This window comes from Actinosynnema sp. NPDC049800, assembly GCF_040656635.1.
Taxonomy (GTDB): Bacteria; Actinomycetota; Actinomycetes; order Mycobacteriales; family Pseudonocardiaceae; genus Actinosynnema.
Window position 1 is genome coordinate 1 of the sequence record NZ_JBFAMT010000011.1, and the last position, 56,524, is coordinate 56,524.

Annotated in this window: 54 protein-coding genes (1 of these 54 cut by a window edge); 26 read left to right on the plus strand and 28 right to left on the minus strand. The window is 72.3% G+C overall.

Features of this window, described 5'->3' with window-relative positions; genetic code table 11:
- Positions 1-278: 278 nt before the first annotated feature.
- From AB0I91_RS15540 to AB0I91_RS15555, 4 genes are all read right to left on the minus strand, one after another.
- Positions 279-1,715 (minus strand): neutral zinc metallopeptidase, encoded by a 1,437-nt coding sequence (locus AB0I91_RS15540; protein WP_498774973.1) that lies wholly within the window; start codon positions 1,713-1,715, stop codon positions 279-281.
- Positions 1,716-1,887: 172 nt separating this feature from the next.
- Positions 1,888-2,301, minus strand: a complete 414-nt coding sequence (locus AB0I91_RS15545; protein ID WP_499607109.1) for a nuclear transport factor 2 family protein — start codon at positions 2,299-2,301, stop codon at positions 1,888-1,890.
- A gap of 82 nt (positions 2,302-2,383) precedes the next feature.
- A complete protein-coding gene (locus AB0I91_RS15550; protein WP_498774969.1) occupies positions 2,384-3,760 on the minus strand; it encodes a neutral zinc metallopeptidase in 1,377 nt (458 codons plus the stop codon).
- Between the two features lie 26 nt (positions 3,761-3,786).
- Positions 3,787-4,983: an MFS transporter gene (locus AB0I91_RS15555; protein ID WP_499637272.1), complete on the minus strand. Its 1,197-nt coding sequence runs from the start codon at positions 4,981-4,983 to the stop codon at positions 3,787-3,789.
- A gap of 109 nt (positions 4,984-5,092) precedes the next feature.
- Between AB0I91_RS15555 and AB0I91_RS15560 the strand changes: the two genes are divergently transcribed.
- Positions 5,093-5,809, plus strand: a complete 717-nt coding sequence (locus AB0I91_RS15560) for an ArsR/SmtB family transcription factor (protein WP_499637274.1) — start codon at positions 5,093-5,095, stop codon at positions 5,807-5,809.
- Here the strand turns inward: AB0I91_RS15560 and AB0I91_RS15565 are convergent.
- The 5 genes from AB0I91_RS15565 to AB0I91_RS15585 form a co-directional block, all read right to left on the minus strand.
- Positions 5,793-6,590, minus strand: a complete 798-nt coding sequence (locus tag AB0I91_RS15565; protein WP_498774963.1) for a class I SAM-dependent methyltransferase — start codon at positions 6,588-6,590, stop codon at positions 5,793-5,795. The two genes, AB0I91_RS15560 and AB0I91_RS15565, sit on opposite strands and share 17 nt — an antisense overlap.
- 118 nt (positions 6,591-6,708) lie before the next feature.
- Positions 6,709-8,943 (minus strand): 1,4-alpha-glucan branching protein GlgB, encoded by a 2,235-nt coding sequence (gene glgB, locus AB0I91_RS15570; protein ID WP_498774961.1) that lies wholly within the window; start codon positions 8,941-8,943, stop codon positions 6,709-6,711.
- Positions 8,940-10,280, minus strand: a complete 1,341-nt coding sequence (locus tag AB0I91_RS15575; protein ID WP_498774959.1) for a maltokinase N-terminal cap-like domain-containing protein — start codon at positions 10,278-10,280, stop codon at positions 8,940-8,942. The genes glgB and AB0I91_RS15575 overlap by 4 nt, the downstream gene beginning before the upstream one ends.
- A 5-nt stretch (positions 10,281-10,285) precedes the next feature.
- Positions 10,286-12,097, minus strand: a complete 1,812-nt coding sequence (gene treS / locus AB0I91_RS15580; protein WP_498774957.1) for a maltose alpha-D-glucosyltransferase — start codon at positions 12,095-12,097, stop codon at positions 10,286-10,288.
- Between the two features lie 101 nt (positions 12,098-12,198).
- Positions 12,199-14,178 carry an alpha-1,4-glucan--maltose-1-phosphate maltosyltransferase gene (locus AB0I91_RS15585; RefSeq protein WP_499607099.1) on the minus strand — a complete coding sequence of 660 codons (1,980 nt, stop codon included), beginning with the start codon at positions 14,176-14,178 and terminating at the stop codon, positions 12,199-12,201.
- Positions 14,179-14,666: 488 nt separating this feature from the next.
- On the opposite strand from AB0I91_RS15585, the gene glgP reads away from it, so the two are divergent.
- From glgP to AB0I91_RS15600, 3 genes are all read left to right on the plus strand, one after another.
- Positions 14,667-17,237 carry an alpha-glucan family phosphorylase gene (gene glgP, locus AB0I91_RS15590; protein WP_499637276.1) on the plus strand — a complete coding sequence of 857 codons (2,571 nt, stop codon included), beginning with the start codon at positions 14,667-14,669 and terminating at the stop codon, positions 17,235-17,237.
- 134 nt (positions 17,238-17,371) lie between these two features.
- On the plus strand, positions 17,372-17,878 hold the full coding sequence (locus AB0I91_RS15595; RefSeq protein ID WP_498774951.1) for a hypothetical protein: 507 nt from the start codon (positions 17,372-17,374) through the stop codon (positions 17,876-17,878).
- Positions 17,879-17,891: 13 nt separating this feature from the next.
- The gene (locus tag AB0I91_RS15600) at positions 17,892-18,206 is read left to right on the plus strand and encodes a hypothetical protein (RefSeq protein ID WP_498774949.1); all 315 of its coding nucleotides are present in this window, start codon (positions 17,892-17,894) and stop codon (positions 18,204-18,206) included.
- 86 nt (positions 18,207-18,292) lie between these two features.
- Here AB0I91_RS15600 and AB0I91_RS15605 read toward each other — a convergent pair whose 3' ends face one another.
- The 4 genes from AB0I91_RS15605 to glgX form a co-directional block, all read right to left on the minus strand.
- Positions 18,293-19,417, minus strand: coding sequence for a hypothetical protein (locus AB0I91_RS15605; RefSeq protein ID WP_499637278.1), 1,125 nt, complete (start codon positions 19,415-19,417; stop codon positions 18,293-18,295).
- 207 nt (positions 19,418-19,624) lie between these two features.
- On the minus strand, positions 19,625-20,011 hold the full coding sequence (locus AB0I91_RS15610) for a rhodanese-like domain-containing protein (protein ID WP_498774945.1): 387 nt from the start codon (positions 20,009-20,011) through the stop codon (positions 19,625-19,627).
- Positions 20,008-20,586, minus strand: coding sequence for a cysteine dioxygenase (locus AB0I91_RS15615; RefSeq protein WP_498774943.1), 579 nt, complete (start codon positions 20,584-20,586; stop codon positions 20,008-20,010). Before AB0I91_RS15615 ends, AB0I91_RS15610 begins: the two co-directional genes overlap by 4 nt.
- A gap of 260 nt (positions 20,587-20,846) precedes the next feature.
- A complete protein-coding gene (gene glgX, locus AB0I91_RS15620) occupies positions 20,847-22,955 on the minus strand; it encodes a glycogen debranching protein GlgX (RefSeq protein ID WP_498774941.1) in 2,109 nt (702 codons plus the stop codon).
- 176 nt (positions 22,956-23,131) lie between these two features.
- Here glgX and AB0I91_RS15625 point away from each other — a divergent pair, with 176 nt between their 5' ends.
- The 4 genes from AB0I91_RS15625 to AB0I91_RS15640 are packed head-to-tail and all read left to right on the plus strand — an operon-like array spanning position 23,132 to position 26,821.
- Entirely contained in the window at positions 23,132-23,908 is a 777-nt protein-coding gene (locus AB0I91_RS15625) for an ABC transporter ATP-binding protein (protein ID WP_498775216.1), read from the plus strand.
- 39 nt (positions 23,909-23,947) lie between these two features.
- A complete protein-coding gene (locus AB0I91_RS15630) occupies positions 23,948-24,727 on the plus strand; it encodes an enoyl-CoA hydratase/isomerase family protein (protein ID WP_499607091.1) in 780 nt (259 codons plus the stop codon).
- Entirely contained in the window at positions 24,717-25,670 is a 954-nt protein-coding gene (locus AB0I91_RS15635) for a class I SAM-dependent methyltransferase (protein WP_498774937.1), read from the plus strand. The genes AB0I91_RS15630 and AB0I91_RS15635 overlap by 11 nt, the downstream gene beginning before the upstream one ends.
- On the plus strand, positions 25,670-26,821 hold the full coding sequence (locus AB0I91_RS15640; protein WP_499607088.1) for a THUMP-like domain-containing protein: 1,152 nt from the start codon (positions 25,670-25,672) through the stop codon (positions 26,819-26,821). Before AB0I91_RS15635 ends, AB0I91_RS15640 begins: the two co-directional genes overlap by 1 nt.
- Here AB0I91_RS15640 and AB0I91_RS15645 read toward each other — a convergent pair.
- Both AB0I91_RS15645 and AB0I91_RS15650 read right to left on the minus strand, forming a co-directional pair.
- Positions 26,795-27,742: a nucleoside hydrolase gene (locus AB0I91_RS15645; RefSeq protein ID WP_499637280.1), complete on the minus strand. Its 948-nt coding sequence runs from the start codon at positions 27,740-27,742 to the stop codon at positions 26,795-26,797. The two genes, AB0I91_RS15640 and AB0I91_RS15645, sit on opposite strands and share 27 nt — an antisense overlap.
- Positions 27,743-27,756: 14 nt before the next feature.
- On the minus strand, positions 27,757-28,575 hold the full coding sequence (locus AB0I91_RS15650) for a hypothetical protein (RefSeq protein ID WP_498774931.1): 819 nt from the start codon (positions 28,573-28,575) through the stop codon (positions 27,757-27,759).
- 79 nt (positions 28,576-28,654) lie between these two features.
- Here AB0I91_RS15650 and AB0I91_RS15655 point away from each other — a divergent pair, with 79 nt between their 5' ends.
- On the plus strand, positions 28,655-29,401 hold the full coding sequence (locus AB0I91_RS15655; RefSeq protein WP_498774929.1) for an acyltransferase: 747 nt from the start codon (positions 28,655-28,657) through the stop codon (positions 29,399-29,401).
- Here the strand turns inward: AB0I91_RS15655 and AB0I91_RS15660 are convergent.
- Positions 29,398-29,805 (minus strand): winged helix-turn-helix transcriptional regulator, encoded by a 408-nt coding sequence (locus AB0I91_RS15660; protein WP_498774927.1) that lies wholly within the window; start codon positions 29,803-29,805, stop codon positions 29,398-29,400. The genes AB0I91_RS15655 and AB0I91_RS15660 overlap by 4 nt on opposite strands.
- Positions 29,806-29,871: 66 nt before the next feature.
- On the opposite strand from AB0I91_RS15660, the gene AB0I91_RS15665 reads away from it, so the two are divergent.
- Complete coding sequence (locus tag AB0I91_RS15665) at positions 29,872-30,819, plus strand: NADP-dependent oxidoreductase (RefSeq protein WP_499637282.1); 948 nt, start codon at positions 29,872-29,874, stop codon at positions 30,817-30,819.
- 136 nt (positions 30,820-30,955) lie between these two features.
- Here AB0I91_RS15665 and AB0I91_RS15670 read toward each other — a convergent pair whose 3' ends face one another.
- Positions 30,956-32,206 carry a glycosyltransferase family 4 protein gene (locus AB0I91_RS15670; protein ID WP_498774923.1) on the minus strand — a complete coding sequence of 417 codons (1,251 nt, stop codon included), beginning with the start codon at positions 32,204-32,206 and terminating at the stop codon, positions 30,956-30,958.
- A gap of 63 nt (positions 32,207-32,269) precedes the next feature.
- Between AB0I91_RS15670 and AB0I91_RS15675 the strand changes: the two genes are divergently transcribed.
- Positions 32,270-32,500 (plus strand): hypothetical protein, encoded by a 231-nt coding sequence (locus tag AB0I91_RS15675; protein ID WP_498774921.1) that lies wholly within the window; start codon positions 32,270-32,272, stop codon positions 32,498-32,500.
- Here the strand turns inward: AB0I91_RS15675 and AB0I91_RS15680 are convergent.
- Entirely contained in the window at positions 32,493-33,965 is a 1,473-nt protein-coding gene (locus AB0I91_RS15680; protein ID WP_499637285.1) for a 1,4-alpha-glucan branching protein domain-containing protein, read from the minus strand. The genes AB0I91_RS15675 and AB0I91_RS15680 overlap by 8 nt on opposite strands.
- The gene (locus tag AB0I91_RS15685) at positions 33,962-34,708 is read right to left on the minus strand and encodes a class I SAM-dependent methyltransferase (protein WP_499607070.1); all 747 of its coding nucleotides are present in this window, start codon (positions 34,706-34,708) and stop codon (positions 33,962-33,964) included. The genes AB0I91_RS15680 and AB0I91_RS15685 overlap by 4 nt, the downstream gene beginning before the upstream one ends.
- A gap of 314 nt (positions 34,709-35,022) precedes the next feature.
- On the opposite strand from AB0I91_RS15685, the gene AB0I91_RS15690 reads away from it, so the two are divergent.
- Positions 35,023-36,177 (plus strand): hypothetical protein, encoded by a 1,155-nt coding sequence (locus AB0I91_RS15690; RefSeq protein ID WP_499607067.1) that lies wholly within the window; start codon positions 35,023-35,025, stop codon positions 36,175-36,177.
- Positions 36,178-36,220: 43 nt separating this feature from the next.
- Positions 36,221-36,847, plus strand: a complete 627-nt coding sequence (locus tag AB0I91_RS15695; RefSeq protein ID WP_499637287.1) for a hypothetical protein — start codon at positions 36,221-36,223, stop codon at positions 36,845-36,847.
- 41 nt (positions 36,848-36,888) lie between these two features.
- Here AB0I91_RS15695 and AB0I91_RS15700 read toward each other — a convergent pair whose 3' ends face one another.
- Positions 36,889-37,032: a hypothetical protein gene (locus AB0I91_RS15700; RefSeq protein ID WP_498774911.1), complete on the minus strand. Its 144-nt coding sequence runs from the start codon at positions 37,030-37,032 to the stop codon at positions 36,889-36,891.
- Positions 37,033-37,090: 58 nt separating this feature from the next.
- A complete protein-coding gene (locus AB0I91_RS15705; protein WP_498774909.1) occupies positions 37,091-37,933 on the minus strand; it encodes a DegV family protein in 843 nt (280 codons plus the stop codon).
- 280 nt (positions 37,934-38,213) lie between these two features.
- Between AB0I91_RS15705 and AB0I91_RS15710 the strand changes: the two genes are divergently transcribed.
- The 4 genes from AB0I91_RS15710 to AB0I91_RS15725 all read left to right on the plus strand — a co-directional run bounded on the left by AB0I91_RS15710 (position 38,214) and on the right by AB0I91_RS15725 (position 41,762).
- On the plus strand, positions 38,214-38,996 hold the full coding sequence (locus AB0I91_RS15710; protein WP_498774907.1) for an electron transfer flavoprotein subunit beta/FixA family protein: 783 nt from the start codon (positions 38,214-38,216) through the stop codon (positions 38,994-38,996).
- 14 nt (positions 38,997-39,010) lie between these two features.
- Positions 39,011-39,970, plus strand: a complete 960-nt coding sequence (locus AB0I91_RS15715; RefSeq protein WP_498774905.1) for an electron transfer flavoprotein subunit alpha/FixB family protein — start codon at positions 39,011-39,013, stop codon at positions 39,968-39,970.
- A 158-nt stretch (positions 39,971-40,128) separates the two neighbouring features.
- On the plus strand, positions 40,129-40,899 hold the full coding sequence (locus AB0I91_RS15720; RefSeq protein WP_498774903.1) for a GNAT family N-acetyltransferase: 771 nt from the start codon (positions 40,129-40,131) through the stop codon (positions 40,897-40,899).
- Entirely contained in the window at positions 40,896-41,762 is an 867-nt protein-coding gene (locus AB0I91_RS15725) for a lysophospholipid acyltransferase family protein (protein WP_498774901.1), read from the plus strand. The genes AB0I91_RS15720 and AB0I91_RS15725 overlap by 4 nt, the downstream gene beginning before the upstream one ends.
- Before the next feature lie 57 nt (positions 41,763-41,819).
- Here the strand turns inward: AB0I91_RS15725 and AB0I91_RS15730 are convergent, their stop codons facing one another.
- Positions 41,820-42,152: a hypothetical protein gene (locus AB0I91_RS15730; RefSeq protein ID WP_498774899.1), complete on the minus strand. Its 333-nt coding sequence runs from the start codon at positions 42,150-42,152 to the stop codon at positions 41,820-41,822.
- Positions 42,153-42,299: 147 nt separating this feature from the next.
- Here AB0I91_RS15730 and AB0I91_RS15735 point away from each other — a divergent pair, with 147 nt between their 5' ends.
- From AB0I91_RS15735 to AB0I91_RS15750, 4 genes are read left to right on the plus strand one after another with little or no spacing between them, the layout of a single operon-like run.
- Complete coding sequence (locus AB0I91_RS15735) at positions 42,300-43,670, plus strand: MFS transporter (RefSeq protein ID WP_498774897.1); 1,371 nt, start codon at positions 42,300-42,302, stop codon at positions 43,668-43,670.
- Positions 43,670-44,857 carry a cysteine desulfurase family protein gene (locus AB0I91_RS15740; protein ID WP_499607058.1) on the plus strand — a complete coding sequence of 396 codons (1,188 nt, stop codon included), beginning with the start codon at positions 43,670-43,672 and terminating at the stop codon, positions 44,855-44,857. Before AB0I91_RS15735 ends, AB0I91_RS15740 begins: the two co-directional genes overlap by 1 nt.
- Before the next feature lie 5 nt (positions 44,858-44,862).
- Positions 44,863-45,948 carry a tRNA 2-thiouridine(34) synthase MnmA gene (mnmA, locus tag AB0I91_RS15745; RefSeq protein WP_498774893.1) on the plus strand — a complete coding sequence of 362 codons (1,086 nt, stop codon included), beginning with the start codon at positions 44,863-44,865 and terminating at the stop codon, positions 45,946-45,948.
- A 45-nt stretch (positions 45,949-45,993) separates the two neighbouring features.
- A complete protein-coding gene (locus tag AB0I91_RS15750; RefSeq protein WP_498774891.1) occupies positions 45,994-46,377 on the plus strand; it encodes a hypothetical protein in 384 nt (127 codons plus the stop codon).
- Positions 46,378-46,702: 325 nt separating this feature from the next.
- On the opposite strand, the gene AB0I91_RS15755 is transcribed toward AB0I91_RS15750, so the two are convergent.
- On the minus strand, positions 46,703-47,575 hold the full coding sequence (locus tag AB0I91_RS15755; protein WP_498774889.1) for a serine/threonine dehydratase: 873 nt from the start codon (positions 47,573-47,575) through the stop codon (positions 46,703-46,705).
- A gap of 15 nt (positions 47,576-47,590) precedes the next feature.
- Positions 47,591-48,097 (minus strand): DUF6584 family protein, encoded by a 507-nt coding sequence (locus AB0I91_RS15760; RefSeq protein ID WP_499607053.1) that lies wholly within the window; start codon positions 48,095-48,097, stop codon positions 47,591-47,593.
- Between the two features lie 115 nt (positions 48,098-48,212).
- Here AB0I91_RS15760 and AB0I91_RS15765 point away from each other — a divergent pair, with 115 nt between their 5' ends.
- A complete protein-coding gene (locus AB0I91_RS15765; protein WP_498774885.1) occupies positions 48,213-49,388 on the plus strand; it encodes a hypothetical protein in 1,176 nt (391 codons plus the stop codon).
- Positions 49,389-49,451: 63 nt separating this feature from the next.
- Positions 49,452-49,832, plus strand: a complete 381-nt coding sequence (locus AB0I91_RS15770; RefSeq protein ID WP_498774883.1) for a hypothetical protein — start codon at positions 49,452-49,454, stop codon at positions 49,830-49,832.
- Here AB0I91_RS15770 and paaI read toward each other — a convergent pair.
- Positions 49,795-50,208 carry a hydroxyphenylacetyl-CoA thioesterase PaaI gene (gene paaI, locus AB0I91_RS15775; RefSeq protein WP_498774881.1) on the minus strand — a complete coding sequence of 138 codons (414 nt, stop codon included), beginning with the start codon at positions 50,206-50,208 and terminating at the stop codon, positions 49,795-49,797. The two genes, AB0I91_RS15770 and paaI, sit on opposite strands and share 38 nt — an antisense overlap.
- Before the next feature lie 122 nt (positions 50,209-50,330).
- On the opposite strand from paaI, the gene AB0I91_RS15780 reads away from it, so the two are divergent.
- Positions 50,331-52,088 carry a serine hydrolase gene (locus AB0I91_RS15780; protein WP_499637290.1) on the plus strand — a complete coding sequence of 586 codons (1,758 nt, stop codon included), beginning with the start codon at positions 50,331-50,333 and terminating at the stop codon, positions 52,086-52,088.
- 65 nt (positions 52,089-52,153) lie between these two features.
- Here AB0I91_RS15780 and AB0I91_RS15785 read toward each other — a convergent pair whose 3' ends face one another.
- Entirely contained in the window at positions 52,154-53,488 is a 1,335-nt protein-coding gene (locus tag AB0I91_RS15785; protein WP_499637291.1) for a glycoside hydrolase family 18 protein, read from the minus strand.
- Between the two features lie 205 nt (positions 53,489-53,693).
- Here AB0I91_RS15785 and AB0I91_RS15790 point away from each other — a divergent pair, with 205 nt between their 5' ends.
- Entirely contained in the window at positions 53,694-54,704 is a 1,011-nt protein-coding gene (locus AB0I91_RS15790) for a methionine synthase (protein ID WP_499637292.1), read from the plus strand.
- Positions 54,705-54,710: 6 nt separating this feature from the next.
- Here the strand turns inward: AB0I91_RS15790 and AB0I91_RS15795 are convergent, their stop codons facing one another.
- On the minus strand, positions 54,711-55,214 hold the full coding sequence (locus tag AB0I91_RS15795; RefSeq protein WP_498774873.1) for a GNAT family N-acetyltransferase: 504 nt from the start codon (positions 55,212-55,214) through the stop codon (positions 54,711-54,713).
- 11 nt (positions 55,215-55,225) lie between these two features.
- The gene (locus tag AB0I91_RS15800) at positions 55,226-56,131 is read right to left on the minus strand and encodes a LysR family transcriptional regulator (protein ID WP_498774871.1); all 906 of its coding nucleotides are present in this window, start codon (positions 56,129-56,131) and stop codon (positions 55,226-55,228) included.
- A 72-nt stretch (positions 56,132-56,203) separates the two neighbouring features.
- Here AB0I91_RS15800 and AB0I91_RS15805 point away from each other — a divergent pair, with 72 nt between their 5' ends.
- Positions 56,204-56,524, plus strand: the 5' portion of a protein-coding gene (locus tag AB0I91_RS15805) for a succinate dehydrogenase cytochrome b subunit (RefSeq protein WP_498774869.1). It continues 309 nt past the right edge of the window; the window shows 321 of its 630 coding nt (coding positions 1-321); its start codon is at positions 56,204-56,206; its stop codon lies off the right edge, out of view.

The following is a 56,524-nucleotide window of genomic DNA, read 5'->3' on the forward strand; positions in this document are numbered from 1 at the left end:
ATCCCGCCGACCTGGCTTTGCCCTACCGCACGTGTCAAGGGGGCACATCCCCACCCAACAGGAACAATGGGCTGGAACCGCCCCCTTGACGCGTGCGGTAGCCCGGAGGGAGGTCGGTGGGATGACACGAAACCCGGACCCACAACGGACCCGGCACACCACCACCCAACCAGGAGTCATCCTGCTGATCTGCCCGTCCGGCGAGGACATGCTTTCAAGCTTTTGATCTCTTCGCGCAGTTCGAACCTCGAACCCGAAACCCGAAACCCGGAACCGGCTCAGCCCGCGTACTTGCGGGTGCAGAGCCCGGCACCCTGGTAGAACCCGTCGCGGAACGCCTCGACGCGGGCGAAGCCGGACGGCACCACGGTCCCGTTCACGTCCGCCGCGATCAGGCTCTTGTCGGCCAGCAGCTCCGCCACCGCCTCGTCCAGGTCACCGGACGACAGGCGCAGCCGCGCGCTGCTCTGGGTCGTCGTCCCGGCCCACGCACCGGTCAGGCACGCCGTCCGCAACCCCGCCGCCGGACCCTCCAGCCCGTACCCGGTCGCCTTCTGGATCGACAGCGCGAACCGCGACGCGATCTCGGCGAACGCGGCGAAGTCGCCGATCCCGCCCTTCTGCCCGCGCTTGGGCGGCGTGCCGATCTTCACCAGGTCGGGCAGGTCGATGGAGATCGAGTTCGTCGCCGGGCAGTACGCCGCGGGCGAGGTGTCGCCGCCGTCGGGGCACTCCGCGGACGACGAGGTGGACAAAGCGGGCGGCGTGGCGGCGGCGTCCTTGAAAGCCGCGTGCAGCGACTCCTCCAGCAGTTCGAGCGACCGCTTGTCGTCGACCTTCAGGTTGCCCTTGCCCTGCCCGGTGTCCTGGTCCTGCGAGTCGAACTTCTGCTGCGTGATCCGCGCCTTGATCTCGGCCTCGTCGATCTCCGCGCACCGCGACGGATCACCGGCGAACCCGAACTGGAACGCCGAGACCCGGTCGAACGCGCTGCCGTGCGCGCCCTGCTTCTCGGCCGACGTGCCCGCCGCGTCCCGGATGAAGAACATCGTCGCCAGCACCTGGTTCAACCCGGGCCCGGTCGAGATGCGGAAGTGCTTGGACTTGCCCTCGGCCACCCAGCGGAAGAAGTTGCCCGCGTAGCAGTCGGCCTGCTGCTCCTTGATGATCGACGGCGTGGCCTGGTTGATCCCGCCGATGTCACCGAGCTTGTACTGGATCGCGTGGCCCATCTCGTGCGCCAGCACGGTCACCACCGACATCGGCCCGAACGCGTCGTCCAGCATCGGCAGCAGCTCGCCGCGGTCCCACGCGATCGAGTCGTCCAGCGAGCAGTAGAACGCGTTCGCCACGCCGGCGGTGTTGGTGCGGCAGATCTCGACGCCCTTGCCGTTGGAGTCGTAGGACACCAACCGCTTCACCGGCTCGAACTCCTTGCCGAACCGCGCGGGCAGCTGCTCGGTCCAGTACTCCTCGACGTCGGCCAGCGCGTTGATCGCGAGCCGGTCCATCTCGCCGCCGTCGGCGTTCTCCACCTGCAGGTCGGCGTCCGGCACGCCCGGCTTCGCGCCGCTCTCGCCGGTCGTGATGTCCAGCCCGGCCACCTTGGTGACGTCGGGCCGTTCCGACCGCCCTTGGCCGCTCACCGTCTGGGTGCACCCGGTCAACGCCATCGCGGCGGCGAGCGTCGCAGCAACCCAAGCCCGTCGAGCCATGCCAAGCCCCATCCCCGGTCCGTGCCGATCCAAGCCCGAACCCTACTTGGCCGGCTCGCGAAACCAGGCGATGTCCGGCAATTCGCCATCGCGGCCGGAGGACGCCGGCGGCGATGGCGAGTTCGGGCGGGCGGTGAGCGGCCCGTTCGGCGGACAGGTGAACGCGAAGCGATCAGCTCTCGCGCGTCCAGGCGGGAGTGATCCGCACCTCGCGGAGGCGCCAGCCCACCGGCGTCCGCACCGCGCGGTAGCGCTGCCGCAGACCTCCGGTGAAGTGGGGCGCCTGGCCGGCGCGGTAGAGGTACACGGTCGAGTTCGCCGAGGCGGTCGCGTGGTCTCCCTCGACGTCCACCAGCAGATCCGTGGTCGTGTGCTGGGTCTGCTGATCCTCGACGTCGTCCCGGCGCAGGAAGGCGACGACCTCGGCGAGGCCGCGGAGTACGCCACCCCGCGGCGAGTGCACCGCCACGTCGTCGGTGAAGACGGTGCCCGCGTCCTCCCACCGCTTCTCGTCGAGCAGACGTGCGAGGCGGGTGGACAGGTCGGCGATCTCGAGGCGGTCGGCGATCAGGGCATCCGTGGACATGGCATCCCTTTCATTGGCGTCTCCAACGTTGGTAACGCCAACAGTACCTCGAAATCATTGGCCGCGCCAACGGCCAATTCGCCTAGGTCAAACCGCAGGCCTTGGTGCCCTCGAACACCCCGCCGCGGAACACCTCGACCCGCTTGAACCCCGGACCGAGCGACGCCGAACCGGTCGCGTCGCGGGCCGCGTAGTCGTAGGCGAGCAGCACCTGCACCGCCTCGTCCAGGTCGCCGGGCGACAGCCCGAAGCCCTTCTGCCGGGTGAACACCTCCCGCGTGTACGCGCCGGCCAGGCACAACGCGCTGGTCGCCGCACGCTCACCGTCGAGGTCCACTTCCACCGCCGCCATCGCGGCCAGCGCGTAACGGCTCGCCAGCAGCACGCCCGTGGCGTAGTCGCCGATCTCGGCGTGCAGCTCGGGCAGGTCGGCCTCGACCTCGAACTCCACCGACTTGTCCGCCGGGCAGTACGCCACCGGGCCCTGGTCGCCGGAGCAGTCCGGCTCCTGCTCGGTCGGCGTGGACTTCGGGTCGGTCCACTTCTTGCCCGCCTGCTCGACCAGTGCCTTGTAGTACAGGTTCAGGTCGGGCGTGACGTTCTCCAGCATCTCGTCGAACGGCAGGTTGCCGCCGCGGTCGCGGTCGTCGGCGGAGGTGAACGCCTGCTGCGTGAACACCCGGTTCTCCGTCGACATGGCCGCGCAGAACTCCGTGCCCTGCTGGTAGCCGTCCTGGAAGGCGGACACGCGGTCGAACGCGTTGCCGTGCGCGGACCGGTCGCTGGCCGAGGTGCCGACCGGGTCGCGGAACGTGATCAGCGCGCCCAGCGCCGAGTCCAGCGTGTCGGAGCCGATGTCGAGGTGCTCGGACTTGCCGTCGTTGACCCACTTGATGAACGCGCCCGCGAAGCAGTCGGCCATCGCCTCGGTGAGGATCGTGGGGAACCGCTGCGGCTCGCGCCGCTCGGCCTCCGGCGTGATGCCCATCCGGTTCTGCACGGCGTGGCCCATCTCGTGCGCCAGCACGATCACCACGGCCGCGTCGCCGAACCGGTCCTTGAGCACGGGCAGCAGCGCGGCGCGGTCCCAGGCGATGGCGTCGGCGCTCGGGCAGTAGAACGCGTTGCCCTCGACGTCGCTCGCCTTCTCGGTGCACGGCGGCGGCTTGGCCGAGGCGTCGGCGGTGTCGACCGAGTAGATGCCGCCCTCGATCGGCTCCCACGGCTCGTCGAACGTGTCCGGGAACGCCTCCTGCCAGAACGTGTCGATGTCGGTGACGGCGGTGGCCGCCAACTGGTCGATCGGGCCGCCGTCGGTGCCCCGGATGAAGCCCGGGTCGACGGTGCCCTTGGTGACGGCCTCACCCGCCACCGGTTTGCCCGGGATCGCCTGGGCACAGGCGCTTGCCGTGAGCAGGACCGTCGCCAGCAGGACCAGCCGAGCCGATACGAGCCGCATTGGCCCATTGTGCCCGCGCCGAACCCCTACGGGGTCGCGTTCGACGTCGTGGCCGGATCACGGGTGCGTGTCGCCCACCTGGTCAACGCCGGCACGGGCGCGACCGCGACCAGGAAGATCACGCCCACGGCGAGCCAACCACCCGCGCCGAAGCCGCCGAGCGCGAACGTCAGGACGGCGGGCCCGAAGAGCTGCACGGTGGCGGTCGCGGCCTCGTTCACCCCTTGGTAGGCGCCACGCGCGTCGTCACGCATGAGGCTCACCGACAAACCCCAGTTCGCGGCCACGTAACCCAGTTCCCCGACCACGTGCAGCGCCGCCGCGGCCACCACGACCGCCACGACCGCCGCACCCGAGCCGCCCGCGGTCGTGGCGAGCAGGGCGCAGCTCGCGGCGAGGGCGACGCCGGACCGGACCGCCGTGCGCGCGGCCTGGTCCGGGGTGCGGGCGAAGCGCGCGAACGGCACCTGGAACACGGCGATGCCCACCGAGCTGACGACCACCACCACGCCGCTCAGCGCGAGCGGCAGGTCGGTCGAGCGCGACAGCCACAGCGGCAGGCCGGTCGACAGCATCGCCCAGCACAGCGACAGGACCGAGGTGGTCGCGACGACAGCGAGGTAGGGGCGGTCGCCCAGCACGACCCGCGCCCGCGGCGTCGCGCCGACCGGCGACGGCTTGCGCACCGCGAGCGTCGTCACCGCCAGGACCCCGAACGTGAGCGCGTTGCCGGTGATCGCCAGGGCGTAGGCGGAGTGGCTGTCGGCGGTCAGCACCAGGGCGCCGAGCCCGGCCCCGATCGCGTAGCCGACGTGCTGCGCCACGCGCTGCCGCGCCAACGCGCGCACCCTGGCCGCGTTGTCCGTCACCAGACCCGCGATCAACGCCGTCCGCACGGCGTTGCCGCCGTTGGCCGGGGCGGTGAACGCCACCGTCGCCACGAGGAACGACCACGTGCCGTCCACGACCAGGTAGGACGCCATGGCGCACGCCCGCACGAGGGTGATCACCACCAGCACCGACCTCGGGTCGAACCGGTCCGCCAACGCGCCGACCGGCACCGCCGCGAGCAGCCCCGCCGCACCCGCCACCGCCATCCCGACACCCACCGCCACCAGCGGCAACCCGAGCACGCGGGTGAAGAACAACGCCCACGTGGTGAACCACAGGCCGTCGCCGAGCGCCGAGACCCCGCGACCCCACAGCAGCACGCCCAGCCCCATCGGCAGACACCCTTCAGGATCCTATGAACGGTGTCTGCGACCGTAACCCGCCCCCGCTCACGGCCGCAACCAGAGTTCAGGCAAGCGTGAAGGGTGCTAGGGTGCGCTCATGGCTGGATGGATCGACTCCGGCAACGCCGTGCAGGCGTCCGCCGTCGCGCTGGCCCGCGAGCTGTCCGACCCGATCCGGCTCACCGCGCTGCAACTGCTCGCCGCCGAGGGCCCGCACGCGATGGTGCAGCTGGCCGACGCCATGGGCATCTCGCCGCCGCGGTTGGGCAACCACCTGGCCCGCCTGCGCGCCGCCGGCCTGGTCGAGGTCGAGCACACCGGCCGGCACGCCGTCTACCGGGTCGCCCGCGCCGACATCGCCGACGTCCTCACCGCGCTGGCCCGCTACGCCCACCACGACGACCTCACCGCGCCGCGGCGCGCGTCATCGCCGGTGGACGTCGCCCACACGTGCTACGACCACGCGGCCGGCCGCCTGGGGATCGCGGTGTTCACCACCCTGGTCGACGCAGGCGGGCTCGAACCGCCCGACGGCCGCGCCGGCGAACTCGCGCTCGGCGAGGACCTGACCGCGTGGCGCCGCCTCGGCGTCGACCCGCACGCCGTCGCGCCGCGCCGCCGCCTGGCGCTGGCCTGCCTGGACCGCACGCACCGCGTCCCGCACCTGGGCGGCGACCTCGGCCGGCTCGTGCTCGACGCGTTCGTGGCCGACGACCTGGTCCGCCGTCAGGAGGGCACCAGGGAGCTCCTCGTCACCGAACGGGGTGCCGAACGGCTGCCCGAGCTCCTGCCCACCTTCACGCCCGCGCCATGACGCCGCGCACCGCCCACGCCCGCGCGGTGAGCCGGATCGAGCCGTCCGGGTGGGTGGGCAGGCGGGTGCGGAGCAGGTCGCGCAGGGCACGACGCCGGTCCTCGGGCAGGGACGCGGTGTAGCCGGGCGCCGGTCCCTGCCCACCGAGGAACGGCCGCCAGTAGTCGTCGAAGTCGTTGAACACCGTCGGCACCTCCAACGCCTCCACGCGCACCCCGTGCAGCCCGGCGGCGGTCCACAGCCCGCGCAGCGGTTCGGGTCGGCACAGGGGGAAGCGCCTGCCCTCGTGCAGGGCGGCGGCGGCCGGGTCGAGGTCGGTGGCGGCGTCCCAGAAGAAGCGGGTGATCGCCATGCCCTCGGCGTAGTCCCAGACGTAGGCGGCCACCACGCCGCCGGGCGCGGCCACCCTGGTGCACTCGGCGGCGGCCCGCACCGGGTCCGGCACGAAGTTGAGGGCGAGGCCGCTGACCACGGCGTCGAAGGCGTGGTCGGGCAGCGGGAGGGAGCGGGCGTCGCCGACGTGGAAGGCCGCGCGCGGGTCGGTGACCCGGTGCCGCGCGGTGGCCAGGAAGCCCTCGGACGGGTCGACGCCGACGACCTCGGCCGGGTCGGCGATCTTGAGGATCGCGGTGGTCAACGCGCCCGTGCCGCAGCCGATGTCCACCCAGCGACGGGCCGACGGCACGTCCAGCAGTCGGAGGAACCCCCTCGCAACGGGCGCGCTCCAACGCCCGACGTAAGCCTCATACGCCTCGCCGACCGCCCACACCTCGTCCGCCATGGGGCTCAGCATGGCAGGCACCGACCCCCGCGGACGACGTTCCGCACGACCCGGTTCGGTCAGGGCCGGCGCGCCTCCCGGCCGGGTGTCGAGGACCCGGCCGGGCACGGCGCTGCGGTCAGGCGTGGTCGAGGTCGTCCGGGTCGACCGGGCCCTCGACGCCTGCCCGGTCTTCCTCCGTGACGGTCGCGGTGACCGCGGGTGCTTCCGGCGCCAGCCAGAGCACACCCGCCGGCGGCAGCTGGAGCACCGCGGACGCGGGCCGGCCGTGCCACGGGTGCTCCTCCGCCTCCACCACGCCGAAGTTGCCGACGCCGGACCCGCCGTAGACCTCCGAGTCCGTGTTCACCACCTCGCGCCACCGACCCGCGACCGGCAGCCCGACCCGGTAGTCGTGGTGCGGCATGCCGGCGAAGTTCGCCACGCACGCGAGCACCGAGCCGTCCTCGCCGATCCGCAGGAAGCTCAGCACGTTGCCCGCCGAGTCGTTCGCGTCGATCCACGAGAACCCCTCGGGCCGGTTGTCCGCGCTGTACAACGCGGGCGAGCCCCGGTAGACCCGGTTCAGGTCCGCGACCAGCCGGTGCAGACCGCCGTGCAGCGGCGACTCCAGCAGGTGCCAGTCCAGCGACCGGCCCTCCGACCACTCGTCGCGCTGCCCGAACTCGCCGCCCATGAACAGCAGCTGCTTGCCGGGGTGCGCCCACATGAACGCCAGCAGCGACCGCAGCCCCGCCGCCTTGTTCCAGTCGTCGCCGGGCATCCGCTGCCACAACGACCCCTTGCCGTGCACGACCTCGTCGTGCGACAGCGGCAGCACGAAGTTCTCGCTCCACGCGTAGACCAGCGAGAACGTGATCTCGTTGTGGTGGAACGACCGGTGGATGGGCTCGCGCGACAGGTAGTGCAGCGTGTCGTGCATCCAGCCCATGTTCCACTTGAACCCGAACCCGAGGCCGCCCAGGTGCGTCGGCCGCGACACGCCCGGCCACGCCGTCGACTCCTCGGCCACCATCACCACACCGGGGTGGCGCTTGTAGACGGTCGCGTTCAGCTCCTGCAGGAACCGCACCGCGTCCAGGTTCTCCCGCCCGCCGTACTGGTTGGGCAGCCACTGCCCTTCCTGCCGCGAGTAGTCCAGGTACAGCATCGAGGCCACCGCGTCGACCCGCAGGCCGTCGATGTGGAACTCCTCGATCCAGAACAGCGCGTTGGCGACCAGGAAGTTGCGCACCTCGTTGCGCCCGAAGTCGAACACCAGCGTGCCCCAGTCCGGGTGCTCGCCCCGGCGCGGGTCCTCGTGCTCGTACAACGCGGTGCCGTCGAACTTCGCCAACGCCCACGAGTCGCGCGGGAAGTGCGCCGGCACCCAGTCCATGATCACGCCGACGCCGCGCTGGTGCAGCACGTCCACGAAGTGCCGGAAGTCGTCCGGCGAGCCGAACCTCGACGTCGGCGCGTAATACGACGTCACCTGGTAGCCCCACGACCCGCCGAACGGGTGCTCGGCCACCGGCATCAGCTCCACGTGCGTGAACCCGGCGCCCACCACGTAGTCCGCCAGCTCCTCGGCCAGCTCCCGGTAGCCCAGACCCGGCTTCCACGAGCCGAGGTGCACCTCGTACACGCTCATCGGCGCGTTGATCCACTGCGTGGCGTCGCGCCTGGCCCGCCACTCCGCGTCGCCCCACTCGTGCGCGGTCCGGGTGACGACCGACGCGGTCTGCGGCGGCGTCTCGGTGGCGAACGCCATCGGGTCGGCCTTCTCGTGCCACCCGCCGTCGCGGCCGAGGATCCGGAACTTGTACCGGGTGCCCTCCGGGATGCCGGGGATGAAGACCTCCCACACGCCGGACGAGCCGAGCGACCTCATCGGGTTCGCGCGGCCGTCCCAGCCGTCGAAGTCGCCGCACACCCGCACACCGCGCGCGGTCGGCGCCCACACGGCGAACGAGACGCCCGAGACGGTGCCGTTGGGCGTGTCGTAGGTGCGCACCCGCGCGCCCAGCACGTCCCACAGCCGCTCGTGCCGCCCCTCGCCGATCAGGTGCAGGTCGAGCTCGCCGACGGTCGGCAGCCAGCGGTACGGGTCGTCCACCTCGACGACCTGGTCGCCGTACTCGACCACCAGCCGGTAGTCGCCGGGGTGCTCGGGCAGCTCGCCCGCGAACAACCCGTCGGCGACCCGGTCCAGGTCGAAGCGCTTGTCGGCGGCCATCACCGCCACCGCCGTCGCGCCCGGGCGCAGCGCCCGCGCGACCACGCCCTCCGGGACGTGGTGCACGCCGAGCACCGAGTGCGGGTCGTGGTGCGCCCCGGCCAGCAGCCGGTCGACGTCCTCGGGCGAGATCATGACTGCACCGCTCCCTCTCCAGTGATCCGCGCGATCGACGACAGCGGGACCGTCAACCACTCCGGCCTGTTCGCGTGCTCGTACGCGACCTCGTAGACGGCCTTGTCCAGCTCGAACGCCCGCAGCAGGTAGCCCCGCTTGCGCGGGTCGCCGACCGACTCCGACGCCGCCTCCGCGTAGCCCTCGGTGAACGCCGCGCGGTTGCGCCGCGCCCACTCCAGCGCCCGCACGGTCAGCTGGTGGTCCTCCGGCTGGCCGACGAGCAGCTGGTGCGCCGCGTAGTCGAAGGATCGCAGCATCCCCGCCACGTCGCGCAACGGCGAGCGCAGCTCGATGCGCTCGGCCATCGGCGTGCCCGGCTCGCCCTCGAAGTCGATCAGCAGCCACCCCTGCACGGTCCGCAGCACCTGACCGAGGTGCAGGTCGCCGTGGATGTGCTGCACGGCGACCGCGTCCGGTGTCTCCCTGGCCTGCTCGAACGCCTCCCGCAGCGCGGGCACGTACGGCCGCAGCTCCGGCACCGAGTCGACCACCGAGTCCAGCCGCGAGACCATCGCCCGCACGGTCCGGTCGATGTTCTCGGCGTCCGCGGACTGCGTGCCCAGGGCGCGTTCCAGGTCCGCGTGCACGGTCGCCACGGCCTGTCCCAGCCGCTGCGCCTCGCCGGCGAAGTCGCCGCCCACCTCGTCGGCGTGCAGGTCGGCCTCGGCCATCAGGTCGCGCACGCTGGTGGTGGCCATCGCCCAGCCGTCCACCGCGTCCGGCATGAACTGCTGGAGCATGCCGACGGTCGTGGTCCGGCCGTCGAGCCGACCCGTGATCGACCCCAGCGGCTGGGCGATGTGCTCGCACCCGACCTGGCGCAAGGCCCGGTGCAGCACGAGGTCCGGGTTCTCGCCCTGGCTGAGCTTGCGGAACAGCTTGAGGATGTACTGGCTGCCGAACACGATCGAGGTGTTGGACTGCTCGGAGGTGATCGGCCGGCCGCGCAGCCCGGTCTGCAGCTCGACGTCCGGCTCGTGCGCGAACCTCAGGCCCTCCACCTCGACACCCTCGGCGATCAGGTCGAGCAGCACGCCGGTCAGCTCCGGCACGGAGGTGGCGTCGTAGTTGTCCACGTGGTCGGTGACCAGCAGCTGGTAGGGCTCGCGCCGGTCCGGCTGCGCCACCTCCACCACGAGGTGCACCAGCACCGGGTCGGCGGACCGCAGCACCGCCGTCCGCAGCGGGCGGACCGAGGTGACCGGGCGGTCCTTCCCGCCGAACCACCGCTGCGCGGGCAGCCACTCGGGCAGCTCGGCGAGCACCTTGTCGACCAGGTCGTGCGGCTCCGTCACGTCCATCACCTCGGCTCGCTGTCGTCGCCGGCTTCCACGAGCTGGAACCAGTAGAAGCCGTGACCGGGCAAAGTCAGCAGGTAGGGCAGGTCGCCGACGGTCGGGAAGACGACGCCGCCGGTCAGCTCGACCGGCCTGCTGCCGTGGTGCTCCGACAGGTCGAGCTCGACCGGCTGCGGGAACCGCGACAGGTTGTTCACGCACAGCACGACGTCCTCGTGGCCGTCGGGCCGCAGCCACCGCCGCCGGTAGGCCAGCACGCTGGGGTTCGACCCGCCGAGGTCGGTGAAGTCGCCCTCCGCGAACGCGTGGTGCTGCTTGCGCACCTCGATCATCCGCCGCGTCCAGTGCAGCAGCGAGGACTGGTTGTTGAGCTGCGCCTCGACGTTGAGCGCCTGGTAGCCGTACACCGGGTCCATGATCACCGGCAGGTAGATCCGGCCCGGGTCGCAGCTGGAGAACCCCGCGTTGCGGTCCGGGGTCCACTGCATCGGCGTGCGGACCGCGTCGCGGTCGCCCAGCCAGATGTTGTCGCCCATGCCGATCTCGTCACCGTAGTAGAGGACGGGCGAGCCGGGTAGGGACAGCAGCATCGCGGTGAACAGCTCCTGCTGGTTGCGGTCGTTCTCCAGCAGCGGGGCCAGCCGTCGTCTGATGCCGATGTTCGCCTTCATCCGCGGGTCCTTGGCGTACTCCGCGTACATGTAGTCGCGCTCTTCGTCGGTGACCATCTCCAGCGTCAGCTCGTCGTGGTTGCGCAGGAAGATGCCCCACTGGCAGCCGTCGGGGATCTGCGGCGTCTGCGCCAGGATCTCCGAGATCGGGAACCGCGACTCGCGCCGCACGGACATGAAGATGCGCGGCATCAACGGGAAGTGGAACGCCATGTGGCACTCGTCGCCGCCGACCTCGGGGTTGCCGAAGTACTCGACCACGTCCGACGGCCACTGGTTGGCCTCGGCCAGCAGCACCCGGCCGGGGTACTCGTCGTCGACGACCTTGCGGCAGCGCTTGAGGAAGTCGTGGGTGCGCGGCAGGTTCTCGCAGTTCGTGCCCTCCGCCTCGAACAGGTACGGCACGGCGTCGAGCCGGAACCCGTCGATGCCCAGGTCGAGCCAGAACCGCAGGGTGTCCAGCATCGCCTCCTGGACGTGCGGGTTCTCGAAGTTCAGGTCGGGCTGGTGGGAGAAGAACCGGTGCCAGTAGAACTGGCCGCGCACCGGGTCGTAGGTCCAGTTGGACGACTCGGTGTCGACGAAGATGATCCGCGCGTCCGCGTAGCGCTGGTCGTCGTCGCTCCACACGTAGTAGTCGCCGTAGGGGCCGTCGGGGTCGGTCCGCGACTGCTGGAACCACGGGTGCGCGTCGCTGGTGTGGTTGAGCACCAGGTCGGTGATCACCCGGATGCCGCGCCGGTGCGCCTCGTCCAGCAGGTACACGAAGTCCTCGACCGAGCCGAACTCCGGCAGCACCGCGCGGAAGTCGGAGATGTCGTAGCCGCCGTCGCGCAGCGGCGAGGCGTAGAACGGCGGCAGCCACAGGCAGTCGACGCCGAGCCATTCGAGGTAGTCCAACCGGGACGCGAGGCCCCGCAGATCTCCGGTGCCGTCGCCGTTGGAGTCGCTGAACGCGCGCACCAGCACCTCGTAGAACACCGCGCCCTTGAACCAGTCGCGCTCGCGCGGCACGAGTTTGGCCGACCGGAAGTCCTCGGCCTGCGGTTCGACCAGCAGGCCGTCCGCGCCGATGGCCTCGCCGGTGTGCGGCACGTTCTCCAGGCCTACCAGCGCGGCGTCGGGTCGGGCCTCTTCCTGCATGTGTGCTCCACCTCGTCCCACCTCATTGGGGGTGCGTTCGATCGTCCCTCGTGCTCTTCGGCGGGCACGGGGACTGGGTAAAGGGGACCGGGCTGGTTCTTCTAGCTGCTGAACCTGCGTTGCACGCCGACGATGTGCGCCGGGGCGCGCCAGGGTTCGAGGCGGACGTAGTTGGCCTGACCCCAGTCCCAGGTCTCCCCGGACACCTCGTCGTGCGCGATCAGCCGCTCGGGCCAGTCGACGCCGAGCGCGGGCAGGTCCAGCCAGACGGTGCCGTCCTGCGCGTTGTGCGGATCCAGGTTGACCACGACGACGACCGTGTCGCCGGTGCCGGGATCCTGCTTGGAGTAGGCGATCAACGCCGGGTTGTCGACGTGGTGGAACCGGAGTGTTCGCATCTGCCGCAGCGCCGGGTGCGCCCGGCGGATCGCGTTCAGCTTGCGCAACCACGGTTCCAGCGACCGTCCCTCGGCCACCGCCGCCGCGTAGTCGCGGGGGCGGAGCTGGTACTTCTCCGAGTTCAGGTACTCCTCGCTGCCCGGCCGGACGGCCTCGTGCTCGAACAGCTCGTAGCCCGAGTACACACCCCAGGTCGGCGCCATCGTCGCCGCCAGCGCCGCGCGCAGCGCGAACATGCCCGGGCCGCCGTGCTGCAGCGACTCGTGCAGGATGTCGGGGGTGTTGACGAACAGGTTGGGCCGCGCTTCGTCCCAGTGCTCGACCAGTTCGTTGCCGAACTCGGTCAGCTCCTCCTTGGTCGTGCGCCAGGTGAAGTAGGTGTAGCTCTGCGTGAAGCCGAGCTTGGCCAGGCCGTACAGGCGGGCCGGGCGGGTGAACGCCTCGGACAGGAACAGCACGTCGGGGTGCCGGTCCTTGACCGCCCAGATCAGCCACGCCCAGAAGTCCGGCGGCTTGGTGTGCGGGTTGTCGACCCGGAAGATGCTCACCCCGTGGTCGACCCAGTGCAGCACCACGCGCAGCACCTCGTTGTAGAGGCCCTGCGGGTCGTTGTCGAAGTTGACCGGGTAGATGTCCTGGTACTTCTTCGGCGGGTTCTCCGCGTAGGCGATCGAGCCGTCCGGCCGGGTGGTGAACCACTCGGGGTTCTTCAGCACCCACGGGTGGTCGGGGGCGCATTGCAGCGCCAGGTCCAGCGCCACCTCGAGGTTCAGCTCGCGGGCGCGAGCGACGAACGCGTCGAAGTCCTCGATCGTGCCGAGCTCCGGGTGGATCGCGTCGTGCCCGCCCTCGTCCGCGCCGATCGCCCAGGTCGAGCCGGGGTCGTCCTCGGTGGCGGTGAGCGTGTTGTTCGGGCCCTTGCGGTTCACCCGCCCGATCGGGTGGATCGGGGGCAGGTAGGCGACGTCGAAGCCCATGGCCGCGATGCGGTCCAGCTCCTTGGCGGCGGTGACGAACGTGCCGTGCACCGGGACGCCCGACTCGTCCACGCCGCCCGTGCTGCGGGGGAAGAACTCGTACCACGAGCCGAACGCCGCCCGCTCCCGGTCGACCCACACCTTCTGCGGCTTGCCCTTGGTGATCAGCTCGCGGACGGGGTGGTCGTGCATGATCCGGCGGACGTCGCCCGCCAGGGCGGGTGCGACCCGCTCGGCCAGGGGGCGGTGCTCGTCGCGCAGCGCGGTGGCCGCGTTGACCAGCAGCGGCTTGTCCTTGCGCCGGTCGGGGCGGCGGCTGACGCGGTCGAGCAGCAGCGCGCCGCTCTCCAGGTCGTTCGCCAGGTCGTCGGCGCCCTGACCGGCGGCGATCTTGACCTCGACGGCGTGCTGCCAGGTGGCCCAGGGGTCGCTCCAGGCGTCCACGCGGAACGTCCACGAGCCCGTCGCGTCCGGCACGATCGTGGCGGCCCAGCGGTCCAGGCCGACGCCGTGCGGGACCATCCGTGTCTGTCTGGCGACCCGGTCGTTCGGTCCCCGCCACACCACCGTGGCGGCCACGGCGTCGTGGCCCTCGCGCCACACCGTGGCCTCGACCGGGACGTGTTCGCCGACCACGGCCTTCGCCGGGTAGCGACCGCCGCTCACGGTCGGGGAGACATCGTCGATACCGAGTCGTCCGCTCATCGGCAGCGCCCCTCTCACCTGGTGTGACGCTTGCACGGTCAAGTCTGCCCGCAGCGGTGGGACGGCCCACCACCGGGACACCTGTACCCGCTGTTCCTACCCGTTCTGATCGGATTGCACACTTGGCGGTGGCGCCCGTCTCGCGATCCGAGCAGATTCGCAGGCGGTGATCCGCTTCGACCGGGAGCCACGCCGATCTCGATCGAGCGACTAGGGCTCACACGATCGGAGTAGCGCCGGCCGGACCACCCTGCCGCGCCACCTCGCCCTGGCGATCAGCCGCACGCCGGGGTGCCCCCGGCGGCCTCCGACCGCGCCGAGCGCACGCCGCGCCGCCGAACGTGTCCAGGGTTCCGCGTCAACGTTTGCGCACTGTGGGCGAAATAACTTGCAGAGCGCCGTTTGCCCTGGTGAAGCTGTATCGGTCACGGCATCGGTTCGGGTGACCGTTGTCCCGCACCGCTGGATGGGGGATAAGGTCCGACGCCATGCGAGCACTTCGCCGGTTCACCGTCCGAGCCAGCCTGCCCGAGCCGTTGACCGCCCTGGGCACCCTCGCCACGAACCTGCGCTGGACGTGGCACCAGCCCACCCAGGACCTGTTCGCTTCGGTCGACCCAGAGCTGTGGGCCGAGAGCGGCGACCCGTTGCGGCTGCTGTCCGTGGTCGCGCCCGACCGCCTCGAAGCCCTCGCCCGTGACGAGCAGTTCCTCGCGCACGCCCGCGCCCTGGCCGACGACCTGCACCGCTACACCACCGGACCGCGCTGGTTCCAGCGCCGCCAGGACGAGATCGCCCAGCGCCGCGAGCACGGCAACCACGACCTGCACCCCCTGCCGACCGCGATCGCCTACTTCTCGATGGAGTTCGGCGTCACCGAGGCCCTGCCGAACTACTCCGGCGGCCTCGGCGTGCTGGCGGGCGACCACCTCAAGGCGGCCTCGGACCTGGGCGTGCCGCTGATCGCGGTCGGCCTGCTCTACCGGTCGGGCTACTTCCGCCAGGCGCTGTCCCTGGACGGCTGGCAGATCGAGCACTACCCGGTGCTCGACCCGCGCGGCCTGCCGCTGGAGCTGCTCACCGAGCCGTCCGGCGCGCCGATCCTCGTGCACGTCGCCATGCCGGGCGACCGGGTGCTGCGCGCCAAGGTGTGGAAGGCGCAGGTCGGCCGCATCCCGCTGCTCCTGCTCGACTCCGACGTCGAGGAGAACGACGACGACCTGCGCGGCGTCACCGACCGCCTCTACGGCGGCGACCAGGACCACCGCATCCGGCAGGAGATCCTGGCCGGCGTGGGCGGCGTCCGCGCCGTGCGCACGTACTGCGACCTGACCGGGCACCCGTCGCCCGAGGTCTTCCACACCAACGAGGGCCACGCGGGCTTCCTCGGCCTGGAGCGCATCCGCGAGCTGGTCACGACCGAGGGCCTGGACTTCGACCAGGCGTTGGCGGCGGTCCGCGCGGGCACGGTGTTCACCACGCACACGCCGGTGCCGGCCGGCATCGACCGGTTCCCCGTCGACCTGGTGCAGCACTACTTCGGCTCCGAGGCCCTGCTGCCGGGCGTGAACACCCAGCGCCTGCTCGCCCTCGGCGCGGAGGACAACCCCGGCCTGTTCAACATGGCGCACATGGGCCTGCGGCTCGCGCAGCGCGCCAACGGCGTCTCCCGGCTGCACGGCACCGTCAGCCGCGACATGTTCCGCGGCCTGTGGCCGGGCTTCGACGCCGCCGAGGTGCCGATCGGCTCGGTCACCAACGGCGTGCACGGCCCGACGTGGGCGGCGACCGAGATGAGCAGGCTCGTCGGCGACACGGAGGAGGCCGGCGTCGGCCTGCACGGGTTCGAACCCGTCACCGACCAGCGGCTGTGGGAGCTGCGCAACGACCTGCGCGGCAAGCTCGTCGACGAGGTCCGCCGCCGCACGCGCGCGTCGTGGTTGCAGCGCGGCGCTTCGGCGTTGGAGCTGGGCTGGACCGACTCGGTGTTCGACCCGGACGTGCTGACCGTCGGCTTCGCCCGCCGCGTGCCGACCTACAAGCGGCTGACGCTGATGCTGCGCGACGCCGAACGGCTGCGCGCGCTCCTGCTGCACCCCGAACGGCCGGTGCAGCTGGTCGTCGCGGGCAAGTCGCACCCCGCCGACGACGGCGGCAAGGCGTTGATCCAGCAGATCGTGCGGTTCGCCGACGACGCGGGCGTGCGGCACCGGATCGTGTTCCTGCCCGACTACGACATGTCCATGGCCCGGTACCTGTACTGGGGTTGCGACGTGTGGCTGAACAACCCGATGCGCCCGCTGGAGGCGTGCGGCACGTCCGGCATGAAGTCGGCGCTCAACGGCGGGCTGAACCTGTCGATCCGCGACGGCTGGTGGGACGAGCTGTACGACGGCAGCAACGGCTGGGCCATCCCGACCGCCGACGGCATCACCGACCCGACCCGGCGTGACGACCTGGAGGCCGCCGCGCTGTACGACCTGCTCGGCAACCAGGTCGCGCCGCTGTTCTACGACCGCGGCGAGGACGGGGTGCCGACGCGGTGGCTGGCGATGGTGCGGCACACGCTGGCCTCGCTCGGCCCGGCGGTGCAGGCGTCGCGGATGGTGCGCGAGTACGTGGAGAACCTGTACGCGCCCGCCGCGTCGTCGGCCGCCTCGGTCGTCGGCGAGGGTTTCCGGGGCGCGAAGGAGCTGGCCGCGTACCGGCAGCGGCTGCGGGCGTCGTGGACGCGGGTGCGGGTGCTGGAGTCGGAGATGTCGCTGAACGGGTCGGTGACGCCGAACCTCGGCTCGCCGGTCGGCGTGCGGGCGCGGATCGAGCTGGCCGGCCTCGAACCGTCCGAAGTGGACGTCCAGGTGGCGTTGGGCCGGGTCGGCGACTCCGACGAGCTGTACGACGTGGTCACGCACGGGATGGACTACGCGGGCAACGGCAACTACGAGATCGAGGTGCCGCTGCCGCACGCCGGCGCCGTCGGCTACACGGTGCGCGTGCTGCCGCGGCACGACCTGCTCGCGTCACCGGCGGAACTCGGTCGGGTCGTGCTGGCTGGCTGAGGTCGCTCGATCAGATGACCGTCGGCGTGACCGGCGGTCATCTGATTCACGCTGGTGTGCCGAGGTTTCTTCGGTCGGGTGAACTCGCGGTTTTCACCGGCAGGTGGCCGCGCGTCCGCGCTTACGCTTCCGCCGTGAGGAAATTCGCAACGATCGGCACGGTGCTCGCCGTCGTGCTCGCCGTGGCCGTCATCCCGGCCGCGTCGGCGCAGCGGCGGTCGGCGGAACCGCCCGCCGCGTGCGCGGGACTGGTGACGCAGCTCGCGGACACGCTCAAGACGGTGGTCGCACCGCTGGCCGCGAACCCGCCGGCGCCGGACAAGGCCGCCGTGCCGCTGGGCGAGGCGCTCCGCGTGCTGGTGGCGATGACGGCCGCGAAGTGCCTGCCGACACCACCGACGACCGCGCCCGCCGAGAGCCGGTTGCACGGGCCGGAGCTGTGCCTGTCGCAGGACCTGGCCATGTTCGCCGGCGCGTTCAGCGTGTTGAGCAAGATCGTGCCCGGCGCCGTGGCGCCGGATCCGGGGAAGCTGCGCGCCGAAGTGCAGACGTGGTTGAAGCTGGTGAACGAGGCCCTGAAGACCTGCGGCCTGCCCGTGCCGGAGGGCGGCATGCCGACCATGCCGGATCAACCCGCATAGATCGGAGTCGGCGATGTGCGGCGTCATCTACCTCGGCGATCGAAGGGTCGAGATCCCTTGCCTGGTGCTGGATCCGCTCTGGTGGCGGCATCCGTGGCCGCCGATCGACTTCACGCAGATCGGTCTGGGCGAGGACACCGCGGGGCCGCTTCCCGAGCCGTGGAAGGTGGAGCTGACCAAGCTCGGTGAGATGTTGGCGGCTGCCGGTCGGTTCAGGGATGACGGGCAGGCTGATCGCCTCGGTGCGGTCATCGTCGAGGTCGGTAACGCCATCGCCGAGCAGGAGCGAGCGGAAGTGCGGTTCGAGTGGGCCGCGCACGTGAGGTAGTGCTGCGCGAAGTCCGACCTGGAGCCGGACTTCCCCGCTCGCACCCGTGACCCGACCGATGCCGCCGGACGCAGCCCCGGCTCCGGTCAGGTGATGTTGAGCCGGGCCGTGGTTTCGGCGACCCGGGGCATCCAGCCGGCGAGTTGTTCGGCCTCGACCAGGCTCGCGCGGGCGGCCGCGTTGTCACCGGCGGCCATGTGGGCGCGGGCGATCGTGGCCAGGGCGTCGGCGCGGGCGAGACCGGTCTCGCTGGTGGCCTTGGCCTGGGTGGCGAGGGCCAGCGCGGTGGCGTGGTCGTGCTCGATCAGGGCGAGTTGGGCGAGCGTGGCCGTGAAGCGGTGGCGGGGGTAGCCGAACTTCATCGCGCCGTCCGCCGCGCGTTTCGCCGCGGGCACGCCGACGTCCGCGGGCAGTTGGCCGCCCTCGACCGCGTTCGCCGTGGAGCCGGCCATCGCGGCGAGCACGAACGCCATGTCGCGCGGCTCCAGGTCGGTGCGCCCGACCAGGCCGCTGACCAGGTGCAACGCCTCGCCGTAGCGGGCGCGCAGCGTCAGCACGGAGGACCGCGCGCCGATCGCGACCAGCAGCGTGGGGTGGCGCTCGACCAGTTCGTCGGCCAGCGCCTCGGCCCGGTCGAGGTCGCCGACTTCGAGCGCGTCGGTGACCTCGTTGACCAGGGGGGTCGCCTCGTACTCGGCCGCCGTGCGGCCGGACACGCGGGGCAGGGCGAACAGGAACCAGCCGGGTGAGGTGGTGCCCGCGCCGCGTCGTGGCCACAGGCCGTTGAGCAGCACGGCCGTGCCCGCGACCGCGAAACCGCGCAGGAACGGCTGGTCCGCGCCCGACCAGCCGAGCGCGCCGAGCCAGGCCACCGCCACGACCACCGCGGCCACGACGGCCGACGTGAGCCCGGTCAGCCACAGCCGGCGGCGGACCGGCGCCTTGATCGACGTGAGGCCGACCGACATCAGCAGCGGGATCGTCCGCCACACCACCCGAAGGTGGGGCTTCGTCCACGTGCGGATCTCGCCGCCGACGCCGATCTCGACCAACGGCACCCGCACGTGGAACAGCCGTGCGCCGGCCAGCAGGCCGAGTTGGAGCGCCACGTTGACCGCCCACGTCCCCACCGCGGCCCCGCCGAACGTCGCGACACCCGGCCGCCAGACCACGAGGACGACCAGGGCCAACCCGGTCAGCGCTTTCCACACGAACCTGGAGACGCTGCCGCCGGCCTCCTGGTTCCCGAACGCGGAACTCGGGTGTGCTGAAGGCAGGACCCGCGCGACCTGAAGGATCGACCCGCGGGTCCTGGAGGTTCGACACGCGCGTGTGTCGAACGCTCGGGTCGCGTGTGTCGGACGCTCCGGTCGCGCGGGTCGGACGCTCGGGTACGCCGAGTTCCGCGTTCGGGGCGGTCAGGTGACGGCTTGGGTGGCGCCCGGGCGCACGGGCAGGCCGGCGGCGGCGTAGCCGCGGAAGCCGCCGACCAGGTCCGTCGCACGCGGCAGGCCCACGCGTTGCAGGTCGCGGGCGGCCAGGCTGGAGGCGTAGCCCTCGTTGCACAGCACGACCACGGTGGTGTCGGCGGTGAAGCCGGGGATCCGGTGCTCGCCGTTCGGGTCCAGCCGCCACTCCAGCACGATGCGCTCCACCGGGATCGAGCCGGGGATCTCACCCTCCGCCGCCCGGTCGTGGTGCGGTCTGATGTCGACCACCAGCACGTCCGACAGCCCGGCCAGCTCCTCCGGCGACACGCGGCTCAACGACCGCCGCGCTTGTTCCAGCAACTCCTCGGCACTCACGGACCCTCCTGGTCGGCCAGAACGCGCAGCTGCTCCAACGGCAGCCGCAGGGCGGGCAGCGGCGGGATCTCCCGCGGTATGTCGGCGAGGCTCGCGTACTCCCGGGTCGGCACCAGCGGCGGCGAGTAGGCGTGCACGCTCGCCGCACCGATACTGCCCTGGTTCAGCACCCGGTGCGCACGCCCGGCGCCGAACCCCAACGCGCTGCCCACGGGCCGCCGCGCGCTGCGGATCGGCCCACCGGGGTAGCGGTAGTCCTCCGCCAGCTCACCGGTGAGCACGGTGAACGAGCCCGCCGCGCCGCCGTGGTCGTGCGCTTCGGTGCCCTGACCGGGGAGCCAGCTCAGCAGCCACAGCTCGACGCCCCCGGTCAGCCCGAGCCGCGCCCACCAGCGCCGATCGGGGTCGTACCGGAGGACGTCCAGCAGCGGGGTGGTCAGTTCGGCGGCGACGGTGGACGTCAGCTCGCGCAGCTCGCGCGGCGTCCACAGGTCGCGTTCGGGGTGGATGATGTCGCGCAGGAACCGCACGTCCAGCTTCGGGTGCAGGTCGGCGCGCGCGATCGTCGCGGTCACGTGGGTCGCTCCTGATGGCTACGGGTCGGGCGGGGTAGCGATCAAGACGCGACGCGGCGTCAACCAGGTAGGCCGGACCGGCCGCGTCGCGTCCGGCTACACCCGCACGACGCCACCAGCAGGAGGTCGATCGTGCGGTCGCACCAGGTCAGCAACGGGCGGGCCACGCCGGCATCGTGCCACGGATCGGCGCACCGCGCGCACGGCTCTCACCAGGCAGGATCGTGTCGGTGGCGGAGGCAGTCGGTCACCGACACAACTCAGTTCGGCACCCTCAGCAGCAACAGCGAGCGGCCCTCCAGCACGACGGTCGCGCCGGCCGCCAGGCTCTCCCCGGCCGCGGGCGAGCCGTCGGGGGTGGTGGAGTCGATCGTCGGCTCGTAGCGCCCGCCGTACTCGGGTCCCGGCAGCGTGACCTCGACCGGGTCCGCGCCCGCGTGCAGGAGCAGCAGCCACGAGTCGTCCGACACCAGTTCGCCGTCACGCGAGCGGGACAGGCTGTTCGACCCGTCGATCCACATGCCGAGGAACCGGCGGCCCTCGTCGAACCAGTCGGTCTCGGCCATCTCCTCGCCGTCCGGCCGGAACCACACCAGGTCGGGCGCGCCGGACGACGTGGTCCGGCCGTCGAAGAACTGCGGCTGCCGCAACGCGGGCGACGCGCGCCGCACCGCGATCACGCGCCGGGCGAACGCCAGCATCGCCTCGCCCTCGCCGCCGAGCTTCCAGTCCACCCACGACGTCTCGTCGTCCAGGCAGTACGCGTTGTTGTTGCCGCCCTGCGTGCGCCACTGCTCGTCACCGGCGGTCAGCATCGGCGTGCCGGTGGACAGCATCAGCGTGGCGAGCAGGTTGCGCGCCTGCCGGGCCCGCAGCGCCAGCACCTCCGCGTCGTCCGTCTCGCCCTCGACGCCGCAGTTCCACGACCGGTTGTCGTTGGTGCCGTCGCGGTTGTCCTCGCCGTTGGCCAGGTTGTGCTTCTCGTTGTAGGACACGAGGTCGCGCAGCGTGAACCCGTCGTGCGCGGTGATGAAGTTGACCGACTGCCACGGCCGCCGCAGGTCGTCGGCGTACAGGTCGGACGAGCCCGACAGCCGGTACGCCAGGTCGCGCACGCTGGTCATGCCGCGCCAGAAGTCGCGCACCGTGTCGCGGTACCGGCCGTTCCACTCGGCCCACTGCACGCCGAAGTCGCCGACCCGGTAGCCGTCGCCGGTGGCGTCCCACGGCTCGGCGATCAGCTTGCACCGCGACAGCACGGGGTCCTGCGTGATCGCGGTGAGCATCGCCGACGCCCGGTCGAACCGGCCGCCGCCGGGCCTGCCCAGCGTGGACGCGAGGTCGAACCGGAACCCGTCCACGCCCAGCTCGGTGGCCCAGTACCGCAGCGAGTCCGTCACCAGCCGCACGAACTGCGGCGACCCGGCCTCGGTGGTGTTGCCGCAGCCGGTGATGTCGAGCGTGCCGCCGCCGTCGATGTGCAGGTAGTAGCCGGGCGCGTCGAATCCCCGGTAGGACAGCGTCGGACCCTCCGGACCGCCCTCGCACGTGTGGTTGAACACCACGTCGATGATCACTTCGATCTCCGCGTTGTGCAGCGCGGCGACCATCGTGCGGAACTCCTCCACCTCGCGGCCCGGCTCGCTGGCGTAGGCGGGGTGCGGCGCGAAGTAGCTCAGCGGCGAGTAGCCCCAGTAGTTGTGCCTGCCGTCGCGGATCAACGACGGCTCGTCGACGAACGCGTGCACCGGCAGCAGCTCGACCGACGTCACGCCGAGCCGGGTCAGGTGCTCCAGCACGGCCGGGTGCGCCAGCCCCAGGTACGTGCCGCGCTGGTGCTCGGGCACGGCCGGGTGCCGCTTGGTGAACCCCCGCACGTGCAGCTCGTAGACCACCGCCTCCTCGAACGGCACCTCGGGCTTCACGCCGGTGTCCGGCCCGCCGGGCGAGGTGACCACGGACAGCGGCACGCTGCCGAGCGAGTCGACCGGTGACGGTCCGCCGAGCATCGGGTCGTCCACGTAGCCCAGCGCCGCGTCGAGGTCGGACAACGTCCCCGTGATCCGCGTCGCATACGGGTCGACCAACAGCTTCGCCGGGTTGCACCGCAGGCCGCGTGACGGGTCGTACGGCCCGTGCACGCGGTAGCCGTAGCGCTGACCGGGCGTGACTCCGGAGATCAGCCCGTGCCAGACGCCGAACGTGCGCTCGGTCAGCTCGACCCGCTCCTCGGTGCCGTCTTCGCTGATCAGGCACACTTCCACGGCGTGCGCGGGCGGTGCCGAGACCGCGAAGCGCACACCTCCGGCCTCGGGGTGCGCCCCGAGGGGGAACGGTCGGCCCGCGAGCAGGATCGAGTCGGCAGCCATGCGCCCGATCTTTCCAGCACACACGCTCGGTGTGGGCATGAGCGCGCTCAGGTTCACCGACCCCGCCCATACCTCCCCCCACCGGACCACCGGCGGAACGGGGTGCAGAACAATGGCGGCGGCGGCGCATCGACGGGGCGAGGGCAGGCGTGGAAAACGAAGATCTGGTCATCCACATGCAGGGTGTTTCGGTTCGACGTGGCAAGACCACGCTGGTCGGGGACGTCGACTGGAGCGTGGAGCTCGACGAGCGCTGGGTCGTGCTCGGCCCGAACGGCGCCGGCAAGACGACGCTGCTCCGGCTGGCCGGCGCGGAGCTGCACCCGACCAAGGGCAAGGTGCACCTGCTCGGCGAGCGGATCGGCCGGACCGACATGGCCGAGCTGCGGCCCCGGATCGGGCTGTCCTCGTCGGCGTTGAACGGGCGCATCCCGGCCGACGAGAAGGTGGTCGACCTGGTGGTCAGCGCCGGGTACGCGGTGCTGGGGCGCTGGCGCGAGGAGTACGACCGGCTCGACACCGGCCGCGCCAGGCAGCTGCTGGCCACGATGGGCATCGAGCACCTGGCCGACCGCACCTACGGCACGCTGTCCGAGGGCGAGCGCAAGCGCACGCTGATCTCGCGGGCGTTGATGACCGATCCGGAGATGCTGCTGCTCGACGAGCCCGCGGCGGGCCTGGACCTGGGCGGCCGCGAGGACCTGGTCGCCCGGCTGTCCGAGCTGGCGATGGACCCGGACGCGCCGGCGACGGTGCTGGTCACGCACCACGTGGAGGAGATCCCGCCCGGCTTCACGCACGCGCTGCTGCTGCGTGACGGCGGCATCGTGGCGCAGGGCCTGCTGGCCGACGTGCTGACCGAGGAGAACCTCTCGAAGACGTTCGACCAGCCGCTGGAGCTCCAACGGTCGGGTGACAGGTACTTCGCCCGCCGGAAAACTACCGAGGGGTAACCTGCGAGGCGCACCGACGTCAGGGTCGAGGAGGACCGCGTGGCTGAGTTCGTGAGGCTCGAAGTCGAGGACGGGATCGGCACCATCCGGCTGGACCGCCCGCCGATGAACGCGCTCAACCGGCAGGTCCAGGAGGAGATCCGGTCCGCCGCGCTGGAGGCCGCCGACCGGGCCGACGTCTACTCGGTGATCGTCTACGGCGGGCCGAAGGTGTTCGCGGCGGGCGCGGACATCAAGGAGATGGCCGAGCTGTCCTACGCCGAGATGGCGGCCCGCGCGGGCGCGTTCACCTCGGCGCTGCGCGCGGTGGAGGAGATCCCCAAGCCGACCGTGGCCGCCATCACCGGGTACGCCCTGGGCGGCGGGTTCGAGCTGGCGCTGTGCGCGGACCGGCGGATCGCGGGCGACAACGCCAAGGTCGGCCAGCCGGAGATCCTGCTCGGCGTCATCCCCGGCATGGGCGGCACGCAGCGCCTGCCGCGGCTGATCGGGCCGTCGCGCGCCAAGGACCTGATCTACACCGGCCGGTTCGTGGGCGCCGAGGAGGCGTTGCGCATCGGCATGGTGGACGAGGTCGTGGCGCCCGACGACGTCTACGGGGCGGCGAAGCGGTGGGCCGGCCAGTTCGTGAACGGCCCGGTGCGCGCCTACGCCGCCGCGAAGGCCGCGATCGACGGCGGGTTGGACACCGACCTCGGCAGCGGGCTGAAGCTGGAGAGCCAGCTGTTCGCGGCGATGTTCGCCACCGAGGACCAGAAGACCGGCATGGCGTCGTTCATCGAGAACGGCCCGGGGAAGGCGAAGTTCAGTGGCCGTTGATCCCAAGCCCAACCCGCACGCCACCGCCGAGGAGATCGAGGCGGCGTACAAAGACCCCAAGCTCGCGAACGTGCTCTACCACGACTGGGAAGCGGGCACGTACGACGAGAAGTGGTCGATCTCCTACGACGAGCGCTGCATCACCTACGCCACGGACCGGTTCCGCGCGGTCGCGGGTGACACCGGGCCGTACGAGCACGCGTTGGAGCTGGGCTGCGGCACGGGGTTCTTCCTGCTCAACCTGATGCAGGGCGGCGTGATCAAGCGCGGCTCGGTGACCGACCTGTCGCCGGGCATGGTCGAGGTGGCGCTGCGCAACGCCGGGCAGCTGGGGCTGCCGGTCGACGGCCGGGTGGCCGACGCCGAGCGCATCCCGTACGACGACGACACGTTCGACCTGGTGGTGGGGCACGCCGTGCTGCACCACATCCCGGACGTGCCCGCCGCGATGCGCGAGGTGCTGCGGGTGCTCAAGCCGGGCGGCAAGTTCGTGTTCGCGGGCGACCCGACGAACGTGGGCAACCTCTACGCCCGCAACCTCGGCCGGCTGACCTGGTGGCTGACCACCAACGTGACCAAGCTGGCCCCGCTCAACGACTGGCGCCGGCCGCAGGAGGAGCTGGACGAGTCCTCGCGGGCCGCGGCGCTGGAGGCCGTGGTCGACCTGCACACGTTCGACCCGTCGGACCTGGAGCGGACCGCGCGCGGCGCCGGCGCGGTCGGCGTGCGCGCGGTGACCGAGGAGCTGTCGGCGGCGTTGTTCGGCTGGCCGGTGCGCACGTTCGAGGCCGCCGTGCCGCGCGAGAAGCTGGGCTTCGGGTGGGCGATGTTCGCCTACAAGACCTGGCAGCGGCTGTCCTGGGTGGACGAGAACGTGCTGGCCAAGGTGCTGCCGCGCGAGCTGTTCTACAACGTCTCCGTGACGGGTCGCAAGCCGGTCTAGTGGCCTACGCCTTCAGCCTCGACGACGTGGCGTACCTGCGTTCGGACGCCGGGCGCGCCGCGTTGTCGGCGCTGGCCGACCTGCCGCTGACGCCCGCGTCGCGGCTGGCGGACGTGAACCGGGCCAGGCAGGTCTCGCCGACGCGCTTCGCGGCGGTGCTGGAGACGGTGCTGTTGCGGCGCAAGGCGGTCGCGAAGGTCGGTTTCGCCGACGGGCTGTTCACCTCCGACGCGTTGCAGCAGGCCACCGCCCACCCGGTGGCGGTGCACCGGGCACGTCGCTTCCGCGGTCGGGCGCACGACGTGACCTGCTCGATCGGGGCGGACCTGGCGGCGTTGCCCGAGGGTTCCATCGGGTCGGACCTGGACCCGGTGCGGCTGGCCATGGCGCGGCACAACCTGGGTGACGCGGTGCCGTTGGTGCGCGCGGACGCGTTGCGACCGGTGTCGCGCGGCACGGCGGTGCTCGCCGACCCGGCGCGGCGGGACGCGAGCGGGCGGCGCACGTGGCGGCCCTCGGACTTCGCGCCGCCGCTGGACGAGCTGGCGGAGGCCTACGCGGACCGCGACCTGGCGGTGAAGTGCGCGCCGGGCGTCGACTTCGCGGTCGCGCCGTGGGCGGACGAGGTCGAGCTGGTGTCGTTGGACGGGCAGGTGCGCGAGGCGTGCCTGTGGACGCGCGGCCTGGCCACGCCCGGCGTGTCGCGGCGGGCGACCGTGCTGCGGTCGGACGGTCCGGAGTGGACGGTCACGTCCGCCGACCCCGACGACTGCGGTGTGCGCGAGCCGGACGAGTGGCTGGTCGACCCGGACGGCGCGGTGGTGCGGGCCGGGCTGGTGCGGCACTACGCGGCCCGGCACGGGTTGGCGCAGCTGGACGAGCGGATCGCCTACCTGACCGGACCCACGCCGCCGCCGGGCGTGCGCGCGTTCCGGGTGGTGGAGCACGGGCACTACAGCGAGAAGGCGTTGCGGTCCGTGCTGCGGGCGCACGACGTGGGCCGGCTGGAGATCCTGGTGCGCGGGCTGGACGTGGACCCGAACGCGCTGCGGCCGAGGCTGAAGCTGTCCGGGTCGGCGGAGGCGACCGTGGCGCTGACGCGCATCGGCCGCCGTCCCGTCTACCTACTCGCGCACGCCGAGCGCACCTAGCCGCTCGAAGAGGAACGCGCGCAGGCCGTCGAGGTCGGCGTCCAGCGTGATGTCGAGCGTCTTGGGCGCCTCCGCCTCCAGTCGCCGGTCCACCACGAGCGCGCCCCGGTTCGGGCCGTAGGAGCAGTCGACGTCCACCGGGAACGGCGTGCCGCTCAGGATGCCGGGCCGCACCGCCTCGGCCACCGCGACCGCGTCGTGCACCGCCATGCCGTCCCAGCCGAGGAAACGCCGGTAGGTCTCCAGGTAGGAGGGCGTGAGGCCGACCAGCGTGGCGGCGACCCGCGACGTCTTCGCCAGCGCGTCCAGCCACTCGGCGCTGACCGCGCAGCGGCGGGTCAGGTCCATCGGCACCAGCGTCGTGGGCACGTCCTCCTCGACCAGCACGCGGCGGGCGGCCTCGGGGTCGCTCCAGACGTTGAACTCGGCCGTGGCGGTGACGTTGCCGCCGCTCACCCCGCCGCCCATGACGACGAGCCTGCCGATCTTCGGCTTGAGGCCGGGGTGGGCGGCCAGCAGCAGCGCGATGTTGGTGAGCGGGCCGATGGGGACGATCGTGACGGGTCGGTCGGCCTGGTCGAGCAGGTCGCGCAGCAGCGTGACGGCGTCGCGCCCGTCGGGGTCTCGGGTGGCTTCCGGCAGCGTGTCGGCGTACCCGGAGAGTCCGTCCTTGCCGTGGGCGCTGGACAGGTGCGGGTGGGGGTGGACCAGCGGCCGGGACGCGCCGACGCCCACCGGCACGTCGTCGCGGCCCAGGAGCGCCAGCAGCCGCAGGGCGTTGCGCGTGGTGTTCTCCAGCGACACGTTGCCGAAGACGGTGGTCACCCCGATCAGGTCGACCTCGGGACTGGCGGCGGCGAGGGCGAGGGCGAACGCGTCGTCCACGCCGGGGTCGGTGTCGATGATGAGGGGTGTCGTCACGGCACCATCCTGGATCACGGCCGGCACCGGGGCAGCAGCGGCGGGTTGGGCTTGCGGTGGATCGCCAGCTTGTAGGCCGGGGTCACCAGCACGTCGCCGATCGTGCCGGGCCGCACGTCGGTGAGCGTGCACAGGGTCCGGCCCCGGACCGAGTCCTGCCGCAGGATCTCCGGCCGGCGCGTGTCGTGCGCGATGAACGTCAGGTCGTGGTCGCCGGACTCGACCACGTAGCCCACCGACCGCGTGCCGTCGGTCCGCTCGACCGCCTCGACGGGCAGCCAGAACTGCACGCCGTGGAAGTTGATCGCGAGGGTGCACGCGGTCAGCGGGATGGCCAGCACGGCCGTCACCCAGCGGCGGCTGAAGCCGTGCTCCTCCCGCATGCCCCTGATCTCCAGCCAGGTGACCGCCACCCCGGCCAGCATCATCCCGGCCAACAGCAGCGGGAGCAGGGCGCAGGACAGGACGGCCGCCGCGAAGAGGGCGCCGCGGACCACGCGGCCCTTCCTGGTCTTGGGCACCACGGCGTACAGCGCGACGAACGCGAAGGCGGGCAGCACCATGAACGTGGGGCTGAAGGCGCTGAACGCGACCGCGGCGAAGTCGATGTGCCGCGCGACGATCCGGACCAGTCGGAGGTCGAAGTCGGCGAACAGCAGCGCCTTGAGCACCACCATGGCGATCGGGACGCCGGTGAGGAGCAGCGCGGCCAGCTCGAACCAGCTCCACGACCTCCCCGGTAACCGCTCGGCGGCGCGGCGGCCCCGCCCCGCCCCGACCCGGCTGAGCCTGGACCGGTCGGCGGGACGCCGGCGAACCCGGATCGGTGGCACGCGCTTCCCCCAGTGGTGCGTTCGACGGCACGGCGACCTGGCACTTTAGCGGTCGGCGGTGGAAGTTAGAGTGCCATTCGTGACGAGCATGTGGGGTGCCCCGGTGTGGACGAGGTGGCGCCGGTCGCGCCGCGATCCGGCGCAGGCCAGGTTCCTCACCCTGGCGTCGTTGCGCTGGGTCCTGCGGCACCGCGCGTACACGCCCTGGTACCTGGTGCGGTACTGGCGGTTGCTGAAGTTCCGGGTCGCGAACCCGCACGTGGTGCTGCGCGGCATGGTGTTCCTGGGCAAGAAGGTCGACCTGCACTGCCGCCCCGGCTACGGCCGGCTGGAGATCGGGCGCTGGGTGCACATCGGCGACGGCAACGCCATCCGCTGCCACGAGGGTTCGCTGCGGATCGGCGACAAGGCCGTGTTCGGCAAGGACAACACGGTGAACTGCTACCTCGACGTGGAGATCGGCGCGGCCACGCTGATCGCCGACTGGGTCTACGTCTGCGACTTCGACCACGTCACGGCGGACGTCACGCTGCCGATCAAGGACCAGGGCATCGTGAAGTCGCCGGTGCGCATCGGGCCGGACTGCTGGCTCGGCACGAAGGTCACCGTCACCCGCGGCACGCGGATCGGGCGCGGCTGCGTGATCGGCGCGCACGCCGTGGTGCGCGGCGACGTGCCGGACTTCAAGATCGCCGTGGGCATCCCGGCGAAGGTCGTCAAGGACCGCCGCGCGGACTACGAGGCCGACGCCGTGCGCCGCGCCGCCGTCGCCGACATGGCCCGCAAGGCGCAGGAAGCCCTCGAGCAGTCCCGCAACGGCTCCTAGACGGGCTGGAGCTCCTCGCCCGCCTTGCGGTCGTACTCCTCCTGCGCGGCGCGGATGTCGTCGATGTGGGTCTCCGACCACACCCTGATCGCGTCCATCAGGCCGCCCACGTTGTCACCCAGCGGCGTGAGGCTGTACTCGACGCGCGGCGGCACGCTCGGGTAGACGGCGCGGTGCACGAGCCCGGCCCGTTCCAGGTCCCGCAGGGTCTGGGTGAGCATCTTCTGGGTGATGCCGTCGAGGCGTCGCCGGAGCTCGCCGAAGCGCAGGGTGCCGGGGCGCAAGCCTCCGATCACCAGGCACACCCACTTGTTGGTGAGCAGGTCGAGCACGGCTCGTGACGCGCACGTGCGGAGGTAGGCGTCCGCGCCGCCGTGAGCGCGCAGGTCAGGGGTGGTATACACGAGGTACCTAATTACCATTCAGGTGCCTACTTCACAAGAGGTACCACTGAAGATGATCCTTTGACCATGACGAACGAGATGCGAGCGGTGATGGTCGAGGCCTTCGGCGGGCCCGAGGTCATGGAGGTGCGGACGGTCGCGCGGCCGGAGCCGGCGCGGGACGAGGTCGTGGTCGAGGTGCGCGCGGCCGGCGTGAACCCGTTCGACTGGAACGTGCGGCGGCACGGCTACTGGTTCACCACGCCGTGGGTGCCCGGCTGGGACGTCTCCGGCGTCGTGGTGGACGTGCCGGCGGGTGAGAACCGGTTCCGGGTCGGCGACGAGGTGTTCGGCATGCCCCACCTGCCGCGCGAGGCCGGCGCGTACGCCGAGTACGTGGCCGCGCCCGCGCGCCACTTCGCCCGCAAGCCCGCCGGCCTCGACCACGTGCACGCGGCGGCCCTGCCGCTGGCCGCGCTCACCGCGTGGCAGGCCCTCACCGAGGCCGCCGACGTCAAGCCGGGCGACCGGGTGCTGGTCCACGCCGCCGCGGGCGGTGTCGGGCACGTCGCCGTGCAGCTGGCGAAGTCGCTCGGGGCGTGGGTGATCGGCACCGCGCGCGCCGGCAAGCACGACCTGCTGCGCGAGCTGGGCGTCGACGAGCCGGTGGACTACACGACGCGGGACTTCGGCGAGCTGCGGGACGTGGACGTGGTGCTCGACCTGATCGGCGGCGACTACGAGCGGCGGTCGATGGGCGTGCTCAAGCCCGGCGGGCTGTACATCGGCCTGCCGGACCCGACCCGGCTGCCCGCCCTCCGCGTCATGGCGGACGAGCTGGGCGTGCGCGCGGCGGTCGTGTCCGTGGTGCCGGACCACGCCGTGCTGGAGCACGTGGCCGGACTGGTGGAGCGCGGCGAGCTGAGGGCGGTCGTCGCCGAGACCTTCCCGCTGGCGGACGTCGTCAAGGCGCACGAGGTCGGCGAGGCGAACCGGACCACCGGCAAGCTGGTGCTCACCGTCTCGGACCGCTGACCCCGCGTCCACGGCGAGGCGCTCGGCCCAGGACGCGCGGTCGGCGGTGGCCAGGGCGTCGTCGTGCGGCGAGAGCGCGCCGGACGCCCGGACCACGGCCGGCGCCGACGGCGTGCTCTCGGCGCATGGCGGAGGACTAGAGGAACACGTTGCCGGTCGGGATCTTGGGGCGGCCGAGCGGCGGGTGGTCGCGGACGGTCGTGGAGCGGTAGACCGCGGCCGTGTCCTCGGCGATCTTCGACCAGTCGAAGTCCGTGGCCAGGCGGGACTTCGCGGCGCGGGCCCGGCGGACGGCGGCGGGGCGGTCGTCCAGCACCGACCGGACCGCGCCGGCCAGGGCCTCGGTGTCGCCGGGGGCGAAGGACAGGCCCGTCACGCCGTCCAGGACGACCTCGCCGAGGCCGCCGGCGGTGGACGCGACGAGAGGCGTGCCGGCCGCCGCGGCTTCCAGCGCGACGATGCCGAACGGCTCGTACTTGCTCGGCAGCACGACCGCGTCCGCCGCCGCCAACGCCGCCGCCAGCGCCCGGTCCGACAGGTGGCCGACGAAGTCCACCGCCCGGCGCACCTTGTGCTTGCGCGCCTGCTCCACGAGCCAGTCCCGGTGCGTGCCGGTGCCCGCCACGACCAACCGGGTGCCCGGGTGGATCCGGCGGATCCGGGGCAGGGCGGCGATCAGGTCCTGCACGCCCTTCTCCCACTCCAGCCGCCCGAAGAACAGCAGCAGCGGCGCACCCGAAGGGCTGTGCGCGGCACGCGCGGCGGCCACGTCGGACGCCCGGACCCGCCACCGGCGGGGCTCGATGCCGTTGTGCAGCACCGTGACGGACGACGGCTCCACCTCGAACAGGTGCGCCACCTCCGTCCGCATCGCCGACGAGCACGTGATCAGCGCGTCCGCCCGGTTCGCCAGCCACCACTCGACCGAGTGCACCTGCTGGTTCAACGTCTGCGACAGCCACCCGCTGTGCCGACCGGCCTCGGTCGCGTGCACGGTCGCCACCAGCGGCGCGCCGCACTCCTCGGCCAGCGCGATCGCGGGGTGCGTGACCAGCCAGTCGTGCGCGTGCACGACGTCCGGCCGCCAGCCGCGCAGCAGCGCCAACCCGGCCCGCGTCATCGCGTGACCCATGGCCAGCGTCCACGCCACCAGGTCCCGCTCGAACACCAGGTGCGTCGGGTCCTCGGCCACCCGGATCAGCCGCACGCCGTCGACCACGGTGTCGGACGTGGGGTGCGTGACCGCGTCCGTCCCCGAGGGCTGCCGGCACAGCACGACCACGTCGTGCCCCTGCGCCGCCAGGTGCCCGGCCAGCGCGTGCACGTGCCGGCCCAAACCGCCGACGACGACCGGCGGGTACTCCCAGGACAACATCAGCACGCGCATGGGCCATCCTCGCATCTCTGCACCGCTACCCTGGGAAGCTCCGGAGGAATCGGGGGCACGGTCATGCAGCCTTGGGTCTGGGCGGTCCTGTTCTGCGCCGTGGTGCTGGCCATCGGCTTCACTGTCGACCGGAGGGCCCGGGCCCGGCGCGCCGGCCTCGAACGACCCGCCGACACGAAGGGCCGCTCGAAGGCGGACCCGGTGGTGCAGGCCCGGATCGACAACCCCGGTTCGGCGGGCGTCGCGCACCGCCAGCACGGCAACGACCTCTCGGGCGGCGGGGGCCTCAACTAGCCAGCCCCCGCGCGTCGAGGTGGCCGAACGGACCGTCGACCAGGCGCAGTTCGGCCGCCCGCGCACGCCCGCGTCCCGCCCGCCGCAGCGCGACGAGCTCGGCGAACCGGTCCGCGTGCACCTTGGCCCGGTACCGGGCGTAGTCGGCGGCCGAGTCCTTGGTGACCATGAACGCCCAGTCGCTGGACAACGCCAGCAACGCCTCCCGCACGGCCTGGTCGGCGACCGGGTCGCGGACCAGGCCGGACAGGTCCAGCGCGAGCAGTTCCCGCTGCACCTCCGCGTTGCCGTGCACGATGTCGCCGACCTGCGGCCCGTTCCACACCTGCCAGTCCTTGCCCGAGCCCCACGACGACGGTGGCACGTCGACCGGCGCGCCGACGTGCCCGGCCTCGACCGCGCCGCGCAACGTCGTGACCAGCACCCCGGCCTCGGGCAGCTGCCGCAGCACCGCTTCCAGCCACGCCGGGCCCTCGTGCCACCAGTGCCCGTACAGCTCGGTGTCGTACGCGGCGACCACCAGGGACGGCTCGCCGTGCTGCTCCTTCAACGCGCGCAGCCGTCGCACCACCGTGTCCACGAAGTCCGCCGCGTGCCGCCGCACGGCCTCCGCCGCCAGGTCCGGGTCGTAGGGCCGCTTGTCGGCCGGCTCGACCTTCTTGCCCGTCACCCGCGACGGCTTGAGCCCGCTGGGGTGGTCGTAGGTGTGGAAGTCCCGGTACGCCGGGTCGCCCGGGTAGCCGACCTTGGGCGACCACACCCGGTAGGACACCTCCAGGTCGCGCCCGAAGGCCACCACGTCCGACGTGCCGACCGGCCGGCCCGCGGCGGTGTCGCCGCGCAGCGCCGGGCCGTCCACCAGGAACCGCCGCACGCCCGCCCGCGCGTAGTCGTGCTCCATGCCGGGGGCGTACGCGCATTCCGGCGCCCAGATGCCCTCGGGCGTCGACCCGATCCGCTGCGCGGTGTCGACCAACCCGGTGCGCAACGAGAACGCCCGCAGCCGCGGGTCGAGCAACGGCTGGAACGGGTGCGCGGCCGGACCACCGAGCAGCTCGATCGTGCGGGAGTCCACAAGGGACCGGAGCACGGGTGAGAAACCGTGCCGCCACCGCGTTTCGAAGCGGTCCAACGCCCACGCCGACGCGCGGTGCTCGCGTGCCGCCAGGTCCGGCAGCCGGGACGACGCGCTGTGCGCGCGCAGCTGCCAGTTGCCCAGCCAGTCGTGCAGGCCCCGCAGGCTGTACGGGTCGTCGAGCTGCGCGGCCAGGACCGGCGTGACGCCCAGCGTCAGCACGTCCTCGCGGCCCTCGGCGGCGAACCGCTCCAGCAGGTCCACCACGGGCAGGTACGAGTGCGCCCACGCCTGGTACAGCCACTCCTCGCCGACCGGCCAGGCGCCGTGGTGCGCCAGCCACGGCAGGTGGCTGTGCAGGACCAGGCAGAACGTCCCCTCGCGCGTCACGGGCGCACCGCCACGGCGACCAGGTCCAGGCTCGCGTCCAGCTCGTCGGTCGTGATCTCGAAGTCCTCGCTGCGCACGGACGCCACGGCGGCCAGCAGGTCGTCGGGCCACGTGCCGCCGTCCACCACCACGGCCACCTGCGCGTCGATGACCGAACCGCCGAACCGCTCGTCCAGCGCGCGCAACGCCGGGCCGTGCCGCAGCCCGGCCAGCAGCTCGACCCGCAGCCCCGCGCCGACCAGCAGCCCGTGCAGCTCGGCCGGCGCCAGCTCGCGGGTGTGGAAGGGGTTCAGCGGTGTGTCGCGGCCGGGGGAGAAGGTGATCCGGTTCGGCGTGGTGACCAGCAACCTGCCGCCGGGCCGCAGCACCCGCGCGCACTCGGCCAGGAAGCCCTCCTGGTCCCACAGGTGCTCGATGACCTGGAGGTTCGCCACCACGTCCACGCTCTCGTCGCGCATCGGCAGCGACGCCAGGTTGCCGCGCAGCACCGAGAGCTCCGGGTACGCCCGGTGCGCGTGCGCCGCGGTCAGCCGGTCGTAGTCGAGCGCGACGACCCGCGCGGCGTGCCCGGCGATCAGCGCGGCGCCGTAGCCCTCGCCGCAGCCCGCCTCCAGCACGACCGCGCCGACGCAGTGCCGGACCAGGTCCAGGTACGCCGCCTCGTGGCGCCTGAACCAGTAGTTCTCCTCGGCGATCCCGGGCACGGTGCGCTCACCGGTGAGGGGCAGCGGCTCGACGGTCACCCGGCCAGCGTAGTTGCCCGTTACTCGCTGGTAGGCATCGCCTGTCCGTTAGGGCGTCACTGTTTCGTGTGAACTTTTCCCCGCACTACGGCGGTCTTTTGTTGCTCTGCGCATTCACAATACGCCGGTTGATTCCGGGTGAATGACTCCATCGGGTGACGTGCGTCAAATTCGCCGTGATCTTCCCTGATGGTGTTTCCCCTGCAAGCGCGGTGCTTGGACCGCGTCGCACCAGGGTAGTCGTGGGTGGTCATGTGCCGCTTGGGTGCCTTACGCTCGTACCCTCGGCCAATCTTCGAACGAGCGGGGCCGCCATGGGTGCGAAAGAGCCGGACATTGTTCCGCTGCACGCGGGTTTCGACGTGGTCTACCGGGGTTTCCACCGCCGACAGGTGATCGAGCACCTGGAGAACCTGGACGAGCAGCTCAAGTACACGACCCTCGACCGGGCCGAGGCCCTGGCCCAGGCCGCCGACCTGCGCAAGCTGCTCGAGATGACCAGGAGCGACCTGGACGCGGCCCGTGCCCGCATCGAACGGCTGGAGATGTCGCCCAACACGACCTCCGGCGCGTCCGAGCGCCTGCACCGGATGCTGACGCTCGCCGAGGACGAGGCGAACGACCTGCGGGTGCGCGCCGAGCGCGACACCGCGGCGATGCGCGAGCGCACCGAGGCCGAGCTGGCCGACCTGCGGCGCCAGGTCGAGGAGGAGCTGGCCGCGCGGCGGGCCGAGGTCGAGGCGCACGCGCGCGACCGGCGCGAGGCGGCCGACCTGCGTGCCGCCGACCTGGATCAGCGGGAGGTCGACCTGGAACGTCGTCAGGTCGAGGTCGAGGCGCACCTCCGGGCCCGCGCGGAGGAGGTGGAGGCCGAGTGCGTCGCCGTGATGGCGAAGGCGCAGCAGGACGCGGAGCAGGTGCTGCGGGAGGCCGCCGAGCGGTGTGCCCAGCTGGAGGCCGAGTCCGACGCCAAGCGCGCCAAGGCGCAGAACTTCTTCGAGCTCACCATGAACCGCCGGCGCAACGAGGCCCAGCAGCACTTCGCCGAGCAGGAGGAGCTGGCGAAGGCGCGGGCGGCGTTCCTGATCAAGCTCGCGGCCCGCGAGGCGAACCGGCGGATCGCGGAGATCCAGCGGCAGTCCGACGACTTGCGCGAACTGCGCCACCTGGTGGCCGTGCAGCTGGCGTCGGCGCGCGTCGCGCTGGAGGAAGCGGCCGACAAGGTGCCCAACCTGATCCCGGAGCAGACGACCGTCGAGCAGGCGAGTGCGGGCGAGACGGGTGTGGGCCAAGCGGGCGCGGGTCAGGCCGGCGCGGTACAGCCGGGTGCCGGCGAGGCGAGTGCGGCGCAGGCGGGGGTCGGGCACGCGGACGGGGAGCCGGTCGAACCGATCGCCGCCGAGGCGATCGTCGCCGGGAAGTCGAAGGGCGAGCAGGCGGACACCGACGACCAGCGCGTCGGTGCCTGATGGCGGCAGCGCCGGCGGACCGCCGGTCGAGTGAGGATGGGTGATGTCCGGGGTGGCGGTCGTGGTCGGGTTGTGCGCCTTGTCGTTCGCGGCGGGCTGCGTGCTGACGGCGTTCATGCTCCGCCGGGACCAACCACCCGAACCGGTCCCGCAACCGGCGCCCGCCCCGCCGATGCCCCTGTTCGAACCGCAGTTCCCGCCGGAGGACTACGCGACCAAACCGATCCACCGCAACCCGGTGATGGGCATCCCGACCGCGCTGCCCGCACCGGAACGCCCGATCCCGCGCCCGAACCTGGTCGCCGTCCCGGACCTGGTGTCGCACAACGGGAAACCCGCGCGCCAGGACGAAGTGCGCCGGATGCACGTGGTCCGCACCGAGCCCGCTGATGCGGCTGATGTCGAGTCGGCCGAGCCGGTTCCCGAAGCGGCCGACTCCGCCGAACCTGCCGAGACCGCCGAGACCGCGGAACGAGCCGAGACCGCCGACCTGGGAGAGCGCACCGAGCCTGCCGACCCGGCCGAGACCGTCGAGCCGGACTCCGAACCCGGCTCCGAACCCGGCTCGGAAGCAAGCGTCGAACCGACGGTCATCCAGGTGGTGGCCCGGCCCGAGCCCGTCGTGGTCCCGCGCGCGTTCGAAGCGGCCCGCCGGGAATCCAACCGGTAGCGGGCCGCTGAACGGCGGTGCTCAGTACGCCGGTGCGCGGGTCAGCGCTTGCGCAACTTGCGCAGCAGTTGCTGTGCCTTGGCCTTGTTGCGGGGGTCGCGCGCCGCGTGCTTGACCTGCTCGGTGACCCGGCGGCCCTGCGGACTGCGGGCGAACGCGGCGAGTTTGCTGAACAGAGATGCCATGTCCACCTCCTTCCCTGTCCGCTCAACGCTCAAACCCCGCAAGGAGTTCCCAACCCGGCTAAACCGGCGAAACGGTCACGCCCACCGCGCCCGGCCCGACGTGCGCGCCGATCGCCGAGCTGACCTGGGTCACCAGGAACCGCCGCACGTTCGGCAGCTTCGCGCGCAGCTGGTCGAGCACGGTCCTGGCGCGGTCGGCCGCGTCGAAGTGCTCGACCGCGATGTCGACCACCTCCTTGCCCGCCCGCTTGACCGCGGTGTCGATCAGCTTGCGGATGGCCCGCTCCGCGCCGAGCACCTTGTCCAGCGGCGTGATCTGCCCGTCGGCGACGGTCAGCAGCGGCTTCATCGACAGCGCCGAGCCGAGCAGGGCGGCGGCCTTGCCGATCCGCCCACCGCGCTGCAGGTACTCCAACGTGTCCACGTAGATCAGCTCGGTGCTGCGCCGGACGCTGTGCTGCGCGGCGGACAGCACGCGGTTCGCGTCACCGCCGGCGGCGGCCACCGTGGCGGCGGCGACCACCGCGTACCCGAGGCTCATGCCGCACGTCTGCGTGTCCACCACGTGCACCGGCACCTGCACCTGCGCGGCCGCCTGCCGGGCCGCCTCCACGGTCTTCGACAGCCCGGTCGACACGTGCAGCGACACGATCGCCTCGGCGCCGGAGGCCGCCGCGTCGGCGTAGTTCCAGAAGAACGCGCCGGGGTCGGGTGGCGCGGTGGCCACGTCGAGCTGCCCGCGCAGGGCGTCCACGAGCTTCGGCACGGGCACGCGGACCTCGTCGTCCACCCAGTCCCCGATGCGCACCTGGATCTGCGCGACGGTCACGCCGAGCTTCTCGGTCAACTGGGGCGGCAGGCAGGCGGTGGAGTCGGTGACAATCGCTACTCGCCGTGGCATGCGTTCGAACCTAGCCGAGTAGGGGGGAGGGTCTGTAACGCCGTCGCGCGGACTGCCGACAATGTCCGAATGGCCCGGTGAGCGCCAGTGAGCATCATCACCCGCAGTGGGTGCTTGCTGCCGTTTGCACCTCTGCTACCGGTGGGTAACATCCAGGTGGCAGACACCACCATGCCAATGCGGCGATGACATGGCAGGGTCACGAACAATCCGGCGACCGCAGGCAACTACCGTCGCCCACCCACGTCGCCGCCCGTCCGCAGGAGGTCGAAGAGGACCCATGAACATTGTCGTCCTGGTCAAGCAGGTGCCCGACACCTGGTCCGAGCGCAAGCTCGCCGACGCCGACCACACCCTCGACCGCGAGTCCGCGGACGCCGTGCTCGACGAGATCAACGAGCGCGCCGTGGAAGAGGCGCTGCTGCTCCAGGAGGCGCACGGCGGCGAGGTGACCGTCGTCGCGATGGGTCCCGACCGCGCGACCGACGCGATCCGCAAGGCGCTCTCCATGGGTGCGGACAAGGCCGTGCACGTCTCCGACGAGGCCCTGCACGGTTCCGACGCGCTCACCACCGCCAAGGTGCTGGCCAAGGCCATCGGCACGATCGAGGGCTTCGACCTGGTCATCGCGGGCAACGAGGCCACCGACGGCCGCGCGGGCGCGGTGCCCGCGATGCTGGCGGAGCTGCTGGGCGTGCCGCAGGTGACGCAGGTGCGCAAGCTCACCGTCGAAGGCGGCACGGTCAAGGCGGAGCGGGAGACCGACGAGGGCGTCGCGCACCTCGAAGCGAGCCTGCCCGCCGTGGTCAGCGTGAACGAGAAGATCAACGAGCCGCGGTACCCGTCGTTCAAGGGCATCATGGCGGCGAAGAAGAAGCCGGTCACCAAGCTCGCGGTCGCCGACCTGGGGCTGGACGCGGGCGAGGTCGGCCTCGGCGCGGCCTGGTCGCAGGTGCTGGAATCGGCCCCGAAGCCGCCGCGCGGCGCCGGTCAGCGTGTCGAGGACTCGGGTGACGGCGGTTCGAAGATCGCCGCGTACCTGGTCGACCAGAAGCTCATCTGAAGGCGAGGAATCCAATGTCTGAGGTACTCGTCCTCGTCGACCACGTCGACGGCGAGGTCAAGAAGGTCACCTATGAGCTTCTATCCGCCGCGCGCCGTCTCGGCGAGCCGGCCGCGGTGGTGGTCGGATCGCCCGGGACGGCGGGCAAGGTGAGGGAGTCGCTGGGCCGCTACGGCGCGGTGAAGGTGTACGCGGTGGAGTCCGACGACGCGGCGAACCACCTGGTCACGCCGAAGGTGGACGCGCTCGCCGCGATCGCGGCCACCGCGTCGCCCGCCGCCGTGCTGGTGTCGGCGACGTTGGAGGGCAAGGAGGTCGCGGGCCGGCTGGCCGTGCGCCTGGACTCCGGGCTGCTCTACGACGCCGTGGACCTCGACGGCGAGGGCGTCGCCACGCAGTCGATCTTCGGTGGCGCGTACGTGGTCAAGTCCAAGGTCACCAAGGGCGTGCCGGTCATCGCCGTGCGCCCCGGCGGTGTCGAGGCGTCCGAGTCGCCCGCGGACGCGGTCGAGCAGGCCGTCGAGGCGCCCGCCGCGAACCCGGCGCTGGTCACCAGGGTGACCGGGCGCGAGCCGGTCGCCGGTGGCGACCGCCCCGAGCTGACCGAGGCGTCGGTCGTCGTGTCCGGTGGTCGTGGCGTGGGCAGCGCGGAGAGCTTCGAGGTCGTGGAGAAGCTGGCCGACAGCCTCGGCGCGGCGGTCGGCGCGTCCCGAGCCGCCGTGGACTCCGGCTACTACCCGCACCAGTTCCAGGTCGGCCAGACCGGCAAGACGGTCTCGCCGCAGCTGTACATCGCGCTGGGCATCTCCGGCGCGATCCAGCACCGGGCGGGCATGCAGACGTCCAAGACCATCGTCGCGGTCAACAAGGACCCGGAGGCGCCGATCTTCGAGATCGCCGACTTCGGCGTGGTCGGCGACCTGTTCGCGGTCGCGCCGCAGCTGACCGACGAGGTCGGCAAGCGCAAGGGCTGACCTGCGGGTTCGTTCGCAGTCCCGGTCGAGGGCCGCTCCGCTTCGCGCGGGGCGGCCCTCGTGCCGTCGGCGGCCTCACCGTGCCTTAACCGACCTGCCACTGAGGCGTCATCGGAACGACCTGCTCCCGGTCGCCAACCGGTCGGTAGACCAGACCCATGACGCAGCCGCAACTGCTTGTCAGCACCGGTGACGCCGCTACCGACGCGCCGCGCTACTCCCTGCTGGTCGCGCGTGACAGCGACGAGGTCGTGGCCGCGCAGCGGCTGCGGCACCAGGTGTTCGCCTCCGAGATGGGCGCCGTGCTGCACAGCTCCGTGCCGGGGCACGACGTCGACTACTTCGACCGGTTCTGCGACCACCTGGTCGTGCGCGACGACCGGACCGGCGACATCGTCGGCACCTACCGGATGCTGCCGCCCGAGCGCGCCGCCGAGGCTGGCCGGCTGTACTCCGACGGCGAGTTCGACCTGTCCGCCCTCGACGCCCTGCGGCCCTCGCTCGTGGAGACCGGCCGGTCGTGCGTGCACCCCGACCACCGCAACGGGGCCGTGGTGTCGCTGGTGTGGGCCGGCATCGCCCGGTACATGCTGCTGTCCGGGCACTCGTGGCTGATCGGCTGCGCCTCCGTGCCGCTGCACGACGGCGGCTCGTTCGCGGCGGGGGTGTGGGACGTCGTGCGGGCCAAGCACCACGCGCCCGAGGAGTACCGGGTGGAGCCGCTGACGCCGTGGGACGTCGACGCCGTGGCGCGGCCGGACCGGACCGTGCTGCCGCCGTTGCTGAAGGGCTACCTGCGGCTGGGCGCGTGGGTGTGCGGGCGGCCCGCGCTGGACGCCGACTTCGGCGTGGCCGACCTGCCCGTGCTGCTCGGGATGGACCGGGTCGACCAGCGCTACCTGAAGTTCTTCCTCGGGGAGACGGCGTGAGCAAGCACGCGTGGATGCCCGTGTCGCCGTGCGGCGACGGGTGCGTGGACCACTCGACGGCGTCGGTCGGCCGGGTCCGGGTGGCGTGGCGGGTGCTGGCCGCCTCGGCCGTGATGCTGTCCGGGCTGTTCGTGGTGCTCGCCGTCCTGTGCGTGCGCGGGCAGGCGCGTTCGGCGCTGCTGCGGCGCTGGTTCCGGGCCCTGCTCGGCGCGTTCGGCGTGCGGCTGCGGCAGGTCGGGCCGGTGTTCCAGGACAACCCGGGACGTGGCGTGCTGGTGGTGTCCAACCACGTGTCCTGGCTGGACGAGCTGGCGATCGACGCGGTGCAGCCCATCAGGATGGTGGCCAAGCGGGACATCCGGGACTGGCCGGTGCTCGGCAGGCTGATCACCGCCGCCCGCACGGTGTACCTGGACCGGGAGCGGCTGTCGCTGCTGCCCGGGACGGTGGCCGAGCTGGCGGCGGCGCTGCGGGAGGGCGCGGCGGTGGGCATCCACGCCGAGGGCACGACGTGGTGCGGCGTGGCGTCCGGGCGCTACCGGCCGGCGCTGTTCCAGGCCGCGCTGGACGCCGGTGTGCCCGTGCGGCCGGTGGTGCTGCGGTACTCGCAGGGTTCGGAGACGTCCACCCGGCCCGCGTTCGTGGGTTCCGACACGCTGGTCGACTCGATGCGGCGGGTGCTGCGCTCGCGCGGGCTGGTGGTGGAGGTGCGCGTGCTGGACGAGGTCGCGCCCGGTCGGGCGGCGACGCGCCGCGAGCTGGCGGCGCTCGTGCAGCAGGAGGCCGAACGGGTGGCGCACGGGGCGGTAGAGGTGCCCTCGCCGCGCCGGCACGCCGCTGTGACGACCGCTCAGGCCGCCTGACGGGTCCGCGGGTGGCCTGGCTCCTGGGGGCAGGCCACCCGCCGGCTCAGGGGAACCTCAGCAGGCCTTCACCGACACGGCGTGGACCCGGCCGGAGATGTTGTAGATGGTGACCTTGCCCCAGCCGCCGCTCTTGGTCACGTTGTAGGTGTAGCCCGACTGCACCCGCTGGCTGCGCTTCGCGCCGGCCGGGACGTTCGACTCCTGCACGACGAGCGTGCCCGACTTCGACCCGCTGGCGTAGATGATCGAGTACAGCCGGGCGCCGCTGCAGTTGTTGGTCCAGTTGATGTAGCCGTAGCTCGCGGCGGACGCGGGAACCGCCGTGACGGCGAGTCCGCCGAGGGCCAGGCCCAGCGACGCGAGCAGGACGGTCAAGCGTTGACGCACGGGTTCTCCTTCGGGCACGAATGGATCACCCGCGAAGCTAATGCCGTGACACCGCCCGCCACGTCGGTCGTTCGCACCACACGGTCCCCGCCGGACTGCGTCATATTGCCTTGACCTCCACCCAGGTGGAGGTTGAACCATTGGCCCGTGACGACGACGACCGACACCCCCGCCAAGAGCAACCTGTGGACACCTGAACGGCGGGGCCCGACGGTCGGGATCATCCTGCTCGTCACGCTGCTCGCGTTCGAGAACATGGGCGTCAGCACGGCGATGCCGCGCATGGTCGCCGACCTCGACGGCAACGACCTGTACGCGTGGCCGTTCCTGGCGTTCCTCGCCGCGAGCGTGGTGGCCACCGTCCTGTCCGGACGGCTCAGCGACCTGCGCGGGCCTCGGCCGTCGCTGCTGGTTGGCCCCGCGCTGTTCCTGGTCGGCCTGGTCGTCGCCGGCCTCGCGCAGGACATGCCGGTGCTGCTGCTGGGGCGCGTGCTGCAGGGCATCGGCGGCGGCGCGCAGGTGGTCGCGGTCTACGTCCTGATCGGCCTGGTCTACCCGGAACGGGACCGGCCGGCGGTGTTCGGCCTGCTCGCGTCGGCGTGGGTGGTGCCGTCGCTCGTGGGACCGGCGCTGTCCGGGTGGCTGACCGAGACGCTGAGCTGGCGGTGGGTGTTCCTTGGGCTGGCGCCCTTCGTGCTGATCGGCGTGCTGCTGCTGGTCCCCGTGCTGCGGAACCTGCCGCCGCACACCCCCGACGAGAACACCCGGCGCGGACTGCCCCTGGCCGCGCTCGGCGCCGGGTTCGGCGTCGCGGCGCTGAGCTGGGCGGCCCAGCACCCCACCGGCGTCAACCTGGTGATCGGCCTGGCCGGGCTGGTCGCGCTGGCGCCCGCGCTGCGCGTGCTGCTGCCCGCGGGCACGCTCACCGCGCGCCGCGGCCTGCCGGTCACGATCCTGGCCCGCGCGCTGCTGGCGGGCTCGTTCTTCGCCGCCGAGGCGTTCATCCCGCTGACGCTGACCGCCGTGCACGGCTACTCGGCCATCGCCGCCGGCATCCCGCTCACGCTCAGCGCGCTGGGCTGGTCCAGCGCCGCCTGGTGGCAGTCGCGCAAGCCGGACATCCCGCGCGAGAAGCTCGTGCGGTGGGGGTTCGTGCTCAACGCGGTGGGTATCACCGGAGTGACGCTCATCGCACCGTCGTGGGGTCCGGCGTGGGCCACCCCGGTGCTGTGGGCGGTCGCCGGAGCGGGGATGGGGCTGGCCATGTCGAGCTTGAGCGTGCTCACGCTGGGCGCGTCGTCCGAGGTCGACCGGGGGTTCAACTCCTCGGCCCTGCAGATCAGCGACATGCTCGGCTCGGCGCTGCTGGTCGGCCTCGGCGGTGTGCTGGTCACCACCTTCGCCTCGGCCGCCGCGCCCACGGCCGCCGTGGTGCCGTTCGACCTGCTGATGGCGGGCGTCGCGGTGCTCGGTGCGGTGCTCGCGGGACGTCTGGGCCGGGCTACCCTGGAAAGCTGATGGCCTACTTCGACCACGCCGCCACGACCCCCATGCTCCCCGAGGCGATCGAGGCGATGACTCGGGCGTTGTCCACCACGGGCAACGCCTCGTCGTTGCACACCTCGGGCCGGCGGGCGCGGCGGCTGGTGGAGGAGGCGCGGGAGGACATCGCGGACGCCCTGGGCGCGCGACCCTCCGAGGTGATCTTCACCAGCGGCGGCACGGAGAGCGACAACCTCGCGGTCAAGGGCGTCTACTGGGCCCGCCGCACGTCCCGGCGCCGCCGGGTGGTGGCGTCGTCGGTCGAGCACCACGCCGTGCTGGACGCCGTGCAGTGGCTGGTCGAGCACGAGGGCGCCGAGGTCACCTGGTTGGAGCCCGACGGGCTCGGCCGGATCCGGCCCGAGGCGCTGCGCGACGCGTTGGACGACGACGTCGCCCTGGTCACCGCGATGTGGGCGAACAACGAGGTCGGCACGATCAACCCGGTGCGCGAGCTGGCCGCGCTGGCCGCCGACCGCGCGGTGCCGTTCCACACCGACGCGGTGCAGGCCGTCGGCGCGGTGCCGGTGGACTTCACCGACTCGGGCGCGTCCGCGTTGACGCTGACCGGCCACAAGCTCGGCGGCCCGTACGGCGTCGGCGTGCTGCTGCTGGGGCGTGACGTGGCGACGACGCCCGTGCTGCACGGCGGCGGGCAGGAGCGGGAGGTGCGGTCCGGCACGCTGGACGTGCCGTCGATCGTGGCCCTCGCCGCGGCGGTGCGGCACGCGGTGTCCCACCAGGTCGAGGCCGCCGCCGAGCTCGCCGCGCTGCGCGACGAGCTGGTGGCGTCGGTGCGGCGCGTGGTGCCGGACGTCGAGGTGAACGGCGACCCGGTGCACCGGCTGCCCGGCAACGCGCACCTGACGTTCCCCGGCTGCGAGGGCGACAGCCTGCTGATGCTGCTGGACGCCAAGGGCGTCGAGTGCTCCACCGGCTCGGCCTGCACGGCGGGTGTGGCGCAGCCCAGCCACGTGCTGCTGGCCATGGGCGTGGACCCGGTCCTGGCCCGCGGCTCGCTGCGGTTCTCGCTGGGCCACACGTCCACGGCGGCGGACGTGCGCGAACTGGCCGAGGTGATCGGCCCGGTGGTCGACCGCGCCCGCACGGCGGGCATCGCGGGGTTGAAGAGGCTTGCGGGCAAGGCGACGGCGGAGGTGTGACGGGCATGCGGGTGCTGGCGGCGATGAGCGGCGGGGTGGACTCCGCCGTGGCTGCGGCGCGGGCGGTGGCGGCGGGGCACGAGGTGACCGGCGTGCACCTGGCGCTGTCGGCGAAGCCCGGCACGCTGCGCACCGGCGCGCGCGGCTGCTGCACCATCGAGGACGCCCGGGACGCGCGGCGCGCGGCGGACGTGCTCGGCATCCCGTTCTACGTCTGGGACTTCGCGGAGCGGTTCACCGAGGAGGTCGTGGACGAGTTCGTGGCCGAGTACGCGGCCGGCCGCACGCCCAACCCGTGCCTGCGGTGCAACGAGAAGATCAAGTTCGAGGCGCTGCTGGACAAGGCGATCGCGCTCGGCTTCGACGCGGTCGCGACCGGGCACTACGCCCGGCTGTCCACTGTGGACGGTGTGCTGGAGCTGCGCCGCTCGGCCGACGACGGCAAGGACCAGTCGTACGTGCTGGCGTCGTTGACGCACGAGCAGCTGGCGCACGCGATGTTCCCGCTGGGCGACTCGACCAAGGCGCAGGTGCGCGTCGAGGCCGCCGAGCGCGGGCTCCAGGTCGCGGAGAAGCCCGACAGCCACGACATCTGCTTCATCCCTGATGGCGACACTCAAGGGTTCCTGACCAGGAAGCTCGGCGAGCAGCCCGGCGTCCTGGTCGACGACGAGACCGGCGCGGTGCTCGGGCGGCACGTCGGCGTGCACGAGTTCACCGTCGGCCAGCGCAAGGGCCTCGGCATCGACGCGCCCGCGCCCGACGGGCGGCCCCGGTACGTGCTGTCGCTGGAGCCGGTGACCGGCACCGTGCGGGTCGGCGCGGCGGAGAAGCTCCAGGTGACGGAGATCGTCGCGCAGCGGCCCGTGACGCGGGTCACGTTCGACGGTCCGGTGGAGTGCGTGGCGCAGGTGCGGGCGCACGGCGGTCTCGCACCTGCGGTGGCCGAAGTTGTCGGTGGAGAGCTGCTGGTCCGCCTCCGCACGCCGTTGAGCGGCGTCGCCCCTGGTCAGGCGGTCGCGGTGTACCGGGAGGACGCGGCGGCGGGCGACTTGGTGCTCGCCAGCGCCACCATCAGTTCGACGCGTTGAGGTCCGGCTTGTTGTTTTGTCGGTGTCGCCTGCGACACTGCGTGCGTGCCGTATGACAACGCACGACGCCGGAGGTCGCTGGTGGACATCGGGATCCGGGTGAGGGTGCTCTCGAGCAAGCTCGACCACCCGTCCGCGCAACGTCTCGACGCGGAGCAGTTCGAACGGCTGCGCGCGGAGGTCCGCACGCTGCGCTGGGTGGTCCGGGAGCGCCTGCACCGGCCCGAGTGGGCCGACCTGATCGCCGAGGTGGAGGCCATGGTGGAACGGGTGGAAGGGCTCGACCCGGCGCTCGCGCTGGAGGTCGAGGTGCCGCCGCAGGCGGGCGGGTCGCTGGGGCGCGTGGCGCCGGACCGCGGTTCGGCCGAGCGGGGATCGGCCCAGCCGGGCGACCGGGTGCCGCTGAGCGGTCGGACGAACGCGTTGTAGGCCGCCGTGGCGCCGCTGGGGGCGCGGTAGGCGATCGGGACGAGGACGACGGGTCCGGGCGCGGTGGCGCTCGGACCACCTCGTGAGCCTCACCGCCCGCGCCGGCAGCCACGCCGCGCGGGCTGGAGTCGCCAGGTCGTGCCCGCGGCAATCGCCGCGCCGTGCGGGCTGGAGTCGCCAGGTCGTGCCGGCGGCAATCGCCGCGCCGTGGGCTGACGCTTCCCGCGAGGCCGCGAACGGTCTGCCGCCCGCGGAGCGGCCGATCCGACCCGAGCCAGGCAATCGAGCCGCCGGCCGTGGAGCAGCGGCGATCCGACACCGCCTATCAGGCCGTCCAGTCGGTGTTCGCGCCGCACAGCACCACGCACGCCAGCTCGCCCGGCACCTGCCCGGCCAGCCACGCGGCGAACGGCACGGCCGCCGCCGGTTCCACGGCCAGCCGGAACTCCTCCCAGAGCCGGTCGCGCGCGGCCAGGATCTCGGCGTCGGGCACGAGCACCGACGTCACGGGGTGCGTGCTCAGAATCTCGAACGGGACGTCGCCGACCCGGGTGGCGCCCAGCGCCGAGGCGGCGACCGAGACCACCTCGGAGTCCACGGGCTCGCCCGCGGCCAGCGCGTGGTGCAGGGCGCAGCACCGCTCCGGCTCCACCGCGACCGTGAGGCGACCCGACGCCAGCGCCGTGCCCGCGGCCAGCCCGCCACCGCCCACGGCGACCGCGATCGCGTCCACGTCCGGCGCGTCCTCGACCACCTCGGCGGCCACCGTGCCCTGGCCCGCCACGACGATCGGGTCGTTGTAGGCCTCGACGTAGAAGCCGGGCGTCTCGCGGGCCGCCAGCACCGCCTCGGCGTACGTGTCGCCGTGCCGGATCAGCTTCGCGCCCGCCGCCTCGATCCGCCGCACCTTGCCCTCCGGCGCGCTCACCGGCACGAACACCGTGGCGTGCAGCCCGAGCAGTTGCGCGGCCTTCGCCACGCCGAGGCCGTGGTTGCCGCCGGACGCCGTGACCACCCGATCCGGTGACCCGCCGGCGAGCAGGGTGTTGAGCGCGCCGCGCAGCTTGAACGAGCCGGTGAGCTGGAGGTGCTCGAGCTTGAGCACGATCGGCCTGCCGTCGACCTCGGTGCGCCACAACGGCGTGCGGCGGGCGTGCGGGCGGATGCGGTCAGCGGCGGCGGCGACGTCGGGGGTCATGCCTCCAGCATGCGCTCATCCGGCTGACCACCTGTAGACCCACATGACCAGCGTCACCGCGCCGACCACGAAGCACAGCAGCACGATCACCAGGCCTACCAGCACCAGCACGTTCGTGCCCCAGGACGAGTCGCGGTCGTCGGCCACCGCCAGCTCGGCCCGCAACTGCTCGTTGGCCGCGGTCCGCAACGCCACCAGCCGTTCCCTGGCGGTCTCGGTCGACGCGCCGGCCTCGCCGCTGGTCCAGTTCATCGCCCGCAGCCGCGCCAACGGCGTGCGGTAGGCGCGTTCGAACGCCGCCACCTCCGCCTCGTCGCGCACCTCGGACAGGTAGCTCCACCGCCCGGCCTGCGCCGCGTCGCCGAGCAGCCGGCACACCTCGGCGAGGCGCTCGCGCAGGTCCAGCCGGTCGGGGTAGCTGGCGACGAGCCCGACCAGCCGCTGTCGCGCCCGCAGGACACTGGCCAGGTCACCGCGTTCGACCTCTGCGGCGGCCTTGCGGAGCGTCGGCTCGAGCGGCATGAGCGACATCGTCCCAGCACGGGCAACCATGCGGTGACCTCCTCCCGGCATCGGGAGCCGAATCCGCACGACCGTGTGCCTCGGGGGAGGGCGCCGGGCGCTCTAGGATTTCCGGGTGATCGCGGTATCGGTGGTGACGTTCGGCCTGGCCTGGTGGCTGGGGCTGTACCTGCTCGTGCGCGATCCCCGCAAGCGGCTGCTCCAGCGTGCCTCGATCGGGTTGCTCGCCTACGCGCTGGTGATCGTCCTCCCGCTGCCGACGATGGCGATGGCGGTGCCGGCGGTGGCGTGGACCGGGGTCGTCGTGTGCTGGCTGCCGGTGCGCTACGACCGCTGGTGGCGGTACAGCGCGCTGCCGTTGCTGGTGGCGGCCTACTTCGCGCCGGTGGTGGTGCTGATCCCGTTGGCCGCGGCCCTGGTGCTGTGCCTGCGGGTGCGGCGGGCGTTGCTGGGGGCGGCGACGATCCTGTTCGGGCTCAGCTGCGCGTTGTTGCTGGTGGACGTGCTGCCTCCGCCGCTGGTGATCGCGTCGGCCGGGTTCGACCTGCTGGTGTTCGGCGTGATCGTGGCGGTGGCGGACGCGTTCGACGAGGGTGAGGCGATCCGCGCGGACATGGTGCGCTCGCTGCTCACGTCGGCGGGGCTGGCGGCGGTGTTCGGCGGGCAGGTGGCGTTGTTCCTGGACGACCGGCTGGTGCCGCTGCTGTTCGGCACGGTCGCCGCCGCGATCGCGGTGCAGGTGCTGGCCAACCCGCTGGCGTTGCTGGTGGACCGGGTCGCGGTGCCCGAGGTGGCCGCCTCGCGCGCGGAGCTGCGCGACGCCGCCGAGTCGCTGCCCCGGCGCGCCCCGCTCGACCCGACCGAATTCGTGAAGCTGACCAGGCGTGCGTTGAGCAATTACGGCGACCTCGGGAAGTTGGTCGCGAGCCCGTTGACGGAATTGCCGGTGATCGACGCCCGGCTCGCCGCGCGGGGTGCGTCGGACCAACCGCTGGAACGCGCGGCCGAGCTGAAGTCGTTGTTGCTGGAGAGCATCTGCCGGCTCAAACCGCGCGACGGCGAGTTCGGCACCAGCGACGAATGGCGGCACTACAACGCGCTGTACTTCTACTACGTGGTCGGCATCCGCCCGTACAGCAGGCGCACCAAGCGCGAGGGCCTCGACCCGGAGGCGCGGCGGGCGCTGGCGTGGTTCGTCAACCAGGTGCCGGAGCGGACGCTGCACAACTGGCAGAACGCGGGGGCGAAGTTGGTGGCCGAGGACTTGTCCGCCCAGGTCGAGGCGTCCTGACTGGCAGGCGTTGGCAGTGTTCGGCGTACCGCCGGCAGTGCCGCCGACCCTAACTTCCGAGCCATGACGACGACTCAGGTTCGCAACGACAACCTCCTCCGCTTCGCCCTCAAGCTCGACGGTGTCGCCTCGGGCGGGCTCGGCTTGATCGCACTGGTGTTCAACGACCTGCACACGGGATTGCCGAACGGGCTCGTGATCGGGCTCAGCGTTTTCCTGCTCGCCTACGGCGTCGGTGTTTTCCTCTTGGGCATGCGCCCCATCCGCCCGCTGGTCGCGGTGGTGATCATCGGCAATTCGGTGTGGGTGCTGGACAGCTTCCTGACCGCTTTCGCGGGCTGGTTCCCCGTGACCGGGCTGGGCGTTTTCCTGATCGTCGCCCAAGCGGTCGCCGTGATGGGCTTCATCACCCTCCAGGTGCTGGGTCTGCGCCGTTCGGCCTGAGCGTCCGGCTCCGGCCGCGGAACTCCGCCACCACCTCGTCGCCCCGGCGCACGGTGATGTCGTAGATCCCGCTCCGCCCGAACCGGACCCGCTCCACGGCCTCGGCCACCAGTTCGTCCCCCTGGTGGACGGGGGCGATGAAGTCGATCTCCGCCTGCGCCGCCACGGTCACCGAGCCGTGGCGGTTGCACGCGCAGGCGAAGGCGGTGTCGGCGAGCAGGAACACGTAGCCGCCGTGGCCGATCCCGTGCCCGTTGACCATCCGGTCGGTGACGGTCATGGCCAGCGTGGCCGTGCCGTCACCGAGTTCGAGCGCCCTGATGCCGAGCGCGGTCGACGCGGCGTCGTTGGCGAGCATCTCCGCTGGTCCGTTCATCCCTGCACTGTAAAGCGGCGGTGTCAGCGGTCGTGTCAGCCCGGTGACCGCCCGGTGTCAGGACGGCGGGCGATCGTGGTTCCCGTCAGCAGGTCAGCCCGAACGAACACCCGGAGAGCACGATGCAGACGTTCGACACCCCCGCCCCGATCGCCACCGTCCTGGACATCCCCGCCGGGCGCGTCCAGCTCATCGCCGCCGACCGGGTCGACACCACCGTCGAGGTGCTGCCGGCGGACGCCGCGAAGCGCCGCGACGTGAAGGCGGCGGAGCAGACGACCGTCACCTACGGCGACGGCGTGCTGCGGATCGAGACGCCGACGGGCAACCAGGTCCTCGGCCCGTCCGGTTCGGTCGCGGTGACGGTCCGGCTGCCCGCCGGCTCGCGGGTCGAGGCGAAGGCCGCCGCCGCGGAGTTCCGGGGCGTGGGACGGCTCGGCGACGTCGCGTTCGACGGCGCGCACGGCGTGATCACGCTCGACGAGGCCGACAGCGTCCACCTCACCGCGCACGCCGGTGACGTCTCGGTCGGCCGCTTGGGCGGCCCGGCCGTGATCAGCACCCAGAAGGGCGACATCCGCATCGCCGAGGCCGTGCGCGGCACCGTGACGCTGTCCACCCAGGCGGGCGGGATCTCGATCGGCGCCGCGCACGGCGTCTCGGCCACCCTGGACGCCGGCACGTCCTACGGCCGGATCCACAACGCGCTCGTGAACACCGGTGGCTCCGCCGACCGGCTCGACATCCGCGCCACCACTTCGTACGGCGACATCACCGCCCACAGCCTGCCTGGCGACCAGCGGCCGGACCGGCCGGACTTGCAGCAGGCCGCGCAGGCGGTCGTCGACGCGGGTTTCGCCGGCGTGGAACTGCGCGTGCACGACGAGCGGGGCGACTGGGTCGGTCGCGCCGGGGTGAGCGAGCTGGGCGGGACCGCCGAGCCGCCCGCCGACGGGCAGGTGTGGGCGGGCAGCGTCAGCAAGCCGTTCACCGCGACCGTGGTGCTGCAACTCGTGGCCGAGGGCAGGATCGGGCTGGACAGCCCGGTCGCCGACCGCTTGCCCGAGCTCGGGCTGGACGAGCGGATCACGGTGCGGATGCTGCTGCGGCACACCAGCGGTCTGTACAACTACACCGGCGACGTCGAGCCGGACGGGACGTTCGCGATGGGGCTGCCCTCGACCGGCAAGGCGTGGGTGGACAACCGGTTCCACTCCTACCGGCCCGAGGAACTGGTGCGGTTCGCGTTGGCCAAGCCGGCGCGCTTCGAGCCGGGGACGGACCAGAGCTACGCCAACACCAACTACACGCTGGCCCTGCTGCTGATCGAGAAGCTCACCGGCCGCTCCTACGCCGAGGAGGTGCGGCAGCGGATCATCGAGCCGCTCGGCCTGACGGGCACCGTGGTGTCGACCGACTCACCGGACCTCCCCGGCCCGCACCCCCGCGGCTACTACCGCTACCAGGACGCCGGCGAGTGGAAGGTCGTCGACGTCAGCCGCCAGAACCCGTCCCTGCTGGCCGGCGCCGGCGACCTGATCTCGACCGCCAAGGACCTGGCCAAGTTCATCTCCGCCCTGCTGCGCGGCGAGCTCCTCCCGGCCCCTCTCCTGGCCGAGATGACCACCCCGCACGGCAAGCTGAACCTCGGCCTGGGCCTCTGGATCCAAGACCTCGGCCCGCACGGCACCATCGTCCACCACAACGGCGGCGCCCCGGGCGGCTACGGCGCCCTGATGATCAGCACCCCCGACGGCCACAAGACCCTGACCGCATCCGTGACCACCGGCGACATCGACCCGGCCGGCGTGTTCCCCACGGCGTTGGACGGCCTCATCAAGGCGGTGTTCTGCACCGAGCAGCCTCAGCCAACCGCCTGACCCCTCAACCCCGACCCGGCCGCGCCGAGCTCCCACCGAGCCCGGCGCGGCCGTTCACGTGCGGGTCAGGCGGTGAAGCCCTTGAAGATGTTCGTGAACTCGTACTGGGTCTGGCTGATGCTGCTGCACGTCGGCGAGATGCCGCCGCCCGGGCAGCCGCCGTTGTCCCGGCCCACCGACCAGAAGCCCAGCAGGCCGATGCGGTTCGTGTTGGCCCACGCCACCAGCTTCCGCGCGTGCGCCTGGGTGAAGACCTTGCCGTTGAAGTTGCGGCCGATCATCGGGGTCACGCCGAGCAGCCGCTTCAGCTCCGCGTCCGACTTGGCGGGCCAGATCTGCTTCAGCTGCCGCAGGCTGCTCTCGGCGGCGGCGATGACGGCGTCGCCCCAGTCCGGGCGGGAGGAGCCGAACTCCATGGTCATGGGGTTGACGAGGACGGTCAGGCCCTTGGCGGCCGCGTTCTGCAGGATCTGCACCGAGTACGGGTCCATGCCGTAGTCGTCGCCCTGCACGCGCATCGTGTAGCTGATCGACGTGCCGCGCTCGGTCTGCAGGCGCTTCAAGGCGGTGTTCACCAGGTCGTGCGGGATGGTGGCCTCGACGTCGACGTCCAGGTGGTTGCTGCCGACCGCGTCGAGCACCTTCTTGTACGCCGCCAACAACGCGTCCGCGGTGGAGCACGAGTACTCCAGGTACGGCCCGGCGGCGCCTCCGGTCGCCACGATCACGTCACCGCCCATGGCCTTCAGCGCACGCACGTCGTTGACGATCCGGCTGTCGTGCAACGGGATCGTGCCGCCCCACGACGGGTTGCAGCCGCTGCTGTCCGCGAGCGCGAAGGCGAGCGTGAACACCTTCTGGCCGGTGGCGCGGGCGACCGACTCCAGCGACGGCGTCGGCATGGTGATGTCCACGTACGGCGCGGACTTCAGGCTGCCGGGGAGAGGTGGTTGGTCCGAAGTAGTGGTCGTCGTCGTAGTTGTGGTGGTAGTCGTGGTGCCGCCGGTGCAGGGTTGGCCGTTGAGCTTGCAGTTGGCGGGCAGGCCCGTGCCGTTCACCAGGAACCCGAACGACGTGGACGCGCCCGCTGCGAGCCCGCCGTTGTACTCGCGGTTGGTGAACGTGTGGTGCGAGCCGCTGCTGGTCAGCGTGGCGTCCCAGTACGAGCCGGGCGAGCTGCCCGCCGGCAGGTCGAACTCGACCTTCCACCCGGACACCGCGCTCGACCCCGCGGTGACGGTGAACTTGCCCTGGTAGCCCGAACTCCACGTGGAGTCCTGGGTGAACACGGCCGTCGGGGTCGGCGCCGCGCCCGCGGGGGCGGCGAGCAGCAGGCCGGCGGTGACGGCGGCGGTGGCGCCTGCCGCGAGTGCGGCCAGGCTCGTGCGCTTGAGGGACATGGGCACCTACTCCCGTGCAGGGGGGACGGGGTGGGAGTGGTGCGGGAGCGCGGGGCGCGGCACGCCCCCACACCACGTCGTGGCGGTGCCCGCGAACACCGTCGGCACCGACAAGGTGACCGTAGGTGGACTGGACCACCTCGTCAATGGGTCTAGACCTTTTCGGTCACGAACGGCCGACCGCCCGTAGTGGGAGACTGTCCGGGTGGATGCCCTCCCTTGGTCCGCCGGCGCCGCGACCGGCGTCGGCTCGCTACCCGGAACCGACCCGCTGGAGGCCGCCAGGATCGTTCTCGGCGAACTCCCCGACCTCCCTCACCTGCCCGAACTCCCCGCCCGGGGCGTCGGCGCGGACATGATCGGCCGCGCCGCCGCGCTCCTGGTCGACCTGCCGGTCGAGGTGGTCCCGTCCGGCTGGCGGACCGCCGCGCACCCCGGCAAGGACCACCGGCGCGCGGTCGACCTGCTGCGCCGCGACCTGGACGCGTTCGAGGAGGCCGCCGAGCCAGCGCCGCCGTCGGTCGTCAAGGTGCAGTCCGCCGGACCGTGGACGCTCGCCGCGAGCGTCGAGCTGCCGCGCGGCCACCGGGTGCTGACCGACCGGGGCGCGCTGCGCGAGCACGCCGAGTCGCTGGTCGAAGGCCTCAACCGGCACGTCGCCGAGGTCGCCAAGCGCACCGGCGCGAAGGTCGTCGTGCAGCTGGACGAACCGGCGCTGCCCGCCGTGCTCAAGGGCCTGCTGCCGACGCCGTCCAAGCTCGGCACGGTCGCCGCCGTCCCCGAGCCGGACGCCCGGGCCCTGCTCCAGACCGTGATCGACGGCCTCGACGCGGACGTGATCGTGCACTGCTGCGCCCCGGCCCCGCCAGTGACGCTGATCCGGCAGGCGGGCGCGCGGGCGGTCTCGTTCGACGTCACGATCCTCGACGACACGATGTGGGACGAGCTCGGCGAGGCGTGGGAGGAGAAGACCCAGCTGTTCCTGGGCCTGGCCCCGAGCACCGACCCGACCACCCCGAGGACGCTGAGGTCGCTGGCCCAGCCCGCGTTGGACCTGGTGGACCGGCTCGGTTTCCCGCGGTCGATCCTGGGCACGCACGCGGTGCCGACGCCGACGTGCGGCATGGCGGGCGCGAGCGCGAAGTGGGTGCGACGGGCGTTGGCGCTGACGCGTGACGTGGGCAAGGCGTTCGTGGAGCCGCCCGAGGACTGGTGACCCCGCCTACAGGTCGCTGAACGGCGCGGCGTAGGTGAAAGGCCCGGTGAGGGCCGGCGTGTAGGCGGACAGGGCCCTGGCCTGGAAGTACGGGGCCCAGTCCGGGTCCGGCGGCGTGATGCCGTAGGTCGACGCCAGCGCGAAGCCGAAGCGGGAGTAGTAGGCCGGGTCTCCGAGGAGGATCACCAAGGGCTCGTCGAGGGCGTCGGCGGCGCCCAGGACGGTGTGCATCAGGGCCTTGCCGACGCCGGAGCGCTGGTGGGCGGGCAGCACGCTCAGCGGGCCGAGCCCCAGCGCGGGAGCTCCGCCCACGGACCCGCGCGTGCACACGACGTGACCGACCACGGCGCCGTCCACCTCGGCGACCAGGGACAGGGCCGGGATCCAGCCGGGGTCCGCCCGCAGCGCCGCGACCAGCCCCACCTCACCGCCCGGTCGCGCCGCGAACGCGGCCTCCGTCACGTCGTGGACGGCCTGGATGTCGGCGGTGGTCTCGCGTCGGATCAGCACGACACAGCACCTTACGACCCCACCAGGTGAACCCCCGAGGGCATTTCCGCACCGCGCAGGAACGCCAGCAGCACGCTCTGGAACGCGCGCCCGGCCGACGTCGGCGCCACGTCGGTCCGATGCGCCAGGGCCACCGTCCGCGTGGTCGCCGGGGTCAGCGGCGTCCCGTGCAACGACCGCGTGGCCAGCACCGTGCTCGGCACGATCGCCACCCCCAACCCCACCTCCACGAACCGCAGCACGGCGTCCATCTCCCCGCCCTCCACCGCGAACCGCGGCTCGAACCCCGCCTGCCGGCACGCCGCCAACGTCGTCTCCCGCAGGTCGTACCCCGGCCGGAACATCACCAGCGGCTGCTCGCGCAGGTCCGTCAACCGCATCCGGGGCACGCCCAGCGGCGCCGCCGACGCCACCACCAGCTCCTCCCGCAGCACCGGCACCACCGTCAACGCCCGGTCCGCGTCCGCCGGCGACACGATCACCAGCGCCAGGTCGAGCTGCCCCGCCTCCAGCGCCGCCACCAGGTCGCGCGACCCGCCCTCCGTCACCGACACCTGGATCCCGGGGTACGCGTCGTGGTAGCGCTTGATCACGTCCGCGAACAGGCTGACGCACAGGCTCGGCGTCGCACCGACCCGCACCCGCCCCCGCCGCAGCCCCACCAGCTCGGCCACCTCGAGCCGCGCCGTGTCCACATCGGACAGGATCCGGGCGGCCACCGGCAGCAGCGCCTCACCCGCCGGCGTCAACGTGACGTTCCCGCGCGCCCGGCTGAACAGCTCCGCGCCCAGCTCCTTCTCCAGCGCGTGGATCTGCTTGGACAGTGAGGGCTGCGCCACACGCGCCTCCGCCGCCGCGCGCGTGAAGTGCCGCGTCCGGGCCACTGCCAGGAAGTACACGAGCTGCTGCAGCGTCATAGCCCCAGGCTATCTTCAGGCAGCTCACGATGTATTGGACGACTCGTCACACCGGTTCCTAGCGTCAGCGACGTGGACACGATCGGGCTCTACCGCACCACCGTCGGCAAGAAAGTCGTCATGGCGGTCACCGGCGCCGGACTGCTGCTGTACGTCGTCGTGCACATGCTCGGCAACCTGACCGTCTTCTCCGGCGCGGACGCGATCGACGGCTACGGCCGGTGGCTGCGCGAGATCGGCGCGGTCTGGCCGACGCGGGTCGCCCTGCTCGCGTGCGTGGGACTGCACTTCGCCGCCGCCTACCAACTGACCGCGAAGGCGCGCAGGGCCAAGGGCCGGTACGAGCACCGCCGACGCGTCCAGGGCAGCTACGCGGCCCGCACCATGCGCTGG

Coding starts and splice junctions, on each gene's coding strand:
- AB0I91_RS15740 (WP_499607058.1), top strand. CDS start 43,670: ATGGCCTACTTCGACCACGCCGCCACGACCCCCATGCTCCCCGAGGCG.
- AB0I91_RS15585 (WP_499607099.1), bottom strand. CDS start 14,178: ATGAGCGGACGACTCGGTATCGACGATGTCTCCCCGACCGTGAGCGGC.
- AB0I91_RS15705 (WP_498774909.1), bottom strand. CDS start 37,933: ATGCCACGGCGAGTAGCGATTGTCACCGACTCCACCGCCTGCCTGCCG.
- AB0I91_RS15560 (WP_499637274.1), top strand. CDS start 5,093: ATGGCTGGATGGATCGACTCCGGCAACGCCGTGCAGGCGTCCGCCGTC.
- AB0I91_RS15780 (WP_499637290.1), top strand. CDS start 50,331: ATGCAGACGTTCGACACCCCCGCCCCGATCGCCACCGTCCTGGACATC.
- AB0I91_RS15715 (WP_498774905.1), top strand. CDS start 39,011: ATGTCTGAGGTACTCGTCCTCGTCGACCACGTCGACGGCGAGGTCAAG.
- AB0I91_RS15555 (WP_499637272.1), bottom strand. CDS start 4,983: ATGGGGCTGGGCGTGCTGCTGTGGGGTCGCGGGGTCTCGGCGCTCGGC.
- AB0I91_RS15755 (WP_498774889.1), bottom strand. CDS start 47,575: ATGACCCCCGACGTCGCCGCCGCCGCTGACCGCATCCGCCCGCACGCC.
- AB0I91_RS15675 (WP_498774921.1), top strand. CDS start 32,270: ATGCAGCCTTGGGTCTGGGCGGTCCTGTTCTGCGCCGTGGTGCTGGCC.
- AB0I91_RS15625 (WP_498775216.1), top strand. CDS start 23,132: ATGCAGGGTGTTTCGGTTCGACGTGGCAAGACCACGCTGGTCGGGGAC.
- AB0I91_RS15700 (WP_498774911.1), bottom strand. CDS start 37,032: ATGGCATCTCTGTTCAGCAAACTCGCCGCGTTCGCCCGCAGTCCGCAG.
- AB0I91_RS15600 (WP_498774949.1), top strand. CDS start 17,892: ATGTGCGGCGTCATCTACCTCGGCGATCGAAGGGTCGAGATCCCTTGC.
- AB0I91_RS15690 (WP_499607067.1), top strand. CDS start 35,023: ATGGGTGCGAAAGAGCCGGACATTGTTCCGCTGCACGCGGGTTTCGAC.
- AB0I91_RS15540 (WP_498774973.1), bottom strand. CDS start 1,715: ATGGCTCGACGGGCTTGGGTTGCTGCGACGCTCGCCGCCGCGATGGCG.
- mnmA (WP_498774893.1), top strand. CDS start 44,863: ATGCGGGTGCTGGCGGCGATGAGCGGCGGGGTGGACTCCGCCGTGGCT.
- AB0I91_RS15720 (WP_498774903.1), top strand. CDS start 40,129: ATGACGCAGCCGCAACTGCTTGTCAGCACCGGTGACGCCGCTACCGAC.
- glgB (WP_498774961.1), bottom strand. CDS start 8,943: ATGATCTCGCCCGAGGACGTCGACCGGCTGCTGGCCGGGGCGCACCAC.
- glgX (WP_498774941.1), bottom strand. CDS start 22,955: ATGGCTGCCGACTCGATCCTGCTCGCGGGCCGACCGTTCCCCCTCGGG.
- AB0I91_RS15565 (WP_498774963.1), bottom strand. CDS start 6,590: ATGGCGGACGAGGTGTGGGCGGTCGGCGAGGCGTATGAGGCTTACGTC.
- AB0I91_RS15665 (WP_499637282.1), top strand. CDS start 29,872: ATGACGAACGAGATGCGAGCGGTGATGGTCGAGGCCTTCGGCGGGCCC.
- paaI (WP_498774881.1), bottom strand. CDS start 50,208: ATGAACGGACCAGCGGAGATGCTCGCCAACGACGCCGCGTCGACCGCG.
- AB0I91_RS15785 (WP_499637291.1), bottom strand. CDS start 53,488: ATGTCCCTCAAGCGCACGAGCCTGGCCGCACTCGCGGCAGGCGCCACC.
- AB0I91_RS15550 (WP_498774969.1), bottom strand. CDS start 3,760: ATGCGGCTCGTATCGGCTCGGCTGGTCCTGCTGGCGACGGTCCTGCTC.
- AB0I91_RS15545 (WP_499607109.1), bottom strand. CDS start 2,301: ATGTCCACGGATGCCCTGATCGCCGACCGCCTCGAGATCGCCGACCTG.
- glgP (WP_499637276.1), top strand. CDS start 14,667: ATGCGAGCACTTCGCCGGTTCACCGTCCGAGCCAGCCTGCCCGAGCCG.
- treS (WP_498774957.1), bottom strand. CDS start 12,097: ATGCAGGAAGAGGCCCGACCCGACGCCGCGCTGGTAGGCCTGGAGAAC.
- AB0I91_RS15695 (WP_499637287.1), top strand. CDS start 36,221: ATGTCCGGGGTGGCGGTCGTGGTCGGGTTGTGCGCCTTGTCGTTCGCG.
- AB0I91_RS15760 (WP_499607053.1), bottom strand. CDS start 48,097: ATGCCGCTCGAGCCGACGCTCCGCAAGGCCGCCGCAGAGGTCGAACGC.
- AB0I91_RS15770 (WP_498774883.1), top strand. CDS start 49,452: ATGACGACGACTCAGGTTCGCAACGACAACCTCCTCCGCTTCGCCCTC.
- AB0I91_RS15710 (WP_498774907.1), top strand. CDS start 38,214: ATGAACATTGTCGTCCTGGTCAAGCAGGTGCCCGACACCTGGTCCGAG.
- AB0I91_RS15800 (WP_498774871.1), bottom strand. CDS start 56,131: ATGACGCTGCAGCAGCTCGTGTACTTCCTGGCAGTGGCCCGGACGCGG.
- AB0I91_RS15670 (WP_498774923.1), bottom strand. CDS start 32,206: ATGCGCGTGCTGATGTTGTCCTGGGAGTACCCGCCGGTCGTCGTCGGC.